The sequence below is a fragment of the Mesorhizobium abyssinicae genome, assembly GCF_049887195.1.
Lineage (GTDB): Bacteria > Pseudomonadota > Alphaproteobacteria > Rhizobiales > Rhizobiaceae > Mesorhizobium > Mesorhizobium abyssinicae.
In genome coordinates this window covers 57,361-115,031 of the sequence record NZ_JARAKC010000015.1, presented here as the reverse complement: position 1 = coordinate 115,031, position 57,671 = coordinate 57,361, and the positions used below count along the sequence as shown (strand labels likewise).

The following is a 57,671-nucleotide window of genomic DNA, read 5'->3' as shown; positions in this document are numbered from 1 at the left end:
CAGCTTCAGGTCATGCCGCGCATCGTCGTTCGGCGCCGTCGGCAGCTGGCGCTTGACCAGTTGCTGGAAAGGCGCGTTGAAGGTCAGGATCTTCTTCGACGAGGACAGCGCGAAGGCCGGCGACGGGCAGGCGACCAGTATGGCGGTGATCGTCCTGATCGAGGCGAGCTTGCGCAGGCTCAGGTTTTCGTCAGCCATTCCGCGCATGCAGGCAACCCTGATCGCCGATGTCAGGTTGCCTTGTTCGGCATGGGCGATCTCGTCGACCAGCATGCCGATGGTGCATTTGCGGCTTTCGGCCATTTGCTTGAGCGTCACCCAGAAGGCGCGCTCGAGGCGGATGCCGCGGCGCACGCCGCCGCGCGCCACGACGCGGAATTCCGGCCCGAAATCCTCGGCCGTCAGCGGCAGGAGCAGCCGCTCGCCCTGGTGGGGGACGGCAGGTATGATGCTATCGCTCACTCATAGCCTCCTCGCGCGCCTTGTTGATCGGCTTCAAGAGATAGGTCAGGATCGTCTTGCGCCCGGTCTTGATGTCGACCGAGCAGATCATGCCGGGGATGATCGAATAGGCCTTGCCGTCCCTTTGCAGCGTCGACTTCTCCGTCGCGACCCGCACTTGGTAGTAGGGTTCGCCGGTCTTCTGATCGACCAGGCTGTCGGCGGTGATGTTCGAGACCTTTCCCTCTATGCCGCCGAAGATCGAGAAGTCGTAGGCCGTGACCTTGATCAGCGCTTCCTGGTCGGGCCGGATGAAGGCGACGTCGCGCGGCGAGACCCGGGCTTCGACCAGCAGGGTTTCCGAGGTCGGCACGATGCCGGCCACCACCGCGCCCGGCTGGACGAAGGCGCCGACGGTGTTCAGGTCCAGCGTGTTGACGATGCCGTCTACCGGCGAGCGGATATCGGTGCGCGCCACCTTGTCGGTGGCGCCGCGAATGGTCTCTTCGACGACTGAAAGATCGGCGAGTGCCTGGGTGAGGTCGTCCAGCGCTTCCTGCTGCAGCTGCAGGCCGAGCTCGTCCACCTGCAGCTGCGCTTCGGTGATCGCCGCCTTGGCCTTCTTGATGGTCTCGCCGGCGAGATTGAGCTGGCCGTTGAGCTCGGTCTGCTCGCGCTCGACGCGGAGCTGCTCGGTCTTGGCCATCAGGCCCTTCTTGACCATGGATTCGACCAGCTTCGCCTCCTGGTCGCTGACGACCAGGTTTTTCGACAGGCGGTCGAAATTGGCGGTCGCCTCGTCCAGTTCCTTCTCGCGCTGTTCGAGGCGGGACTTGAGCACCGACAGCTTGTTGTCGAAATTGCCGCGCCGGGCGACGAGCAGCTTCTGCTCATTGTCGCAGATTTCCGGGGCGACCGACTGGATATCGGCCGGGCACGGGAAGGGACCCGAAATGTTGCCGCCCTGCTCGTATTTGAGCCTGGCGATGCGTGCCTGCAGCGCGCGCGCCTTGGCCTGCTGTTCGCCAAGGCTGGAGGTGTTCATCGTATTGTCGAGGCGAATGATGAGGTCGTTCTTCTTGACGACCTGGCCGATCTTGACGGCGATCTCCTGGACCACGCCGGCCTCGCTGGCCTGGATGATCTGGGTCTTGGAGGCGGGTATGACCTTGCCGTCGCCGCGCGCGATCTCGTCGACTTCGGCGAACGAGGCCCAGCCGACGAAAGCGACGAACAGCGCCGCTATGATGTATATCGATGCCGACGCGAAAAACGGCGGACGATCTTCTCTTGCAAGCATCTACCCAGTCCCAATCAGGCGCTCGACTTCTGCAGCGCCTGGATGACTTGTTCCTTCGACCCGTCGGCGACGATCTTGCCCTGGTCGATGACAATGAGGCGGTCGGCGAGCTCCAGCATGCTGAAGCGGTGGGTCGACACGATCAGTGTCGTATTCCGCTCGAAAGCCACTTTGAGCTGCTTGATCAGCTGCCGTTCCGAGGCAAGGTCCATCGACCCCGACGGTTCGTCGAGAAAGACGATCTTCGGCTTGGTCAGCAGCAGGCGCGCGATCGCCACCGCTTGCCTCTGGCCGCCCGACAGATTGGTGCCGCGCTCGCCGACATTCATGTCGTAGCCACGCGGATGACGGGAAACGAACTCGTCGACGCCGGCGGCCTTGGCGGCCTCGATGATCTCCTCGTCGCTCGCCTCCGGCGCCGCCATCAGAAGGTTTTCCTTGATGGTGCCCGAAAACAGGTCGCCGGCCTGGGCGACGATCCCGACCGCGGCGCGCACCTCCGAGGGGTGGTATTGGCGAATGTCGATGCCGTCGACGAGCAGCTCTCCCGAGGTCGGCAGGAAAAGCCGGCCGATCAGGCGTCCCATCGTCGTCTTGCCCGAACCGATGCGGCCGATGATGCCGACCCGCTCGCCCGGCTTGATCGAGATATTCAGCCCGCTCAGAACCTCGGTATCGGAGCCGGGATAGACGAAGCCGACATTTTTGAACATCATCGCGCCGCTGCGGATCGGGCGGTTGACGAAGCCCACCGTATCCGGCCGGTCCTCCGGCTGCGCCATGATCGAGTTGATGATCCGGAGCGACAGCATGGCCTGGCGGAATCGGGAGAGCGTGATGGCGATCTGGCCGAGCGGCGCCACCGCCCGGCTCGCCAGCATGACCGTGCCGATGATCGCGCCCGTCGAGACATAGCCTTCGGAGAAGGCATAGGCGCCGGCCACGACCAGGGCGACGGTCACCAGCTGCTGGATGGAGCCGGTGATGTTGCCGGCGGCCGCCGAAAGCTGCTTGATCTTCTCCGAGGTGTTGGCGGCGTTCTTCGAATGCTCGCCCCATTTGCGCAGCAGATAGGCTTCGGCGCGAAGCGACTTGATCGTCTCCAGCGTCGAAATGGACTCGACCAGCAGCGCCTGGCGCTGCGCGGCCTCGTTCATCGAGGCGGCGACGCGCTTGCCGATCCGGCGCTGCGTCACCAGGCCGACGATGACGGAGATCACGAAGGCCAGCGCCGGGATGATCACCAGCCAGCCGCCGATGGCGTAGATGACCAGCAGGAAGACGAAGACGAAGACGGTGTCGATGAAGACGCTGATGGTGTTGGAGGTGAAGAACTCGCGCACGAATTCATACTGGGTGACGCGGTTTGCGTATTCGCCGGTTGAACCGGGACGCGCCGACAGCGAGGAGTTCAGCACCTTCTCGAACAAAAGATAGGATATCCTCAGGTCCGCCTTGCGCCCGGCATAGTCGATCAGCGAGGCGCGCGCCGTCTTCAAAAGCAGGTCGAACAGGATGACGGCGGCGATGCCGAGCGCCAGCACCCAGAGCGTCGCGACGGCCTTGTTCGGCAGGATCCTGTCGTAGACGTTCATGGTGAAGATCGGCGAGGCGATGGCCAGCACGTTGATGAAGACCGCCGACAGCACGACCTTCGAATAGGTGCGCCAGAACGCGCCCATGGTTCCGGTAAGCCAGTGCCGCCTTTCGATCTTCGCCGCCGAGCCGACCTTCATCGCCTCGGTGGTGTTGGCATAGGTGATCGAGAACGACGCGCCGCCGCTGATGTAGCTTTCGGCCAGCTCGGACTTGCTGATCGTGGTGCGTCCGTTTTCCTGCGGCGCGGTGAGATAGTCGCCGCTGTCGATTTCCGCCAGCAGCGCCACCGGCAACTGGCTGACGCGAAACACGATCGCCGGAAGGTCGATGCGTCCACGCATGAAGTCGCGATGGTTGAACTCGCTGACCTCCAGGCCGATGCGTTCGGCAAGGTGCCTGATATCGCCGACCTCGATGCGCGACTCCGCGATCGGAACCCCGGCAAACAGCACGGTTTCCGCGCTCGGCCTGCCGAGATACGCCGCAATCGCCGAGAAGCAGGCCTTGAAAGCCTCCTTGGGCGACAGGATATTGGGCTGCTGATTCACGATCCGCCCCGAAGGACCAGCGATCGATGTTACATCGGCTGCTTCTTCCTCACCGGCGCGAGGATGTCGAACGGCAGATCGTTCTTCTGCTCCGACGGGGTCCGCGCATAGGTTTCGGTATCGGCGGTTTCCGGCACGCCGAACTCGGTTCGGGCATAGGCCGTCGACTGCTTCGCCGGCTGGATGTTCATCGTCTTCAGCAGCTCACCTGTCGCCGCCAGCAGCCGGTACTGGGCGAAAAGCGAGGCATAGGACGCGGTGTCCGCCAGCGTCGCCGTGTTGAAGCGCGTGTTCTGCGCATCGAGCACGTCGAGCAGCGATCTTTGGCCGACCTTGAACTGCTCGCGATAGGACCCGACCAGCCTTTCGTTGGCGGCGGCCTGCTGCTTCAGCGTCTTCGCCAGATCGGCTTGCCGGAAGCGGCGGTCCCAGGAGGTGCGGACCGCTTCCTCGATCTCGCGCAGGACCTGATGCAGGGCAAGGCGCTGCTCGCTGGTGCGGCGGATCTGCTCCTGCTCGTTGGCCTTGTCGATGCCGCCGCGATAGAGGTTCCAGCGCAGCACCACCCGCGCCTGCAGGTCGGTGGTGTCGCCATCGCTGCCGTCAATATCGGAACCGGCGCGGGCGCGGCCCTCGGCGATGATCGACGGTCCGAATTTCGCCCGTGCGGCGTCCACCAGCGAGGCGGCGGCGTCGATATCGCTGTTGGCCATGTGAACGCGCGGATTGTTCTCGCGCGCCAGCCCGATCGCCTCGTCGAGCGATCGCGGCAGCGCCGCGGAGACATCGCCCGGCCGCGAAGCATTGGTCAGCGGCTTGCCGACGGTCTTGAAGAACCGGATCTTGGCCGCCTCCAGTTCCTCCGTGGCTTCCTGCATGCGCGCCTTGGCGGCGAACAGCCGCTCCTCGGCCTGCTGCCGGTCGGCCTCGTTCAGCGCGCCGCCGGCGATGCCTTGCTGGATGTCGCCGAGAATGGCCTGATGGAAGCCGAGGTTCTTTTTCGCCTCGGCAACAATCGAACCCTGCAGCATGTATTCGAGGTAGTCCTGGACCACCGAGAGGCCGATGAATTCGGACCGCTCCAGAACTCGGAACGAGGCGCCGTCGACGCGCGAGGCCTGGCGGTTCAATTCGGCTCGCCGTCCGCCGCTGTCATAGAGCGTCTGCGAGATCGTCAGATCGGTTTCGGCCGGATAGAGCGCGTCATCCTCGATGGAAAGGGCGCGCCGGTCCGGATTGTCGAGACGGCGGACACCGGCCGATGCTTCGGCATCGACACTGGGAAGGTAGAGACCCTTCGCCTGCCGCAACTCGAATTCGATTGCTTCGCGGTTCTGGATGGCCTGGCCGATCTCCGGATTGGATTCGACCGCGACTGCAATGGCTTCCTTGAGTGTGAGCGCGCTGGCAGTCCCACAAGCCAGCATCGAAACTGTGATGGCAAGCGCAATACGCCAGCCAACGGTGACCTTACCCGTCCTGTTCATTTTAACCCCGTGACTTTTATCCCAGCGCCCTTGTTTTTTTTGTAAGGCGCTTTTTGCCCAAGCCTGCCACCGGAGCTTGGGACGAGTATCTACCAGATTTTTCGAGGATGTGAGCACTTAATGAAATAGGGGCCGCCGAAAGCGGGGATTCCCGTCATTACACACGGCGGTTGTAGCAAAAATGGCACAGAAAGTAGGGGCCGCTGCTCGACATTTGGCGCGAAAGGAACGCCAGTTGCCTTGAAAGGAGCACAAGTACCCGCCCCGCAAGCAAAGTACAAAACCGCGTCCACGTAGAATCGCGACCGGCGCCGATCGATGTCTCGGCTTTGGCAGGGCGGCGCGCTTTCGGGGCGCGGCGCGAAGACTTGCTTGGGTCGGTCATCATGATGCCATGTGCTGGCGTAAGAACGCGCCATGCGGACGGAAAACCGCGGCGCGCTTTTCCTGGAATTGCGCTAAATCCCAGAGAAATTGTCGCCGTTTTGCCGGTTTCATTGGCAATGAAGGGCGGTTGCCTGTTATTGCCGCTTCAAATCAAAAAGCATGGACGTTTCCGCATGACCAATGTCGCCCTGACCGGGCTTGCCCGCGATCTCGCCAGACGGGCCGCCGAGGGCCGTCCGGTGCGTATCGGCGTCATCGGCTCCGGCGAGATGGGCACCGATCTGGTGACGCAAGGCATGCTTATGCCCGGCATTTCGGTCGCCGCCATCTCGACGCGGCGCCCGCACACCGCCCGCGAGGCGATCCGCATCGCCTATGGCGACGAGGCGATGGCGGCCGAGGCCGACACCGCATCGAAGGTCAGCCAGGCGATCGAGGGCGGCAAGATCGCCATCACCTCGAATGAGATGCTGGTCACCAATCCACTGATCGACGTCGTCATCGACGCCACGGGGAAACCCGGCGTCGCCGCCGATTTCGACCTGATGGCGATGGAGCACGGCAAGCATCTGGTGATGATGAATGTCGAGGCCGACGTCACCATTGGCTGCTATCTGAAACAGCAGGCCGACCGGCTGGGCGTCGTCTATTCGGTCGGCGCCGGCGACGAGCCGTCGAGCTGCATGGAGCTGATCGAGTTCGCCTCGGCGCTCGGCTACACCATCGTCTCGGCCGGCAAGGGCAAGAACAATCCGCTCAACCATGACGCGGTGCCCGACGACTACCGCGAGGAAGCGCTGCGCCGCAACATGAACCCGCGCATGCTGGTCGAGTTCGTCGACGGCTCAAAAACCATGGTCGAGATGTGCGCCATCGCCAACGCCACCGGTCTGGTGCCGGATGTTCCGGGCATGCATGGTCCCAAGGCCGACCGCGACGAACTCGCCAAAGTGCTGATCCCGAAGGAGGATGGCGGCATCCTGTCGAAAAAGGGCGTTGTCGACTACACGATCGGCAAGGGCGTGGCGCCCGGCGTCTTCGTCATCGTCGAGGCGACGCATCCGCGCGTCATCGAGCGCATGGACGACCTGCATGTCGGCCACGGCCCCTATTACAGCTTCTTCCGACCCTATCACCTGACCTCGCTGGAAGTGCCGCTGACCGCCGCCCGCATCGTGCTCCACGGCCGGCCCGACATGGTGCCGTTGCCGAAACCGGTGGCCGAGGTCTGCGCGGTGGCAAAGCGCGATCTGACAGCGGGCGAGACCTTCGACGCCATCGGCGAGACCTGCTACCGCTCCTGGACGATGACGGTCACCGAAGCCCGCGCCAGCCGCGCCGTGCCTGTCGGCCTGCTAGAGGGCGGCAAGGTGCTGAAGCCGGTCCGGAAGGGCGAATTGCTGACGGCGGACAATGCCGCGCCCGATGAGACGACCAGACTGTACGCTCTGCGCCGCAAGCAGGACGAGATGCTGTACGGGGCTTGAGATCCTCCAAATATCGGGACCCTCACCATGCTGCCTCAGGCGCGTGACGTTACGTGCTGGCCTTGCCATGACAAAGTGACTATACTGTAGTGACAAGGACGCTTTGGAACCGGCAGATGAATCTCCAGATCAGGGATCCGCGCGCACGCGAATTGGCAAGACGGCTTGCCGAGAAGCGCAAGATTTCGATGACTGAGGCGGTTATCGAAGCTCTCGAATCCGAATTGCAGCGTGAACGTCAGCGCATCCCACTCGCCAAACGGCTCGCCGTCATCGCCGAGGACTTCCGGGCCAAGGCAGGCCAGGGCGGCCGGGCTATGAGCAAGGACGAGATCGACGAGATGTGGGGACATTCCTGATGTTCGTCGACACCTCGGTGGTTGTCGCTATTCTATCGGGAGAACAGGACGCCGACGAATGGAGTAACCGGATCGAGCAAGCGCCGAGCAGGATGACCTCAGCACTTGTGGTGCTCGAAGCGGCTATGCGTCTGTCTACCAAGCTTTCGGTCGAGCCGCTGGTTGCCGAGACGGTGATCGGGGCGTTCCTGCACGAGGCCAATATCGAGATTGTACCGATCGGCGCCGGCGAAGCCAGACTCGCGGTCAAGGCCTTTTCAGACTATGGCAAGGGGCGTGGGCATCCAGCCCAGCTTAACCTTGCCGACTGCCTCTCCTATGCCTGCGCGAAAAGTCACGGCATGCCGCTGCTCTACAAGGGCAACGATTTCTCGCGAACCGATCTCGCTTAGTTTCATTTCCCGAGCTCTATCGACCTCAGCCGCGCCGCCTCCACCGCTTCGGTCAAAAGCTTGGTCAGCCGCTCCCCGCCCATCAGCACGCCAAGGGCGGCCGCCGTCGTGCCGTTCGGGCTGGTCACCTGCTGGCGCAGCACGCCGGGATCCTCGTGGCTTTCGGCGGCGAGCGAGGCGGCGCCATAGACCGTCTGCATGGCGAGCAGGCCGGCGGTCCTGGCCGGCAAGCCGGCCTTCTCGGCCGCAGCCGTCAGCGCCTCGATGAAATGGAAGATGTAGGCCGGGCCGGATCCGGACACCGCCGTCACCGCGTCCATCAGGCCCTCGTCATCGATCTCGGCCACTTCGCCGCTGGCCGACAACAGGTCGGCGACGAAACGCTTCGTCTCGTCCGACACAAGCGGGTTGGAGAACACCACCATCATGCCCTTGCCGATGGCGGCCGGCGTGTTCGGCATGCAGCGCACGATCGGCGCGCTGTCGCCCAATATGCTAGTGAACGTGGCGACCGGTGTGCCGGCGGCAACGCTGAGGAAGGTGGTGCGGCCATCGCCGAAACGCGTGTAGGCGGCGGTCACTTCGCGGATCACTTGCGGCTTTACCGCGATGACGGCGAGGGAAGGCACCGCATCGGCTGGAATTCCGGCGGCATCGGCGGCGACGCCACAGCCCAGCGCCTCGGCCCGCTTGCGCAGATCGTCATTGGGCTCGACCACGAATACGGATTGCGGTGCAAGCTTGCCGGATTTCAGCCAGCCCGAGAGCATGGCGAAACCCATATTGCCACAGCCGGCGAGAACAAGCCTGATCGTCATTTGGAAGCCTCCGCAGGAACGGCCTTCCCATAGACGCTTGCGGCGTGCCGGGAAAGCCCCGTCGAAGCCAGGTCAGGAAGGGCGGCGCGCTGCCAGCGGCCGCAGCGACACCTGCCTCAGCCCGAGCACACTGAGCACGAAGAACAGCCAGACGGGGTCGGCGCGGCGGAAGAAGAAGCTTTCGAGGAAGCCGTTCAGCGCCGCGAACAGCAGCACCATCATGAAGAAGTCGCCGAGATAGATGTTCTCCTTGCGCAGCGGGATGCGCATGTAGTCGCGCAGCGGCGCGATCAGGAAGGTGTAGACCGCCACGCAGAGCGCCGGGATCCCCATCAGCACCGCGATGTCGAGATAGCCGTCATGGCCGTGCACGATGGTCCTGATGTCCCAGGGCCGATCGAAGGGCTGGTCCTGGTTGAGCAGCAGCGGCGTTCCCCAGAAGCTTTCATAGCCGTAGCCGGTCCATGGCTTCTTCGCCAGCATGTCGCCGGCGAACTCCCACAGCGTCGTGCGCCCGGTATAGGTAAGGTCGGGAAAATAGACAGCCGCCAGGTGCTTCACCGGCGGGATGAAGACGATGCCCAGCGTGCCGACCGCCGTGGCGATGATCGCCAGCGCGAACAGGACCGGTGTGCCGAGCCGCATGCCGATCAGGCTCGGCAGCACCACGATCAGGATCGAGAACGGCACCAGTCCGACCGTCGTCTTGGAGCCGGTGTGCAGCATGAAGATCATGGCGGCGGCGAAGATGCCGGCGCCCCAGAGCTTGTCGCCGCGCCGGTAGAGATAGAGGCCGGCGAAGCTGAAGCAGGCCATGATCGGCCCGGCGATGTTCTTGTGGGTGAAGACGCCGCGCCAGAGACCGGCATGTTCGGGTTCCTGCGAGTCGGCCGTGTGCATCGCCTCATGCGGAAAGACGATCAGCCCGACATAGGAGAGGCCGATCACGACGACGGCGGTGAAGATGACGACCTTCGAGAAACTATCGGCGTCGCGCGGCAGCGCCAGGATCGTCGCCATGGTCAGGATGCCGATCAGCGTGAACGAGGCGGCGCGCATCGCCGTCGGCGGGTCGGTCGCCAGCACCACCGAAAGCATGAAGCAGCCGAGCATCAGCATCCAGGACGGGCTGAAGAGCGAGCGCGCCACGCGCGGGTCGGCGAAGGCCATCAGCGCGAAGATCGAGATCGCGCCGAGCGAGCTGAAACCCAGCTGATTGACGATGTCGCCGCCCTGGCCCGTCAACTCGGCGCCGGCCGGCTGGAAGGGCCGGAACGACACCAGGATGACGGTGAACAACAGCGCAGCGATCGCGGTCGCCACGCCCTCGCGGGTGAATGCCGCGCTGAGCGGCGCCCGCTCAGTTCTTCTCAGGCTGTCGGTATTGCTCATTGGCATATCCGAATTCGGCCATCACACGGCCAAGCGCGACATGGACGGGGTAGAGCGCCGTCGCCAACGATCCCGTCCGCGCCAGCCGAACGGCGCCGCGCAGCGGCGAGGCGGCAAGCAGCGCCAGGCTCTTGGCGAACACTTTTGCGCCGGCAAGCGGAGTGCCGGCGCGCTTCTTCTTCTCGACCAGCGTCGAGATGACGCCGTTGCGCAGGCTGCGGGCGCGGATCCAGTCTGCCTCGACGCGCCGGGCGGGCACCGTTTCGTGCACTTTGGCCTCGGCGCACCAGCCGAGCACGAAACCCTTGGCGGCCGCACGGCTGAGGAAATCGGAATCGCCGCCGCCCATGAAGTTGAAGCGGAGGTCGAGGAAGGGCGGGCCCATGGCGGTCAGCACATGGCGCCCGACCAGCAGGTTGCCGGACGAATAGAGCGCGGCGACCCGTCCCGTCTCCCGGTGGGGCGGCGCGAACACCGGGTGCTCCGCCCATCTGGCATGCGCCGGCTCAGCGAACACCGGCACCTGCGGGCCGCCGACGATGTCGGCGCCGAGCGTTTCAGCTGCCCTGCACATGCGCTCCAGCCAGTCGGGGTCGGCGATTTCGTCGTCGTCGATGACCAGCAGGTGCCGAAAGTTGGGAAAATGCAGGATCGCCGTTTGCCATCCGGCATTGTAGGCGCTGCAATTGCCGCGCTGATGCGCGACGATGACAAGACCTGACATCTCGCCGCGCTCGAAGGACGGCAGCACGGCTTTGGCGCCGTCGCGCGCCTCGGCCTCGTTCTCCATCACGATGACGGCGAAGCGTCTCGCGGTCCGCTGCGCCTTCAGCGACGCCAGCGTCGCCAGCAGCTGTTCCGGCCGCTTGAAGGTCGGCAGCGTGACGACCGTCTCGATCGTCTCGGCGGCAAGCCCAGGCGAGCGTCCCGCGATCGATACAGAACCGTCCGATGGCAAGGGGATCATGCGCTCCAGCCGCAAGGGGTGATTTTGGCCCTCGATAGCATCGCGATGATAACGTTTCGTTAATCACCTTTCACGGCGGGGTCCGCGAAACCGAGACTCCCGGTGACGATCGGGTTCACTTAATCAAGGGTTCACCCCGCTTTGCTATCTGGGTTGCACTGGATAGGTGAGATGCATCTGCTGTTCGCCACATCGATCGTGCCCGACGGCGCTCTCGCTTCGGGCTATGAGATTGCCAACGCCGCGATCATCGACGCGTTGCGGCGCGCCGGTGTGCGCGTCACCGTGGTCGGCTTCAATTGGCCGGGAAAGCCTGCGGCCGACCCCGACAACACCATCGTGCTCGGCGCCGTCGACGTGCGCACCGAAAGCGCATCACCGCTGCAGAAGCTCGCCTGGGTAGCCAAGGCGATGCTCTCCGGCCTCACCTTCGCCTCGGTCAAGCTGCGTACCGTTTCCGATGCCGAGGTCCGCGCCGCGATCGGGCGCGCCGGCCCGGTCGACGGCTATGTGCTGAACTCGGTGCAGTTCGCCGGCGCCTTCGAGACGCTCTTCGGCGACCGGCCGTCGATCTTCGTCGCCCATAATGTCGAGCACCGCTCGGCCGAGGAGAACGCCGCCAGTGCGCGAAGCCTGCTCCAGCGGTTCCTGTTTCGCCGCGAGGCGAGGCTGCTCAAGGTCATGGAAGAGCGGCTCTGCCGCCAGGCGCGCTTCGTCTTCACCCTGGCCGAGGAAGACCGCGCGGCATTGGGCGTCGCCTCCGCCGATCGCTCGGCCGTGCTGCCGCTGGTGACCCGCACCCTTGCGCCGGCGCCGGCCGGTTCGCGGCGCATCGACTGTGACGCTGCCCTGATCGGCACCTGGACCTGGCAACCGAACCGCATCGGGCTCGACTGGTTCCTGCAAAAGGTCGTACCGCATCTGAGGCCCGATTTCCGCATCAGGATCGCCGGCGGCATGCCCTCGGGCATCACGTCCACCCATCCCGGCGTCGAATTCGTCGGCCGCGTGCCCGACGCGCAGGACTTCGTGCGCGCCGCCGCCGTCATTCCGCTGATCAGCACCGCCGGCAGCGGCGTGCAGCTCAAGACCATCGAGACTTTCGAGCTCGGCCTGCCGTCCGTCGCCACCAGCCGCTCGCTGCGCGGCATCGGTCATCGCCCGGACAATTGCGTCGTCACCGACGATCCGATCGCCTTTGCCGCCGCGCTCGAGGCCGCCGCCGCGAAGGGCAGGGATGTCGATGGCAGCGCCTTCCATCGCCGGCAGGTCAAGGCGCTCGATGCCGCGATCAGGCTCGGCCTGGAGAAGCTCGGGTCGGTCGGGCAGGAGGCGTTCGCATGAACATGCACGCCACCGGCAAGGCGTTCGGGTCCGACACGTTGAAGACCATCCTCGGCATTCCCGTGCTCGCCATCCGCTGGGACGACGCGATCGCGCTGCTGACGCGGCTGGTCGCCGAGCGGCGCTTCACCAAAGTCAGTTTCCTCAACGCTCACAATGCCAACATCGCTTGCACCGATCCGGTCTTCGCCGAGGCGCTGGACGATTTCCTCATCCTGCCCGACGGCATCGGCGTCGACATGGCGGCCAAGCTGCTCTATGGCGCGCCGTTTCCGGACAACCTCAACGGCACCGACTTCGTGCCTGCCTTCCTGCAGGCCTCGTCGCGGCCGCTGACCGTCGGCCTGCTCGGCGCCACCCGCGTCAACGCCGAGGCGGCATCGGTCAAGCTTGCCGCGCTCGCCGTGCAGCACAGGTTCGTGGTCATCCATGACGGCTATTTCTCCGCCGCCGAGGAGCCGACGATCGTCGACAGGATCGCTGCCTTGCGGCCGGACGTGCTGCTCGTCGCCATGGGCGTGCCGCGCCAGGAATTGTGGATCGCGCGCCACATCGACGCCCGCCACTGCACGCTGCCGATCGCCGTCGGCGCGCTGCTTGATTTCCTGAGCGGCACGGTGCCGCGCGCGCCGCTGTGGATGCGCCGTCTGAGGCTCGAATGGCTGTTCCGGCTGCTGATCGAGCCAGGTCGCCTCTGGCGCCGCTACGTCGTCGGCAATCCGCTGTTCCTGTGGCGCGTCGCCAGGCAGAAACTCTCGGGCGCCGGAGCGCGTCCTTGAACAGCCGCTTCGTCCCGGGCGCAGCGACAGAAGTCCAGCGGCTTCCGCAGGCGCCGACGGCCGCGGTGGTGACCGCCAGCTACGCGCCGGATTTCGAACGCTGCCGGCTGCTGTGCGAGACGATGGACCGGCAGCTTTCCGGTGTCGCGCGCCACTACATACTGGTCGAGCATCGCGACGTGGTGCTGTTTCGCCAATTGGAGAACGCCCGCCGCATCGTCGTCGACGAACGCGATCTGCTGCCGCGCTGGCTGCATGTCGTCGACGACCCGCTCAGCCTGTTTCGCCGCCGCGTCTGGCTCAGCCTGAAGACCCAGCCGCTGCGTGGCTGGCATGTGCAGCAGCTCCGCCGCATCGCCATCGCCGCGCACGCGGCGGAGGACGTGCTGATCTTCTGCGATTCCGACGTCGCCTTCCTCCGGCCGTTCGACGCCAACGCCTTCTGGCGCGACGGCAAGGTGCGGCTGTTCCGGCGTGACGGCGTCCTGGCGAACGACGGTCATGACGAACATCGCATCTGGTCGCGCAATGCCGGCGCGGCGCTCGGCATCGACGCCTCGAAGATCTCCGCCCACGACTACATCTCGACGCTGATCGCCTGGCGCCGCGAAACCGTGACGGCGATGTGCGACCGGATCGAGAAGCTGCATGGCCGCGACTGGGTCGCGGTTCTCGGCTCGGCGCGCCGGTTCTCCGAATGCATGATCTACGGCCGCTATGTAGACGACACGCAGGAGGCGGCCGGCCATTTTCACGGTTCGGAAGAATTCTGCCGCGTCCACTGGACCGGCGAGGCGCTGTCGGACGACGACTTCCGCCGTTTCGTTGCCGCCATGGCGCCCGAACAGGTGGCGATCGGCATGCAGTCCTTCATCGGCACCGACATCGGCCGCATCCGCCGCCTGATCGGGCTCGACTAGCCCAGGCAGGAATTAGATGGCCTTGGCCGGCCTGCGCATCGCCGAGTAGGTGAGAAACGCCGAGGCGAGATAGAGCAGCAGGAAGACGACGTTGAGCGACAGCACCAGATTGGATGTGTCGGCGATCGTCGTCAGCACATAGATCAGGAGCACCGCCTTCAGCCCGGCGAGCAGGCCGAGATTGAGCGCCCGGACGGCGGTCTGGCCGCGCGCGAACAGCAACTCGGCCTGGTACTCGACCAAATTGCGCAGGCCGGGCACGCAAATGGCCAGCGCCACCAGCGGCGCCGCCTCCGCGACATTCCTGCCCAGCGCGTTGGGGAAGAAATGCAGCACGATGCCGAGCGCGGCGAGCGCCAGCGTCGAGACCAGGAACACGCCGCCCTCGATGCCGCTCTTGACGGCCAGCCGCGACAAGAGCTCCGGTGCCCGCATCATCCGCTGCACCAGCATCATCGAGAAGGTGCGGATCGGGATCGCCGTCAGGTCGACGAGGCGCATGATGATGGCGTAGATGCCGGCGAGGTGGGCGCCGCCGATCGACAGCACCAGCAGCTTGTCGAACTCCATCTGCAGGTAGAACAGCACCTCGGCGCCGGCGACATAGATCGAGTCGGCGAGCCGCCTGAGATAAAGCTCGGTGCGCAGTCGCAGCCGCTGGCGCGGATAGAAGAAGCCGAAGGCGATGGCGAGCGAAGCCGCGTTGGCGCCGATGTAATACCAGGACCAGACGCCGACGCTGTGCTGCGCCGCCAGCATGAACAGCACCGCGCCGAGCGCCCTTAGCGCCGTCGCCAGGATCGCCAGCACGGCGGCCCGGCCGAACTTGCCGAGCCCGTTGTTGACGATCAGCGCCACCTCGACCGGCCGCCACAGCAGCGCCTCGGCGAAGACGACGGCGGCGAACACCGGCAGCGGCACGGCGCCGGCGAAGAAGATCAGGTAGACGACGTAGGATGCCGCCGCCAGCACCGGCAGCGAGACGGCGCCGAGCAGCAGGAAGCCTGCGGTGAAGGCGCCGATCAGATTGGGGCGGATCGTGGCGGTGCGGTAGAGCGCCGAGATGAAGCCGAAGGCGAGGATGCGCGACAGCATGACGCCCGCCGCCGAAGCGGTGGCGAACATGCCGAATTCGGCGATCGACAGCGTGTTCGCGAGCGCGATGAAATAGGCGAGCGAGAACACCAGCCGCCCGCCCGCGCCGCTGATCGCCGAGAAATAGTCGAAAACCAGCTTCCGGCGCGCGGCCACGAAGGCGCCGATCCGGGCGAGGCTCCGCCTCTGCTCTATGTCGCTGGCTTGGGTCATAGGTGCGCCGGACCATAGGCCGGAAAGCTTAACGTGCCGTTCTGGAGCGGCTTCGATTGCGCTCGAAAACCATGCAATCAAAGCGCGAAAACTCTCCGCTCCGGGACCGAAAATTAACCTTTTGTTTTCTATGCCTGTTTAGCGTGGCTTAACGATTGGCCGACCGCCTCTCCCAAGCCGCCGAAGAGTAAAGCTCCAAGACAATGGTCGACAGGGACAACCGTGAGGATTGGAGGCGCGAGCGCTCGCTGCTGGCGCTCGGCGAGGCTATGCGCGGCGAGGACGATGCCTCGCTGGTGGCGATCGGCGACCGCGCGAACCAGTCATGGCGCGAGGATGCGGCGGAGCGCCACCGGCTTGCACGCGCGCAGCGCGAGACCCGCTCGGCACCGTCCGCCGACACCGAGCCGGGCGGCCTTCAGGCCGACCACCAACCGATATCTCACGAGCCGCGCATCGGGGATGACTGGACCGCGCGAACTGGTTACGCACGCGCCCAGGCGCGCGAGGAGCCGGAGGAACTTTCGCATGGTCGCGCGCCTCAGGCCGCGCTCGATCCGCGACAGGCCTCAAACGCGCGACAGCCCGCATTCGAGGATGCCGACGACCAGCAGTGGAAGCCGCTGATCGATCCGATGCAGGTCGTGCGCGGCATTGCCCGCTCGAAGGCGCTGATCCTTTCGACGACGATCCTCGGCGCGGCGCTCGGCGTCGCCATCGCTCTGTCGACGCCGAAGAAATACGAGGCCACCGCCGAGCTCATCGTCGATCCGCGCGACCTCAAGCTCACCGATCGCGATCTCACCCAGAACGTGGTCGCGTCCGACGCGACGCTGGCGATCGTCGAGAACCAGGTCCGCGTGCTCACCTCCGGCACGGTCCTCAACAAGGTCGTCGACAAACTCAACCTCACCAACGATCCCGAGTTCAACGGGCAAGGCTCCGGCGGTCTTGGTGTCATGTCGATGATCCGTTCGATCCTGTCGCGCCATGATGCCGGAGCCGCCGACGAGGGCCGCCGCCGTGCGCTCGCCGTCGGCAATCTGGCGGAAAGCCTGTCGGTCGAGCGCGGCGGCAAGACCTTCGTCATCTCGGTCGGCGCCACCACCCAGAATGGCGAGAAGTCGGCCCTCATCGCCAACACGATGACCGACGTGTTCCTGCAGACCTTCGGCCAGATCCAGTCCGACACCGCCGGCCGCGCCACCGACGAGCTGACGGCGCGGCTCGACGAATTGCGCAAGGGCGTCGAGGCGGCCGAGCGCAAGGTCGAGGATTACCGCGCCACGCACGACCTCGTCGACGCGCAGGGCCATCTGATCAGCGACGACCAGATGCTGAAGCTCAACGAGCAGCTTTCCGTCGCCCGCGCCCGCACGCTGGAGCTCAACGCGCGGGCGGCTTCGGCGCGTTCGCTCAGCGTCAATTCGGTTCTCAACGGCACTTTGCCGGAGGAGATCAACTCCAACACCATGGGCGAGCTGCGCGCGCAATATGCGGCGCTGAAGCAGGAAGCCGACCGCGCCGCGGTACGGCTCGGGCCGCGCCATCCCGAACTGCAGGCGCTCAGCGCCCAGCTTGCCGGCGCGCGCGACCGCATCGCCGGCGAATTGCAACGCATCGCCTCCTCGCTGCAGGTCGACCTGAAGCGCTCCGTCCAGCTGGAGCAGGACCTTGCCTCCCGCCTGGCGCAGGCCAAGGTGCAGAGCGGCGACGTCAACAACGCCCTGGTCTCGCTGCGCGAGCTGGAACGCGAGGCCGCCGCCAAGCGCTCGGTCTACGAGGCTTTCCTGCTGCGCGCCAAGGAGACCGGCGAGCAGAAGGATATCAACACCGCCAATATCAACGTCATCTCCAAGGCCTTCGCACCGCTCGAGGCCAAGGGGCCGTCGCGCGCCATGCTGGCGCTTGCCGGCCTGCTGCTTGGTTTTGCCGCGGGCGTCGGGCTCGGCGGCATGCGCGGCGCCTATGAGAGCCTGCGCGAAACCGCGACCTCGCGCTCGCGTCGCCGCGCAAACGAGGACCACAGGCCGGCGGTCGAGGACAAGGTCTATCGGGCGCCACCTCCTGTTCCGCTGCCACGGTCGCAGCCGCGCGCTCCGTCGCCGCCTGCGCCATCGCCCGCCGCGACCACCGGAGCCGAACGTTCGGGGCCGGTTGGCGCCTTGCTTACGGCGGTGCGCGAGATGATGCCCGGCAAAAGGCAAAAGCACGTCGATCCCGGCAAGGTCACGGAACGGCCCGCGGCCTATCAGCCGCGTCAATTCCAGCAGGACGAGCCGCCTCGGCGGCCGGCCACCTATTCCTCTCCGCGCACACAGGCCTATGACGATGAGCCCGGCTATCGGCCGGCACGGCCCGAACAGACACCGCCGGCCAGCCATGCCTATCCGCCGGCGGCAACTTCGTCTGGCGGGCAGGGGACCAATCCTCGGGATCAACTGGCGCCGCAGGCGCCGAACACCGACGAGCAGCAAGGCCAGATCGACGAGATCCGCGAAAGCCTGCGCGAATTCCGCGAAGCGGTGCGCGAGCTCACCGAAAGCCGTTCGAACCGCCGCTATTTCTAAATCCCGACCCATCCGATAAAAGCGGCCGGTTTCGAGTTTACGGCATGCGACGGCGTTTTGACGGGATTGCCCGCCGGAATTTTCGTGAAAATGCCGCTCGACATGTCGCCCGAACCGCGCGGGTTTCGGGTCTGTGAAACAATGAGACAAGGCGGTCGCATGAGTCCCAAGGATGCGACGTGCTTTGATGGAAGAGTTGAAGGTGGTTCATGGCCGAAGTGATTGACGGAAAGAGCGTCGCCGAAGACGTGGTTGGCAAGGTCAAGGCGCTGACCGCGGAACTGGCGGGCAAGGGCGCGACCAAGCCCGGCCTCGCCGTGGTGATCGTCGGCGAGGATCCGGCGAGCCAGGTCTATGTCGCCTCGAAATCGCGCACCGCCAAGGAATGCGGCTTCCACTCGCTGCAGCACACGCTGCCGGCCGAGACCTCGGAGGCCGAATTGCTCAAGATCATCGGTGACCTCAACGCCGACCCGTCGATCCACGGCATCCTGGTGCAGCTGCCGCTGCCGGGCCACATCGATTCCGGCAAGGTCATCCAGACCATCGCGCCGGAGAAGGATGTCGACGGCTTCCACTTCATCAATGTCGGCAAGCTCGGCACCGGCGAGCTGGAGACGGCCTTCGTGCCCTGCACCCCGGCCGGCTCGATGCTGCTGATCGAGCGCGTGCGCGGCAAGGACCTGTCCGGCCTCAACGCCGTCGTCGTTGGCCGCTCCAACATCGTCGGCAAGCCGATGGCCAACCTCCTGCTTGCCGCCAACTGCACCGTCACCATCGCCCACAGCCGCACCAAGGACCTGCCGGCGCTTGCCCGCACCGCCGACATCCTGGTCGCCGCGGTAGGCCGTCCGGAAATGGTCAAGGGCGACTGGGTCAAGCCCGGCGCCACCGTCATCGATGTCGGCGTCAACCGCATCCCGGCGCCCGAGAAGGGCGAGGGCAAGAGCCGCCTCGTCGGCGACGTCGCCTATGCCGAAGCGGCCAAGGCGGCCGGCGCCATCACCCCGGTGCCCGGCGGCGTCGGGCCGATGACCATTGCCATGCTGATGGCGAACACTGTAGCTTCCGCCTACCTTGCGGCCGGGTTGAAGCGGCCGTCCTTCTGACCGGGAAGCAGCCTACTTGCCGAACCATTCCATTCCCATCGAACGGCCGGTCGCGAACGATTCCGTTCAGGGTGGTCGTCAGTTCGGGTTCCTGCTGGTCGACAAGTTCTCGATGTTCTCGCTGGCCGCGGCGATCGACTGCTTTCGCTCGGCCAACCGCTTGCTTGGCCGCGACGTCTATGGCTGGACGACCATCTCGGCGGATGGCGACGCCGTCATGGCCTCCAACGGCCTGCCGCTGAAGATCGATTATTCCGTCGCTGATATGCCGCCGGTCGACATCCTGTTCGTGTCGGTCGGCCTCTCCATCGAATTCCCGGGCAAGAGCAAGGTGCTGGCGGCGCTGCGCAGCTGGGGCAGGCGCGGCAACGCGCTCGGTGCGCTCTCGGTCGGCTCCTATCTGCTTGCCGAGGCCGGCCAGCTCGACGGCTATCGCTGCACCATCCATTGGGAGAACCGCGCCGGCTTCATGGAGCGTTTCCCGGACATCAACTGCACCGGAAATGTCTTCGAGATCGACCGCAAGCGTTACACCTGCGCCGGCGGCACCACCTCGATCGACCTGATGCTGGAGATCGTGCGCACCGATTTCGGCTCCAACCTCGCCAACGGCGTCGCCAACCAGTTCCAGCACGAGCGCATCCGCTCGGCTGGCGACCGCCAGCGCGTCGGGCCGGAGCGCGACCTCACCGGCAAGTCGGAGAAGCTCAGGCGCATCGTCGAGCTGATGGCCGATCACCTCGACGAGCCGCTGTCGGCGGTCCAGCTCGCCAAGTCGGCGGGCCTGTCGGTGCGCCAGGTCGAGCGCCTGTTCCTGCGCCATTTGAGCGTCACGCCGGGGCGTTACTACATGCGGCTCAGGCTGGAGCGGGCGCGCGAACTGCTGCGCCAGACCAACATGCCGATCCTCGACGTGGCGATCGCCACCGGCTTCACCTCGCACTCCTATTTCGCGCAGAGCTACCGGCTGCAGTTCGGCCGCCCGCCGTCGGAAGAGCGCCGCACCACCTACTGAGCGATGAGCCGCCGTCCGTGGTGCCTGTGCGCAAGGCCGCGTGCGGGCTTGTCTCCACAGGCCGGGTCAAATACCTTCGCGCCGCGGACCAGAGGGGTTTCCTAGGAGAGTTTCATGATGCGATTGGCACGGAGCGTCGCCACGGCGATCCTCCTTTTGTCGACGACCACGTTCGGCTTTGCCGCCAACAAGGTCATCATCATTCTCGATGCGTCGGGCTCGATGTGGGCGCAGATCGACGGCAAGCCGAAGCTCGAGATCGCGCGCGAATCGCTGCGCACCGTGCTGCAGTCGGTGCCGGGCGACGACGAGATCGGCTTCATGGCCTACGGTCACCGCCAGAAGGGCAGCTGCGAGGACATCGAGCTGATCGTGCCGCCACAGGCGGGTTCGGCGAGCGCCATTTCGGCCGCCGCCGACAGCATGAAATTCCTCGGCAAGACGCCGCTGACCGCAGCCGTCAAGCAGGCGGCCGAGGCGCTGAAATACACCGAGGACAAGGCAACCGTCGTCCTCATCACCGACGGGCTCGAGACCTGCGGCGGCGACACTTGCGCGCTGGGCAAGGAACTGGAGGCTTCCGGCGTCGACTTCACCGCCGATGTCGTCGGCTTCGGCCTGACCGCCGACGAGGGCAAGCAGATCGCCTGCCTCGCCGAGAACACCGGCGGCAAGTATATCCAGGCCTCGGACGAAAAGGCGCTGCAGGAAGCGCTGGTCGAGACCGTGGCGGCGCCGGCCCCGGCGCCTGCCCCCGAACCTGCCCCGGCTCCGGCGCCCGAGCCCGCCAAGCCGGAATTCAATTTCATGCCGAGCGTCGTCCTGGCCGAAGGCGGCCCGGACATCAGCGACAACAGCAATGCCTGGGAGATCTACAAGGCCAACGCCGACGGCACGCGCGGCGATCAGGTCATGACCGAGTATGGCGAGCTCAAGACCAATCTCGAGCCGGGCAACTATGTCGTCGTCGGTCGCGCCGACGAGGCCAAGGTCGAGCAGAAGCTCAAGGTCGAGGCCGGCCAGGTCTACAAGCCGCTGTTCACGCTGAATGCCGGCACGCTGATCATTCATCCGCACGCCAGCCAGGGCGCCGAGATCAGCGGCGAGGCCCGCGTCGACTTCGCCTATCCGGGCGGCAGCACCACCCATTATGGCGACGCCAAAGCCACGGTGCCGGCGGGCGAGCAGAAGGTGACGGTGCAGATCGGCGCCGGCACGGTGACCGAGACCGTTCAACTGGCCGCCGGGCAGACCGTCGAAAAGGATATCGTCGTCGGCGTCGGCCATGCCGTGCTCAATGCCTACTACACGGCGGGCGGCGACAAGGCGGACAATTCGGGCATCGGCTTCGAGATCGTCAAGGCCAAGAAGAAGATCGACGGCACGCGCGAAAGCGTCGAGCACTCCTACGGGCCGGACAGCAAGTTCTGGCTGCCGCCGGACGACTATGTCGCGATCACCACATTCGACATCGCCGTCGTCGAGCAGCCCTTCAGCATCAAGGCTGGCGACAACCAGGACGTTAAGGTGACGCTCGACGCCGGCGTGCTCGCCATGTCGGCGCCCGGCGCCTATTCCATCGAGGTGCTGTCGTCGAAGAAGGACATCGAAGGCAAGCGCAAGTCGCTCGGCCTGAGCTATGGCGAGAACTGGCAGCAGACCATCCCGGCGGGCGACTATGTCGTCGTGCGCCACGCCTCCGACCAGGGCCAGGACAAGGAGACGCCGGTGACGGTCAAGGCCGGTGAACGGGCCGAGGTTACCGTCCAGTAGGCACTGCGGTCAGCGAACGACGGAAAAGGGCAGCTCTCGGCTGCCCTTTTTCATGGACGAATTGCCGCTCAGGCGTTCCCGAAAGCCGCGGCGCCATGATCGGCGCGGCCGACGAGTTGCCGGAACCCTGCGAACAGCTCGCGGCCGAAGCCGAACTCGTTGCCGATGAGGTCGGCATCCGCAGTGCGCCGCAGCGCGAATTCCGCGCCCGGCACCAGCACTTCCAGCGTGCCGGCATCGGCGTCGAGCCGGATGATGTCGCCGTCATGGATCCTGGCGATCGGGCCGTCCTCGACCGCTTCCGGCGTGACATGGATCGCCGCCGGCACCTTGCCAGACGCGCCCGACATGCGCCCATCGGTCACCAGTGCCACGCGCTGGCCGCGATCCTGCAGGATGCCGAGCACGGTGGTCAGCTTGTGGAGCTCCGGCATGCCGTTGGCTTTCGGCCCCTGGAAGCGGATGACGGCGATGAAATCGCCGGTGAGCGTGCCGGCCTTGAAGGCCTCGTTCAGCCCCTGCTGGCTGTCGAACACTTTTGCGGGCGCCTCAATGACGCGTCGCTCCGGCTTCACGGCGGAAGTCTTGATGACGGCATGGCCGAGATTGCCGCCAAGCACCTTCAGGCCGCCGGTCGGCTGGAATGCCTTGCCGAAAGGCGCCAGCACCTTCTCGTCGCCGCTTTCCAGCGGCGAGGCCTCACGCACCACGCCGCCATCGGCGCCGAGCCTGGCCTCGACCGCATAGGGGCGCAACCCTTCGCCCCACACCGTCTGCACGTCCTCGTGCAATATACCCTCGTCGAGCAGTTCGCGGATCAGGAAGCCGAGCCCGCCGGCGGCGTGGAAATGGTTCACATCGGCAAGCCCGTTCGGATAGACGCGGGCCAGCAGCGGCACCGCTTCCGACAGGTCCGAAATGTCCTGCCAGGTCAGCGCGATCCCGGCGGCGGCGGCCATCGCGATCAGGTGGATCGTGTGGTTGGTCGAGCCGCCGGTCGCATGCAGGCCGACGACGCCGTTGACGATCGAGCGCTCGTCGATCATGCGGCCGACCGGCGTGTAGTCGTTGCCGAGCGCGGTGATCGACAGCGCGCGCCTTGCCGCTTCCCTGGTCAGCGCGTCGCGCAGCGGCGTGCCCGGATTGACGAAGGAGGCGCCCGGCGTGTGCAGGCCCATGATCTCCATCAGCATCTGATTGGAATTGGCGGTGCCGTAGAAGGTGCAGGTGCCCGGCCCGTGATAGGATTTGGACTCCGCCTCGAGCAGCTCGGCCCGTCCCGCCTTGCCCTCGGCGTAGAGCTGGCGGACCTTGGCCTTCTCGTCATTCGGCAGGCCGGTGGTCATCGGTCCTGCCGGCACGAACACCGCCGGCAGATGGCCGAAGGTGAGCGCGGCGATCACCAGTCCCGGCACGATCTTGTCGCAGACGCCGAGGAAGACGGCCGCGTCGAACATGTTGTGCGACAGCCCGATCGCCGCCGCCATGGCGATCACGTCGCGCGAGAACAGCGACAGCTCCATGCCGGGCTGCCCTTGCGTGACGCCGTCGCACATCGCCGGCACTCCGCCGGCCACCTGCGCGATTCCGCCCGCCTCGCGCGCCGCTTCCTTGATCAGCGCCGGATAGGTCTCGAAGGGCTGATGCGCCGACAGCATGTCGTTGTAGGAGGTGATGATGCCGAGGTTGGGCACCCGGTCGCCGCCGAGCGCGATCTTCTCGGAAGGGCTGCAGACGGCAAAGCCATGCGCAAGGTTGCCGCATGACAGCACCGCCCGGTTGGCGCTGCGGCCGGAGGCTTCTGCGATGCGGCCGAGATAGGCCTCGCGGCCGGCCTTCGAGCGTTGGCGGATGCGCTCGGTGATGGCTTCGATGTCGCGTCTGGCGGTCATGGCAACGGTCCTTTCAGGCGGGGCCCCTGAACTTTCCGGCAGCCGGGACCCTCGGTATGGTCAAAATCAGGGCGCCCAGAAAACCTCGACGGTTCTGGGTGCCGCATCGATCACGGCGCGGATGGGCTTTCGCTTTCCCGGCGCCATCGCATCCTCGAAGGCACTGCGTTTTTCCGCGCCCTCGATGTGCAGGGCGATGAAGCCGGCGGCGATGATCCTTGCCATCGACAGCGTCAGCCGGGGCTCGCCGGCGCTTGCCGCGTGCACCGGCAGCACGATCCTTTGCGAGGACGGATCCAGCAGTCGTGGCAGATCGTCGGCGTCGGGAAAGAACGAGGCGGTGTGGCCGTCGCCGCCCATCCCGAGCACGACCGCGTCGAGCGGCCAGGGCAGCGATGTCAGCGCCTCGTTGTCGGACAGCGCTGCATCCTCGATGCTTGCAGCTTCATGGTAGAGCGGCACGAAGCGCGCGGCAGCCGCGGCGTTCTGCAGGAGATTGGCGGCCACCAGCCCGGCATTCGAGCGCGGCGAGGAGGCCGGCACGAAACGCTCGTCGACCAGCGTCACCGTGACCTTGTCCCAGGCGATCGGGGTCTTCGACAGCGCCGCGAAGAACTTCGCCGGCGTCGTGCCGCCGGAAACGGCAAGCAGCGCCGTGCCGCGCTCGCTGATCGCCTTGGTCAGCCGCGCCGCGACATGGCCGGCAAGTGCTACCGCCAGCTGCTCGCGATCGGCGAAGCCATTCCAGTTGTAGGCGCCGCTCAATTGCTCTCGTGCCATGTCCGCCCATCGCGTTCGATCAGCGCGATCGAGGCCGACGGCCCCCATGTGCCGGCCGTGTAGCCTTGCGCCTCCTGCCTGGCGTTTTCCCAGGCGTTCTGGATCGGATCGATCCATTTCCAGGCCGCCTCGACCTCGTCGCGGCGCATGAACAGCGTCTGGTTGCCGCGCACCACGTCCATGATCAGCCGCTCATAGGCGTCCGGTGCGCGTCCGTCGAAGGATTGCGCGAAGCTCATGTCGAGCGGGATCTGGCGCAGCCGCATGCCGCCCGGGCCCGGATCCTTGATCATGATGAACTGCTTGACGCCCTCATCCGGCTGCAGGCGGATCACCAGCTGGTTGGCGAAGATCGGTCCGGCGCTGTCGCCAAAGATCGAGTGCGGGATCGGCTTGAACTCGATGACGATTTCCGAGACGCGGGTCGCCAGCCTTTTGCCGGTCCTGAGGTAGAACGGGACGCCGGCCCAGCGCCAGTTGGCGATCTCGGCCTTGATGGCGACGAAGGTCTCGGTGTTGCTGTCCTTGCCGAGTTCCTCGACATAGCCTTTCACCGGGCCGCCAGCGGAGGCGCCGGCGCGATACTGGCCGCGCACCGTGTGCTTCGGCGCCTCGTTGCCGTTGATGCGCTTCAGCGCCCTGAGCACCTTCAGCTTCTCGTCGCGCACGGCGTCCGCGTCCATCGAGGACGGCGCCTCCATGGCGACGAGGCACAGAAGCTGCAGCATGTGGTTCTGCACCATGTCGCGCAGCGCGCCGGCCTTGTCGTAATAGGTGACGCGGTCCTCGAGGCCGACGGTCTCGGCGACCGTGATCTGCACGTGGTCGACATTGGCCGAGTTCCACAACGGCTCGTAGAGCGCGTTGGCGAAGCGCAGCGCCATCAGGTTCTGCACCGTCTCCTTGCCGAGATAGTGGTCGATGCGGAAGATCTGGCTTTCGTGGAAGTCGTCGCCGACAAGGTCGTTGAGCGCGCGCGCCGAGGCGAGGTCGCGGCCGATCGGCTTCTCCAGCACGATGCGCGAATTCGGCGTGATCAGATTGTGTTCCTTGAGCTTGTGCGAGATGTCGCCGAACAGCGCCGGCGCTACGGCCAGGTAGAAGGCGCGGATGCGGTCGCTGTCGCCGATAGCCTTCTTCAGCTTGTCGAAGCCGGTGCCGGTGGTCGCGTCGGCCGAGACATAGGAGAGCCGGGCGAGGAACGTCTCCAGCTCCTTCGGATCGATGTCGGCGGGCTTCACATGGTCCGAGATCGCCTGCTTGGCGAAGGCCTGGAACTCGGCGTCGGTCATCTTGGAACGCGACGTGCCGATGATCCTGGTCGGCTCGGAAAACTGATGGTCGCGCTGGCGATGATAGAGCGAAGGCAGGAGCTTGCGTTCCGACAGGTCGCCGGTGCCGCCGAAAATGATGAAGTCGAAAGGATCGACGGGGATGATCTGGCTGGTCATGGTCTGTCCGTTTTGACGCCGCGCTCAGGTACGAGGCTGATATATTCTAATCGATTTAAATATTCCAGTGCCATGGTGTCACAGGTGAGAACCGGTCGCTGGTTGTCGATTGGGTTCATGTGTGCCCTTGACACTGACGTAGCCCCGGGGGCTTCTCGGCAAGCGGTGGTTCCGGGGAGCTTTCGCAGGTGCAGCATAGAGCGGGATCGCGGCGAAAGCCAAAGGAGAAATGCCTTGCTTCGGGATGATCTTCAATGAGCGAAAAAGGCACGCGTCTGGAAAACAAGGTCGCCATCATCACCGGCGCCGCATCTGGCTTTGGCGAGGGCATGGCCAGGCGCTTTGCCGAGGAGGGCGCCAGGATTGTCGTCGCCGGCCTCAATGCCAAGCGCGCCGAGCGCGTGGCCGGCGAGATCGGCGACAAAGCGATCTGGACCCAGACCGACGTGTCGCAGCGCTCCGAATTCGACGAGATGGTCTATGCCGCCACGAGCGCCTTCGGCCGCATCGACATCATGGTCAACAATGCCGGCTATACGCACCGCAACGGCGACATGCTCGACGTCGACGAGACGACCTTCGATCTGATCACGGCCGTCAACATGAAGTCGATCTACCACGCGGCGCGCGCGGTGGTGCCGATCATGGAGCGGCAGGGCGGCGGCGTCATCCTTACCACCGCTTCGACCGCCGGCCTGAGGCCGAGGCCCGGCCTCACCTGGTACAATGCCTCGAAAGGCTGGGCGATCACCGCCACCAAGTCGATGGCGGTCGAGCTGGCGCCAAAAAACATCCGCGTCAACTGCCTCTGCCCGGTCGCCGGCGAGACCGGCATGCTGGAGAGGTTCATGGGCGCCGACACGCCGGAAATCCGCGAGAGGTTCCGCGCCTCGATCCCGCTCGGCCGCCTCTCGACGCCGCTCGACATCGCCAATGCAGCACTTTGGCTCGCCTCCGACGAAGCCGCTTTCATCACCGGCGTGGCGCTGGAGGTCGACGGCGGGCGCTGCATCTGAACGGTGGGCCTGAATTGACGAGCCGCCCGGGAACTGCATAAGGCTTCTCGAGGAAGCAGGGTGGCCATGCGATGAATGCCCGATTGCGCAAGATTCGCCGAAGCCTGTGGCACCGCCACAAGATCTACAGGGCCAGGCGCGCTCGTTCAAAGAGCAAGGCGACCTTCATCGGCGTCACCGGCAGTTCCGGCAAGTCGACGGCAGCGGCGTTGCTCGGCCATATTTTGGCCAGCCATGGCCCGGTCTACACGCAGGTTCTCGCCAACGCCATCGATGCGCTGGCCAGCACGCTCTACAAGCGTATGTGGAAATCGGGCAAGGTCGACCACGTCGTGTTCGAGGCAGGCGCCTATGGCGTCGACACCATCAGGCCGATGGCGGAACTGCTCAAGCCGCATGTGGCTGTCGTCACCATGGTCCGCCTCGAACATTTGGCCAGTTTCAGGACCCTTGAGAACGTCGCCCTGGAAAAGCGCGCCCTGGTCGATGCGCTGCCACCGGGCGGTCTTGCCGTGCTCAACGCCGACGATCCGCATGTGCTCGGCATGGCTTCGGGCACCAGGCATCGCGTCGTCACCTTCGGCCGGACGGAAGATGCGGATTATCGTGTCACCGACACGCAGGCCGCCTATCCTGAAACGCTGAGCCTCAAGGTCCGGTGGAGTGGCGGCACGCTCGACCTGAAGACGCTGTTCCCGGCCGAGTATCTATGGCTGCCGACGGCGGCGGCTGTGGCCACCGCGCTGGAGCTCGGCGTGCCGCCCGAAAAAGTCGCGGCGCGCGTCGCGACGTTTCGGCCCTTGGTCAATCGCTGCCAGGTGCTCGTTATCGAGGACGGTCCGCACTTCCTGGTCGACACCGCCAAGGCTCCCTGGCATTCGATCAACCTCGCCATCGACATGGTGGCCAAGGCCAAGGTCGCCTCAAAACGCATCGTTCTCGGCCAGATTTCGGATTATGTGGGTTCGACCAGAAAGTACCGTGACGCCTATAACACCGCGCGCGAGGTCGCTGGCCAGGTGATCTATGTCGGCGACAACGCGCATCGCTCGGGCGCCGGCCAGGCCGACCGCGATGGCGGCCGGTTCGTCGAATTGCGAACGCCCAAGGAAGTCTCCGACCACATCAGGAAAACGGCAGTACCGGGCGAACTGATCCTGCTCAAGAGCTCGTCCAACCTTCACCTCGAGAGGGTCGCGCTCGCCTGGACCCACGATGTCAAATGCTGGGTCCCGGTTTGCGGCAAAAGGTCTGGATGCCAGGGATGCGGCCTGTTCGAAGTGCCCTTCGAGCAACATCGCGCCCACGTCAGAAAGCGCAGGCGGGCCCGGCTATGGCAGTGGCTTCGGCTGACCGGCGGCGATGAGTCTCTCAGGCGCCGGTCTTGATGTAGGTCTTGTAGACCCAGCCGCGCTTGCCGTTATAGACGATCTGGCACCACTTCTTGCAGCTTATGACCTGCACCGAGGTCTTCGCGGGCACGGTGACCATGGCCGCCGCTTTCTGTTTCGGGCCGGCCCGCATGGTGACGGCCCGCAGGATGCGTCCGGTACTGGCCGCGCTGGCTTGTTGAGGCTTTGGCTTGGCATCGTCGCCTGCGGATGCCTGCGCTTCCGGCGCCTGCGGGTCCGGCGCGGGAATGGCGGCGGTCTTGGCGCCGTCGGGATCGTCCTTTGCCGGCGCCGCGCTGGGCGCGGCCACCTTGGACAGCAAGGCGGTGGCGTCTGATTGCGGCGCCGGTTCGGCGAATGCCGTGTCGGTTGGCTTGGCGGTCTCTTCGACCTGTCGGCCTGCCGCCTGATCGGCTGGAGCAGGCGCGGGGTCGTTGGACGCGGTCTTGGTGCCCGGTGCGGTCCAGCGCGGGTCGTTGGACGCCAGCGCCGGTATCTTGGCTTCCTTGGCGGCGACGACGGCCGACACCGCGTCGGCCTTGCGCGCCGCCTGCGGCGCCACTGCGATCGCCGTGGCGTTCGCGCTGACGGGGGCGATCTTGGTTGTCTTGACCGGGATTGTCGGGACGCTTTGCGCCGGGCTGGCAATCGCTTGCCGGTCGCTGGCCGGCAGCGCCAGCCACAACGCAATCCCCGCCACGCCGAGCAGGGCCGCGGTGCCGACAGCGGCAATCACCAGATGCGAATTGGACCGCACGCCCTGCCAGAACGTGGGCCGCCTGTCATAGCCGAACTGCATTGCAAAGTGCCGCCGTTCCGGCGCGCCGAAACTGAAGGGCTCGTTCACTCTAACCACCTCCAATAGGTGGGCCGACGTTCTTTCGATCGGTGCCGGAGGTCCGGCGGTGATCGGCATCGGTCCCAAAAACACAAGCGGGCGGGCCCGCGAAAGTCCCCGTCTTACAGCCCAGAACCCGCATCCTTTGCCGGTGATTGTGGCATCAGTGCGCCCTTGCAATGAATTCTGCACCCTTGTTAAGGATTCCGCAACATCTCGAATTGGCACGAACTGCCGAATGGAATCAGGCAGATAGGCCGGAAGCTCCGTTCCGGCCGGTGCTTCCCTTGCGTCAGATCCTGTCGCGCAGGGCGAACCAGCTGAGCGCCAGGAACAGCAAGGGCGCGCGGAAACGCCGGCCGCCGGGGAAGGGCGGGACCTTCAGATCCTCAATCAGCTTCAGCCGGTCGCGGTTGCCGAGCACGGTCTCGGCATAGAGCTTGCCGAAGAAGTTCGACAGCATGACGCCGTGGCCGGAATAGCCGCCGACCGAGATGACATTGGGCATCACTTCGCGCACGAATGGCTTGCGCGGCACGGTGATGCCGACATAGCCGCCCCAGCCGTGCGTGATCTCGACATCCTTCAACTCCGGATAGAGTTCCGCGATCTGGCGGCGGATATGGATGTGGATGTCCTTCGGATCGTTGACCGCGTAGACCTCGCGCCCGCCGAACAAAAGCCGGCCGTCTTTCGACTTGCGGAAGTAGCGCACGACGAAGCGGGAATCGTCGACCGACTCGCCGCCCGGCAGCACGGTCGAGGCCGATCCGAGCGGCACTGTGGCGCCGATGAAGGAGCCGATCGGCATGATGTGGGCGGCGCTCACCGGCTCGAGCGTGCCGCCATAGGCGTTGACGCCGATCAGGCATTTCTCGGCCGTGATCGTGCCTTTCGGCGTCGTCACCCTCACCTTGCCGCCGCCGGAGACGATGCCGGTCGCCGGCGTCCGCTCGAACAGCTGCGCGCCGGCCCCGGCCGCTGCTTTCGCCGTGCCGATCACCAGCTTCAGCGGGTGGATGTGCCCGGTGCCGGTGTCGCGCGTGCCGCCGAAATAGCGCGTCGAGCCCAGCCGCTCTGCGGCTTCCTTCGCGTCCATGAAGGAAATGTGCGGGTAGCCGAAGCGGCTCGCCATGATCTCGGCATGCGCCTTGTAGTCGTCGACATAGCGCTGCTTGTGCGCCACCGACAGCTGGCCAGGCATGTAGTCGATCTCGATCCTGTTGACGGCGGCAAATTCGAGCAGATGCGCCTTGGCCTCCTCGGCGAGGTCGAACAGCGCCTTGGCGCGGGAAAGGCCGTATTCCGCCTCCATCTCCTCGGCCCAGGCGCGCTGGCCGGTACCGAGCTGGCCGCCATTGCGCCCCGAAGCGCCGTCGCCGAACCGATGCGCCTCGATGAGCACGACATTGCTGCCGGCCTTCGCCAGATGCGCCGCCGCTGACAGGCCGGTGAAGCCGCCGCCGACGATGACGACATCGCATTGGCGGTCGCCGTCGAGAGCGGGGTATTCGGGCCGTGATCCGGCCGTGTCCTCGTACCAGGACCGGCCGGGGGATACTGGGGATTGGTAGGGCATGATTGAGTAGGGGAGTAGGGGAGTAGGGAAGTAGGGAAGTAGGGAAGTAGGGGATAGGGGAGCTAGTCGGCTGAGAGTTTGCGGATCAGAAGGCGAAGAAGCTTCCCGACACTTTCGGTCCCCTCCAACAATGAAACCGTCGTCGGTTTCGACGCGATACCGGTACGCTCGGCAATCAAGATCTGTGTCTCCAATTCCTTTAGTGACCCTTGGGCGATGCGGAGAAATTGCTGATAGGAACCGCGGATCTCTCTGCCGTAACCCTCAGCTATATTCGCCGGTATCGAGCTGGCTGCACGGCGCACCTGGCTGGTCAAACCATAAAGTTCCTCCTTCGGCCAGGATTTCGTTGCGCCATACACTGCCACGGCGAGATCCATCGCTTGCTGCCAAACAATCAGGTCCTTGTAGGAACCTGTTTTCTCATTCATTCGCCCTACTCCCCTACTCCCCTACTCCCCTAAACATTCAGCAACAAATACTCCCGCTCCCACGGGCTGATCACTTCCATGAAGGTCTCGAACTCGGCCCGCTTGATCGCCGCATAGGTCGCGGTGAAGGACTTGCCGAGGATGGAGCCGAGGTCCTCGTCGGCCTCGAACAGGTCGACGGCCTCGAGCAGGCTGCGCGGCAGGTCGATCTCATCGGCGTTCGCGGTGGTCAGCACCGGAGGCTCGGCCTTGACCTTGTTGATCATGCCGATCAACCCGCAGGCGAGTGACGCGGCGAGCGCCAAATAGGGGTTGGCGTCGGAGGACGGGATGCGGTTTTCGACGCGCCGCGCCGCCGGATCCGAGCGCGGCACGCGGAAAGCCGTGGTGCGGTTGTCGTAGCCCCATTTGTTGTTGACCGGCGCCGAGGCCGCCTGCGTTAGCCGCCGGTAGGAATTGACATAGGGCGCGAACATCACCAGCGCGTTCGGCACATGCTTCTGCATGCCGCCGATGAAGTGGAAGAAATCGTCCGTCTCTGAACCGTCCTCGGCCGAGAAGACATTCCTGCCGGTCTTCCTGTCGACGATCGACTGATGGATGTGCATCGCCGAGCCCGGCTGGCCCTGGATCGGCTTGGCCATGAAGGTGGCGTAGATCTCGTGCTTGAGCGCTGCCTCGCGGATGGTGCGCTTGAACATGAACACCTGGTCGGCGAGCTCGATCGGGTCGCCGTGGCGCAAATTGATCTCGAGCTGGCCGGCGCCTTCCTCGTGGATCAGCGTGTCGATCTCCAGGCCCTGTCCTTCGGAGAAGTGGTAGATGTCGTCGATCAATTCGTCGAACTCGTTGACGCCGGCGATCGAATAGCCGGCGCCGCCGCCGATCGGCCGTCCCGAGCGCCCGACGGGCGGCGTCAGCGGATAGTCCGGATCGGGGTTCTTGCGCACCAGGTAGAACTCGATCTCGGGCGCCACCACCGGCTTCAGCCCGCGATCGGCGTAGGCGGCGAGCACGCGCTTCAAGACGTTGCGCGGCGTGAACTCGACCGAGCGGCCGTCCTGGTGGACGAGGTCGCAGATGACAGCCGCCGTCGGGTCCTCTTCCCACGGCACCACGGTCAGCGTCGAAAGGTCGGGCATCAACTTGAGGTCGCCGTCGTCCTCTGGATAGTGGAAGCCGTTGCCGTCCTCCGGATAGCCGCCGGAAATCGTCGTCATGAACACCGCCGAGGGCAGCGCCAGCGAGGTGTTGGAGGTGAATTTCTTCGACGGCATCATCTTGCCGCGAGCAACGCCGGCCTGGTCGGGCGTGATGCATTCGATGTCTTCGATGCCGCGCCATTCGAGCCAGGCGCTGACTTCCTTCCAGTTCTTGACGCCACGTTGGCTTTTCACGAAGGCAGGCGTACGGGCGCGTCCTCCGCGGCTCGACGGACGGACTTCCTTTTTTGCAGGCGGCATCAGTCACCAGATTGGGTTGCGGATGGCGAAGTATAGCCGTGGCCGGCGATGGAAGGGAAGGGGAGCCGCTCGACCGGCCGCCGCTGTTGAAATTCGCGGCGGTGAGCTTAGGTTCGACGCCTCGCGAAATGCGACTACCTTACGCGCCGAACGCAGGACAGCCATGACCAGCCATGAACTGACGACGATCGGCTTCGATGCCGACGACACGCTGTGGCAGAACGAGCAGTTCTTCCGCCTCACGGAAAAGCGCTTCGCAGGGCTGCTTGCCGAGCATGGCGAGGCTGATCATGTTTCGGCAAGGCTGCTCGAGGCCGAGCGGCGCAACCTTGCCGTCTACGGTTTCGGCATCAAGGGCTTCACGCTGTCGATGATCGAAACCGCCATCGAGGTCAGCGGTGGCCGCGTGCCGGGGTCGGTCGTCGCCGAGATCCTTGCCGCCGGACGCGAGATGCTCAGTCATCCGATCGAACCGCTGCCGCATGCGCGCGAGACCGTGGAGAAACTGGCCGGCGCCTATCGTCTCGTGCTCATCACCAAGGGCGACCTTTTCGACCAGGAGCGCAAGCTGGCGCAATCGGGCCTCGGCGATCTGTTCGACGCCGTCGAGATCGTCAGCGACAAGAGCGCGGCCACCTATGCCCGTGTCTTCAGTCGCCACGGCGACGGGCCGGGGAAAAGCATGATGGTCGGCAACTCGCTGAAGTCCGACGTCGTGCCGGCCATCGAGGCCGGCGGCTGGGGCGTCCACGTGCCGCACGAGTTGACCTGGGTGCTCGAGCATGTCGAGGCGCCGACGGCCGCGCCGCGTTTTCGCCAGATCGCCGATCTCGGGCAATTGCCTGCGCTGATCGAAGGCATCGTCACGGCTGGCTGAGCCTGTCGAGATTTGCGGCCGGTCGACCCGAATTTCTGGTCAGCCGTGCACGAGCCCGATCAGCCGGTCGATCACCGGTTGCAGCCTTTCGGGAGTGATCGGCTTGGCGACCACGGCATCGATTACGCTGGATAGGCCGAGGCTCTCCGGTGTGCCAGTCTTGGTTGAAAGCAGGATCACCGAAGGCAATGCCTTGCCCGAGATCCGCCTGAGCGCGTCGATGCCGGAGATCAGCGCATCGCAGTCCTTGTTGTCGGCGCCCCCATCGAGCACGACTGCGCCGGGAATGAGGCCCCGCAGCGCCTTCGCGGCCGTTTCAGGCGATTCGGAAATCGGCTTCAGCCCTGATTTCTCGACGATTTTCGCCACGACGACGCGATTGATCGGGGATCGTCCGATGACCAGCACCTGCGAGAAATCCGTCGCCAGGCCGGCATCCGTGCCGCGAGCCGCCGCATTGGGGTGGTCTGCAGTCCTGGTCTCGCGATCAGTGGGGCTCATGGGCGGGCGGGCACTCGTCTCTGTTTCAATGCAGGGTTGAAACCTGAGGAACAATTGGCGTGAGATTGCCGCCGGTGTCAAGCTGAAATGGCTAACATCTGGAATATAGCAAGAAAACCTAAAATTTAGTGCAAGTTCTATTCCTGGCAGTAGTGGACCGGCCGTGAAAAACGAGTAGTGGATCGGCCGTCAAAAACGAAAGTCGCCCGCGCGTTGCGGCGCGGGCGAGACAAAGTTCGGCCTTTGCGCGGTCGCAGTGCGAATGCGCCGTGGAATTTGCCTAGCTGTGGCTTTGCTGGGTCACGATCACCGGGATCAGCAGATCGCCCCAGTTGCCGTCGCCGCCATGATGTCTGGCCGAACGCACCAGTTCCACCGAGACGCCCGCTTCGACCGCCTTCATCACCGACTGGTTGAGCCTGTGCAGGTCATTGGCCAGCATGCGGATGGTTGCCTGCTGGTCGACGCTCATCGCCGAGGATTGCTCTTCGGCTCTTTCCTTGACGCGGCTAATCGATGCCATTGGTCTTCTCCTTTAAGTTGCCCTTCGGGCGTTTCCTCTGTTGGTCGTCTCTTGCGCCGGCTCACTCTGCAGCCGGCTTGAACTGCGCGTGTTCGGTCGATTCATGCATGGCCGTTGTCGAGGACTGGCCGCCGCTGATCGCCATCGACACCGCATCGAAATAGCCGGTGCCGACCTCGCGTTGGTGCTTGGTCGCGGTGTAGCCATGGACCTCGGCCGCGAATTCGGCTTCCTGCAATTCCGAATAGGCTGCCATCTGCCGCGCCTTGTAGCCACGCGCCAGCTCGAACATGCCGAAGTTGAGCTGGTGGAAACCAGCCAGCGTGATGAACTGGAACTTGTAGCCCATGGCGCCGAGTTCCCGCTGGAACTTGGCGATCGTCGCGTCGTCGAGGTTCTTCTTCCAGTTGAACGACGGCGAGCAGTTGTAGGCCAGCAGCTTGCCCGGATGATGCTTGCGCACGCCCTCGGCGAACTTCCTGGCCTGCGCCAGATCCGGCTTCGAGGTCTCGCACCAGATCAGGTCCGCGTGCGGCGCGTAGGCGATGGCGCGCGCGATGCACGGCTCGATGCCGTTCCTGACCTGGTAGAAGCCTTCGACCGTGCGGCCGGCGTCATAGTCGACGAAGGGCCGGTCGCGCTCGTCGATGTCCGAGGTCAGAAGCTTCGCCGCCTCGGCGTCGGTACGCGCCACGACCAGCGTCGGCGTGCCCATCACGTCGGCCGCGAGACGGGCCGCATTGAGGTTGCGGATATGCGCCGCCGTCGGGATCAGCACCTTGCCGCCGAGATGGCCGCACTTCTTCTCCGACGCCAACTGGTCCTCGTAGTGGACGCCGGCGGCGCCCGCCTCGATGAATGCCTTCATGATTTCGAAGGCATTGAGCGGCCCGCCGAAGCCAGCCTCGGCGTCGGCGACGATCGGCGCGAACCAAGTCTCGACCGAAAGTCCCTTGCCTTCGGAGGTCTCGATCTGGTCGGCGCGCTGCAGCGTGCGATTGATGCGCTTGACCAGTTCCGGCGCCGCGTTGGCTGGGTAGAGCGACTGGTCGGGATACATGGCGGACGCGGTGTTGGCGTCGGCCGCGACCTGCCAGCCCGACAGGTAGATCGCCTTCAGCCCGGCTCTGACCTGCTGCATGGCCTGGTTGCCGGACATCGCGCCGAGCGCGTTGACGAAGTCCTCCTCGTGGATGAGCTTCCACAGCCGGTTGGCTCCCATCTCGGCCAGGCTCTGGCGAATCTGGACCGAGCCGCGCAACCGCTTCACATCCTCCGGCGAATAGGGCCGCTCGATGCCGTCGAAGCGGCCTTCGGGCGCGGATGGGACAAGGTTGTAAAAATCGGTCATTGCATACTCCAGTTCATTCGATGCCGGTTTTTGGAACGTCGCCCATGGGAGCTGTGCGCCGTCGATGTGTGACATCATTTACATCGCACTGCGAAAAGCGCGAGGAAAACCGCAACATTGGCCGGAAAATAAGGGAAAATCAGTGTTGCGTTTGACTGGTGAGCCTTGTAAATTTGTCACGATTGTAAAAGGGCCGAGAAGGTATTTGCGGCCAAATCGTGTAAATTACTGTCAAGGATGGATGGAGTGGCTGACCAGAAGATCTTTGCCGGGCCGCGCATCCGCCGCATCCGCAACGCCAAGGGCCTGACCCAGACGGCGATGGCCGAAGGGCTCGGTATCTCGCCGTCCTATCTCAACCTCATCGAGCGCAACCAGCGGCCGCTGACGGTGCAGCTGATCCTCAAGCTGGCATCGGTCTACAAGATCGATCCGCATGAATTGCAGGGCGAGGCGAAGGGTTCGATATCGGCGCTCAGGGAAGTGTTCGGCGATCCGCTGCTGTCGGGCGAACTGCCGGGCGACCAGGAGCTGATCGAGCTCGCCGAGGCCGCTCCCAATGCTTCCGCCGCGATGGTGAAGCTGTTTCGCGCCTATCGCGAGCAGGCGGAGCGGCTTTCCGACCTCAACGAGCTTCTGGCGCGCGAAGGCCGCGCCACCGCCCTGTCCGGTGCCCGCCTGCCGGTCGACGAGGTGCACGAGATCTTCGAGCGCCGGCCGAACCATTTCACCGCGCTGGAGGAGGAGGCCGAGGCCTTCACGGCGCTGCTCGATCCTGGCGACGACCTGTTCGGCGCGCTGAAGGCCTGGCTGAAGCGTGAATATGGCATCGTCGTCAAGGTGCTGCCGGTCGCCACCATGCCGAACTGGCGCCGTCGCTACGACCGCCACTCGCAGCGCCTGTTCCTGTCCGAACGGCTGTCGCCTTTCGACCAGTTGCGCGAGGTGGCAATGGAAGCCTCGCTGATCCGCATGACGGTCGCGGTCGCCGGCGAGATCCAGGCGCTGAAGCTGACGACAGACGAGGCCCGCCGGCTGGCGCGCTTCGAGCTTGGCCGTTACGCCGCCCACGCGCTGATGATGCCCTATCAGGCGTTTCACGCGGCCGCGCTGCGCTCCCGCTACGACATCGACGTGCTGCGTTCGCGCTTCGGCGTGTCCTTCGAGCAGGCGGCCAACCGCCTGACCATGCTGCAGCGGCCGGGCGCGGCGGGCGTGCCGTTCTTCATGCTGGAGGTCGACAATGCCGGCAACCGCTTCCGCAAGGCCGGCAGCCAGGGCTTTCCGCAGAGCCGCTTCGGCGGCGGCTGCCCGAAGCTCGCCGTCCATGCCGCCTTCACCCAGCCCGGGCAGATCCTGGTGGAAGCGGTGGAAATGCCGGACGGCGCCGAATTCCTCTGCATTGCCCGCACGCTGGAAGGTCCACAGGGCGCCTTCTCGGAGCGGCCGCGCCGCACGGCGCTGCTCATCGGCTGCGATATCGGCTTTCGTGACGAGATCGTCTATGGCGGAGCCCTTCCGGGGACGGCGAGCGGCAAGTCGGGGCAGGGCGTCGCCGTTGCCACGCCGGTGGGACCCGCCTGCCGGCTCTGCGAACGCATCGGTTGCCTGGCGCGCGCCGAGCCGCCGGTGACGCGGCCGCTTGGCCTCGACGAGATGGTGACCGGCCTGAGCGCTTTCGATTTCCAGTGACGTCGACTGTGCTGGTCGGCCCGGAGGCTCGTCCTCCGTTGCAACAGCAAGCCATTGCGGTTTCCCCCCGCAATATTGCCGTCGGCAATATTGATTAAGCATTGGCGTCGCGATATCAAAAAAGAATTGCGCAAGGCTGGGGGGTCGGCGAATGAACAGGACAGTTTTTTGGCTTGGGCTGACGCTTGCCCTTTCAGCCTCATCCGCATTTGCGGAGAAATCCTCGGAATTCTTCAAATCGTACCAACAATACAACGATGCCGGTAAGGCATTCCTCGACAAGATCGAGCCCAGGACCGGAGCGATAGATCTCGCCGAAGGCGTGCACCTCGACCTCAAGGGCAAGTTCTACTTCCTGGACAAGAAGGATTCCGCCTCTGTCCTGACCGAGGCCTGGGGCAATCCGCCAGATGTCGGCACCGGCTCCGTCGGCATGATTTTCCCGGCAAACCACGACCCCATCTCCGAGAACAATTGGGGCATAGAACTGCGCTGGGAAAAGATCGGCTATGTCGATGACAGCGATGCGGCGTCCATCGACTATGCTGAATTGCTGCGCGGCATGCAGGAGGACACTCGGTCGAGCAACGATCAAAGGGTGAAGGACGGATTTCAGCCCGTCACCTTGATCGGCTGGGCCTCGCCGCCGGTCTACGATGCCGTCAACAAGCGCCTGCACTGGGCCAAGGAGCTGCAGTTCGGAACCGATGCCGTCCACACGCTGAACTACGATGTGCGCTTTCTCGGCCGGGAGGGCGTGTTCGTGATGAGCTACATCGCCACGGTCGATCAACTGCCGGAGATCAGGCAAAGCCTGGATGAGGTGCTCGGCATCGCCGCCTTCAGCCCCGGCAAGAAGTATGTCGATTTCAGGCCAGGCTTCGACACCGTCGCCGCCGTCGGCATCGGTGGCCTCATTGCCGGCAAGCTGGCGGCCAAGGCCGGGCTGCTGGCGGTGGCGCTGATCGCGCTGAAGAAGTTCGGCGTGATCCTGCTGGTTCCGCTGGCGGGCCTTTGGCGGCTCATTCGGCGCAACAGAGACGCCTCCTCCTAAAGAGCGATGACCGGTCTCTGCCGACCGAATAGCCGAGCTGCTAGTCGTCAGTGCGCCAAACGGAATGCGTGGCTGGATCACGCCTCGCGGCCGCCGGTGCGTTACGCCAATGCGGCGCGTTCCTGCCGCCCACCGCGCATCGTGCCGCCCTGAAATCGCCGACAGCCGCAACCATGACCGACGCCGCATCGCCAGCTTCGCCAGCCGCCCCGCCGCGCCCGGCCATCTCGCCCGGCGAGGAGCGCATCGGCATGCTGCTGGTGTTCCTGTCGGCGCTGATGTGGAGCTTTGGCGGCACCATCGCCCGTTTCATCGACGTCACCGACAACTGGACGATCGTGTTCTGGCGCTCTCTCTGGGCGGTGGCCTTTCTGCTTTGCTTCATGGCCTGGCGCGACGGCTGGCGGGGCACGCTGAGATTGTTTCGCGACATGGGCCTGCCGGGCCTTGCCGTGGCGGTATGCTTCGCCACCGCGTCGACCTCGTTCATCGTGGCGCTTTCCTACACCACGGTTGCAAACATCCTCTTGATGCAGGCCGGCGTGCCGCTGCTGGCGGCACTGCTTGCCTGGGTGGTGTTTCGCGAGCGGGTGGCGACAGCGACCTGGGTGGCGATCGCCGCCGTCATCACCGGCGTCGCCATCATGGTCTCGGAATCGCTCGATGGCGCGGTGTCTCCCATCGGCGATGGCCTGGCGCTGCTGATCGCCTGCATGTTCTCGATCGCCACCGTGATCACCCGGCGCTTCGCCCATGTGCGCATGACGCCGGCCAACTGCCTCGCCGCGCTGCTCGCCTGCGCCTTTGCCGCATCCCAGGCGTCGCAGTTCGCCGTGTCCAGCCGCGGCATGGCTTTCCTGTTTGCCTTCGGCGTCCTCAATCTTGGCGTCGGCCTTGCCTTCTTCGCCACCGGCGCCCGTCTCGTTCCGGCGGCGATGGCGGCACTGCTTGGCACGTTCGAGCCGATCCTTGGCCCGATCTGGGTCTGGCTCGTGCATTCCGAGGTGCCATCGGCGCGCACCATTGTCGGCGGCGCGGTCGTGGTCGCCGCGCTCCTCGTCCACATCGCTCTCGAGTTCAAGCGCCAGGCGCGGCCCGAGCGGCCGGGCGTCACCGGCGTGCCGTCTCCGAATTGATGAAGCGCAGGCGCCAAAGCGCGCGATGAGCCATTGACAACGTCGCTGCCGGGCGGGCAGGCTAAGAGCACGGCAACAACAAGACAGGCGTATCTTGCCAAGTCTCAATGCCGGTCCGATCGGGACCGGACCACATCGTCGTATCCCTGCCCGCGCCATGGCGAAAGCCTCTGACGACGTCGGCACACCCCCCAGGCCACGGCAACGGCCCAAAGCTTTTTCCGGCTCCGCATCGCACCGCCCCTATGCCGGCTGTTCGCGCTTGTCGCTCCCCGGAAAGCTCAATAATCTGAAGCAAAAGCCCAGCCGCGCGGACACCGTGACGGATTGGCGACGGAACACTCACCAAAGGAGAACAACATGATCCGCAAAGCGCTCTGGCTTTCGGCGACATCTGTATTTCTGGCGCTTTTGACGCCTGCCGGTCACGCCGAGGACCGCGTCGTCAACGTCTTCAACTGGTCCGATTATATCGACCCGACGATCATCGAAGACTTCACCAAGAAGACCGGCATCAAGGTCGTCTATGACACCTTCGATTCCAACGAAATCCTGGAAACCAAACTGCTGGCTGGCGGCAGCGGCTATGACGTCGTCGTGCCGAGCGGCAATTTTCTTGCCCGCCAGATCCAGGCCGGCGTTTTCCAGAAGCTCGACAAATCGAAACTGCCGAACCTCTCCAACATGTGGGACACAGTTTCGGAAAGAACCGCCAAATACGACCCCGGTAACGAGTACTCCATCAACTACATGTGGGGCACGGTGGGCCTCGGCTACAACATCAAGAAGGTGCAGGCAGCGCTTGGCACCGACAAGATCGACAGCTGGGACGTGTTCTTCAATCCGGACAATCTGGCCAAGCTGAAGGATTGCGGCGTTTATGTGCTGGATTCGCCGGCCGACATCATCCCGGCCGCGCTGAAATATCTCGGCCTCGACCCCAACAGCACCTCTCCCGACGAGATCGCCAAGGCCGAGGAAGCGTTGCTGAAGGTGCGGCCTTATATCCGCAAGTTCCATTCATCGGAGTACATCAATGCGCTCGCCAATGGCGACATCTGCCTGGCTGTGGGCTGGTCGGGCGACGTCTTCCAGGCGCGCAACCGCGCCGTCGAGGCCAAGCAGGGCGTCGAGATAGGCTACTCGGTGCCGAAGGAAGGCGCCCAGATGTGGTTCGATCAGATGGCGATCCCCGCCGACGCGCCGCATGTCGCCGAAGCGCATGAGTTCCTCAACTACATGATGACGCCGGAGGTGATCGCGAAGTCGTCGAATGCGGTGCTCTATGCCAACGGCAACAAGGCCTCGCAGCAGTTCGTCGACAAGGCGCTTCTGGACGACCCGGCGGTCTATCCGGACGCGGCGACCCTGGAGAAGCTCTACACCGTCCAGCCCTACGATCCGAAGACCCAGCGGGTTATCACGCGCACCTGGACCAAGATCGTGACCGGCCAGTAGGCAAATCGGCGCGACCCCGGCGGCAGGCCGCCGGGGTCGTGCTCTTTGGGGGCAAGACAAAAGGACGGAGTGGGGAACATGAAATCGCTTGGCAGCATCCGCAGGGACTTCGCGCCATGGAACGACCCGAACGCCAAGCCATATATCCAGTTTGACAATGTCACCAAGAAGTTCGGTGACTTCATCGCCGTCAACAACCTGTCGCTCACCATCTTCGAGCGCGAGTTCTTTGCGCTGCTCGGCGCCTCCGGCTGCGGAAAGTCGACGCTCTTGAGGATGCTCGCCGGTTTCGAGGAGCCGACCGCCGGGCGCATCCTGCTCGATGGCCAGGACCTGCGCGGGATCCCGCCCTATCGGCGGCCGGTCAACATGATGTTCCAGTCCTATGCGCTGTTCCCGCACATGACGGTCGAGAACAACATCGCCTTTGGCCTCAAGCAGGAAGGCATGCCCAAGCCCGACATCGAAAAGCGCGTCGCCGAGATGCTGAAGCTGGTCAAGCTCGAGCAGTTCGCCAAGCGCAAGCCGCACCAATTGTCGGGTGGCCAGCGCCAGCGTGTCGCGCTCGCCCGCTCGGTCGCCAAGCGCCCCAAGGTTCTGCTGCTGGACGAGCCGCTTGGCGCGCTGGACAAGAAGCTGCGCGAGGAAACGCAATTCGAACTGATGGACCTGCAGCAGGAGCTCGGCCTCACCTTCGTCGTCGTCACCCACGACCAGGAAGAGGCGATGACCATGGCCGACCGCATCGCCATCATGGACAAGGGCGAGGTGATGCAGGTCGCGACGCCGGCGGAAGTGTATGAAGCTCCCACCTCCCGCTTCGTGGCGCATTTCGTCGGCAACGTGAACATGTTCGAGGGCAAGGTCGCCGAGCGGGCGGCGAACACGACGCGCATCACCGGGGCGACCGGAGCCCAGATCGTCGTCGAGAATGGCGGCAATACCGCCGCCGGCGCCGACATCGTCTTCGCCATCAGGCCGGAGAAGATCAAGGTTTCGTCGAAGAAGCCGGCCGATGCGGTCAACGCGCTTGAGGGCGAGGTCTATGACGTCGCCTATCTCGGCGACATGACCGTCTATCACATCCGGCTCGACGACGGACAGATGGTGCGCGCGAGCGCCATGAACGCCTCGCGCGTCAGCGAGGATCCGCTGACCTGGAACGATCGCGCCTGGGTCTCCTTCCGGCCCGACGCCGGCGTTGTGCTGGCACGGTAGAGGCGATCATGTCGAGCGCCGCAACCGCTGAAACAACCTCGCCGGCAGCCGATGCCGCCAAATCCCCGCTGGCCAGACTGGGTTCGGCCTTCGTCAACCGCCTGGTCATCATCGTCCCCTATCTCTGGCTGCTGTTCTTCTTCCTCATCCCGTTCGTCATCGTCTTCAAGATCTCGCTATCGACGACGGCGATCGCGATGCCGCCCTACACGCCGGTGCTCGATTTCAGCGGCGGCATTTCCGGCTTCTTCGGCCAACTGAAGCAGCTCGGCGTCGACAACTACACCTGGCTGACCGAGGACGCGCTCTACTTCAACGCCTATGTGACCAGCCTGATCATCGCCGCGATCTCGACGGTGCTGACGCTGATCGTCGGCTATCCGATCGCCTACGGCATGGCGCGTGCGCCGGCGACGATCCGGCCGACCTTGCTGATGCTGGTGATCCTGCCGTTCTGGACCTCGTTCCTGATCCGCGTCTACGCCTGGATCGGCATCCTCAAGCCGGAGGGCCTGCTCAATCAGCTGCTGCTCGCCACCGGCGTCATTAGCCAGCCGCTGATCATCCTCAACACCTACACGGCGATCTTCATCGGCATCGTCTATTCCTACCTGCCGTTCATGGTGCTGCCGCTCTATTCGTCGCTGGAGAAGATGGACTATTCGCTGATCGAGGCCGCCAAGGATCTCGGCTGCCCGCCGACCAGCGCCTTCTGGAAGATCACCTTCCCGCTGTCGCTGCCCGGCGTCATCGCCGGATGCCTGCTGGTCTTCATCCCGGCGGTCGGCGAGTTCGTCATTCCCGACCTGCTCGGCGGTTCGCAGACACTGATGATCGGCAAGACCTTGTGGAACGAGTTCTTCGCCAATCGCGACTGGCCGGTTTCGTCGGCCGTCGCCGTCATCCTGCTGCTGCTGCTGATCGTGCCGATCATGCTCTTCCAGCAGGCCCAGGCGCGCGCGCAGGAGCAGGGCAGATGAACGCCACCTGGAGCCGCTTCAACATCACCTCGGTCGTGCTCGGCTTTGCCTTCCTCTATCTGCCGATCGTGCTGCTCATCGTCTTTTCCTTCAACGAATCGAAGCTGGTCACTGTCTGGGGCGGCTTCTCGACCAAATGGTACGTCTCGTTGTTCCACAATCAGGGCCTGATGGACGCCACATGGGTGACGGCGCGCGTCGGCGTCATCTCGGCCACCGTGGCCACCGTGCTTGGCACGCTGGCGGCCATCACCTTGACGCGCTACACGCGCTTCAGGGGGCGCATCCTGTTTTCCGGCATGGTCTTTGCGCCGCTGGTCATGCCGGAAGTCATCACCGGCCTGTCGCTGCTCCTGCTCTTCGTCGCCGTCGGCCTCGACCGCGGCTTCCTCACCGTGACGCTCGCCCACATCACCTTCACCATGTGCTTCGTGGCGGTTGTCGTGCAGTCGCGCCTGGTTTCCTTCGACCGGTCGCTTGAAGAGGCGGCGATGGATCTCGGCGCGCCGCCGGTGAAGACATTCTTCCACATCACACTGCCGGTCATCCTGCCGGCGATCATCTCCGGCTGGATGCTGGCCTTCACGCTGTCGCTCGACGATCTGGTCATTGCCTCCTTCACCTCAGGGCCGGGCGCCACCACGCTGCCGATGAAGATCTACAGCCAGGTCCGTCTCGGCGTGACGCCCGAAATCAACGCCGCCTGCACCATCCTGATCGCGGTCGTCGCCGTCGGCGTCATCATCGCCTCGGTCGCCAACAAGCGCCGCGAGGTCCAGCGCCAGCGCGACGAGCAGGCCGCGCAGCGCGGGTAGGGGCATCAGGGTCAGGCGCGAAATTACTCGCCGGAAACGCCGCGGCTGATCGGCGAGATGAATGGCGTGCTCCAGGTGCCGCCGACGAAGAACAGCGACTGGTTGGGAGCCTGGGCAGGCTGACTGGTCGGCTGGCCGCTAGGCTGCTGCTGCGCCGGCTGTCCGCTCGGGGTGACACCGCCCGACAGCGCCAGCCCGCGCCCGGCATAGGAGGCGATGCCGGACAGCCAGATCTTGGATTTCGCCGAATTGGCTTCGGCCTTGTCGAGCCGCGCCACGCCCTTGGAGATGCTGGCCTTGATCTCGGCGCCATCGATCGGCAGCGTGCCGTCGGCAACGTCGTCAAGCGCGAAGAAACCGCCCTGCTCGGTATGTTTGAGGAAGGCCGGCAGGTTGAGCCTGGTGAGGGCGCCCGGTCCGACGGTCGCTGAGACCGATCCGTCGGCATTTTCGAAGATGGAATTCCAGGATCTGCCCGGCCCCTTGAGGATGACCGAAACGGTTGCCGTCCCGACAGGCACCAATCGTGTCATTCCCGCCGCGGTGGCGAACGCGCCGCCATCGACGTCGGAAGCCAGAAGCCGGATCTCCACTTGCGTGCCCTCGGGCTTGCGGTCGAAGCGCAGGCTGCTCTGGATGTTGCCGCCGAAGGCGGAGGCGTCGGAAATGTCGAAGACGGCGAGCCCGTTCTTGACCTGCGCCGTGGCGGCAACGTCGGCAAGCTGGACCGGTCCGGCGGTGGCGTGCGCCGCCGACAGGCGGAGGTCGAGATTGATCTTGTCGGCGAAACTGGTGTCGATCTCGCCGGGGCCGGCTTCACCGGTTGGCGTGATCGGGGTGAAGGCGGAGAGGAACGACCTGAGGTCGAGCGTGTCGAAGGCGAGCGTGCCGGAGATGACCGGGAGCGCTTCGCTGAAGGAGAAGTCCAGCGCCCCCATTCCCGGATTGTTGTCGAGCGCCACCGTGGTGTTTTCGAACTTCACCCGGCCGGCCGCCGCCGTCACCTTGCTCGCGACCGAGACCGCGCCGATCGCCGCGCCGGGCGCGATGCCGGCCTGCGACCACTCCAGCACGCGCCGCAGCGAGGGCGCCGCGAACTTTGCCTGGCCGTCGAAATAGGCGTTGTCCGACATCGAAGCGACGCCGTCGAAGGAGAAGCTCGCTGGCGCAGCCTTGAAGGACAGTGTGATCGGCGCTGCGCCCCCGGCGAAAAACACCAGCGGCTTGGCCGATGCGAAGTCGACGGCGACGCTTTCGCCGCGCCAGATCCCGGTCGCCGTCAGCGTCGCATTGCTGTTCATCGCCGCCCAGTTCGCCTGGCCGGACAGGCTGCTGAGGATCTCCTGCTCCTTGCCGCCGATCGAGGCCACCACGCGGCCGTCGCGGAATTCGACGGTGCCGAACGGGTCGGAGGGCAATTTACCGAGATCGGGTTTCTGCGGGTTGGCGGTAACCAGGCCTCGCGCTGTGTCGATCGAGCGCGTGATGCGGCCGCCGGTCGGGATGGCGGGCAGGAAGAGGCCCTTGGCGGTGCGCTGGACCCTGATCGTCGGCCGCACCAGCCTGGCCGTCGAGAACACGACGTCGCCTTGCAAGGCCGCCATGGCGGAAAGATCGACCTCGACCCGTTCGGCCTCGATCACCGGCGGCGCGTCGGTCTCGGTCCATTGCGAAAGCGTCACGTCGGTCAGGATGGCGCGGAAGGTCGGCCACACCTCGATGCGCGGCGAGCCGTCGATGGTGACCCTGAAACCGCTCCAGGCGCTCATCTCCCAGGCGATGCGGTCGCGCACGATGCGGGTCGAGGCAATCAGCGGCAGCGCGGCGACGACCAGCGCGATGACGAGCACGGCAACGCCGACCGCCCATACTCCGCGCCGGATCAAAGATGATGGCATATCGCCCTATATGCTTCCATTGCCGACAAATCGCCCGACGGGTGTAACCCAGCGCCGACGCATTTCAAGTCTTTATGGCCCGGCGATGGCATTTGCGCACACTCTGGAGGTGCTGGCCGAACAAAATCTTGCTCTGCTGCGCTGCGGTATGCATAAGCGTGCCACCGACCGTCGCCGAAATTATGCGCCGGTTTTGGGACAACGACGGTCGCGACTCTGGGCTTAACTGCCGCAAACACGACGCGTTCTTGGGAGGAACGACCATGGCCGCCGACACCCCCTTGTGGACGCCGACGCAAGACCGGATCGACGCGGCGCCCATGACCGCCTTCATGAAGGCCGCGGCGGCGAAAACGGGCACCGCATTTTCCTCCTATGCCGAGCTTCACCGCTGGTCGATCGACGATCGCGAGGTGTTCTGGGACCTTGTCTGGGATTTCTGCGGCATCGTCGGCGACAAGGGAGAACGCGTGCTGGTCGACGGCGACAGGATGCCGGGCGCCGCCTTCTTTCCCGACGCCAGGCTGAACTTCGCCGAGAACCTGCTGAAGAAAACCGGCTCCGGCGATGCGATCGTCTTTCGCGGCGAGGACAAGGTGGAGCGGCGGCTGTCCTGGAACGAACTCAATGCGCTGACGTCGCGCCTGCAGCAGCTCTTCCTGTCGCTGAAGGTGAAGAAGGGCGACCGCATCGCCGCGATGATGCCCAACATGCCGGAGACCGTCGCCGCCATGCTCGCCGCCGCCTCGATCGGCGCCGTGTGGTCGTCCTGCTCCCCCGATTTCGGCGAGCAGGGCGTTCTCGACCGTTTCGGCCAGATCGAGCCGGTGGTCTTCATCGCGCCCGACGGCTACTGGTACAATGGCAAGGCGATCGAGGTCGCCGACAAGGTCAAGGCGGTGGCGGCCAAGCTTGCGACCGTGCGCAAGGTGCTGATCGTCGATTACCTCGGCACCTCGACCGACGTCGCCGCGACCATCGACAAGGCGGATGCCCTGGAGGCGGCCCTGTCTTCCTTCGCCGTCAAACCCGTGGCGTTCGAAGGACTGCCGTTCTCGCACCCGCTCTACATCCTGTTTTCCTCCGGAACCACCGGCATTCCGAAATGCATCGTCCATTCGGCCGGCGGCACGCTGATCCAGCATGTCAAGGAAGAGCGGCTTCATGCCGGTCTGCTCGACGGCGACCGCTTCTTCTACTTCACCACCTGCGGCTGGATGATGTGGAACTGGCTGGTCTCCGGCCTCGCCTCGGGCGCGACCTTGCTGCTCTACGACGGTTCGCCCTTCTACCCGGATGGCAATGCGCTGTTCGATTTCGCCGACGCCGAGAAGATGACCTATTTCGGCACCTCGGCGAAATTCATCGATTCGGTGCGCAAGGCCGGTCTCGAGCCGATCAAAACGCATGATCTTTCGACGGTGCGCACCATCTCGTCGACCGGCTCGCCGCTGTCGCCGGAGGATTTCCGCTTCGTCTATGACGGCATCAAGAAGGACGTGCATCTGGCCTCGATCTCCGGCGGCACCGACATCGTCTCCTGCTTCGTGCTCGGCGTGCCGATCGAGCCGGTATGGACCGGCGAGATCCAGGGAGCCGGCCTCGGCCTTGCCGTCGATGTCTGGAACGACGACGGCAGGCCGGTCAGGCAGGAAAAGGGGGAGCTGGTCTGCGCCAAAGCCTTTCCGGCAATGCCGATCGGCTTCTGGAACGACCCCGAGGACAAGAAGTACCGGGCCGCCTATTTCGAGCGCTTCGACAATGTCTGGTGCCATGGCGATTTCGCCGAATGGACGGCGCATGGCGGCATGATCATCCATGGCCGCTCCGACGCGACGCTCAATCCGGGCGGAGTCAGGATCGGCACGGCCGAGATCTACAATCAGGTCGAGCAGATGCCGGAGATCCTCGAGGCGCTGTGTATCGGCCAGGATTTCGACAATGACGTGCGCGTCGTGCTGTTCGTGCGGCTGGCCGCCGGCGTGAAGCTCGACGACGATCTGGAAAAGCGCATCCGCGCCAAGATCCGCACTGGCGCAAGCCCGCGCCATGTGCCGGCCAGGATCGTCGCCGTCACCGACATTCCGCGCACCAAATCTGGCAAGATCACCGAGCTTGCGGTGCGCGACGTGGTGCATGGCCGCGCCATCAAGAACAAGGAGGCGCTTGCCAATCCGGAGGCGCTGGAACTGTTCCGCAATCTGCCGCAGCTTGCCGGCTAACCATCCCCGCAATGGTAAACAAAATATGTCGGCCGAATTTACCTAGATTTCATGAGTGGTACACATTCGTAAATTTTCCGCCCGGCGGGTAAGGATTTGTTAAGGGCCGGCGCCGATAGTCGCATGTAACTTGAGGGAGAAATCCCGTTCCTCGTCCCCTGAGGTTCAGATTCGCTCAAGCCCCCGTTGTGACAGCAATCCCATCCTTAAGGCGTCCGGTGGACGCCTTTTCTTTTTCCGGCCCTTAAGGCGTCCGGTGGACGCCTTTTCTTTTTCCGGCAGCGCGTTATTCGGCCAGCACCCGGGTCGAGGGGAAGGCGACTTCCACCAGCGTGCCTTCGCCGGGTGTCGAGGTGATGCTGAACCGGGCGCGGTTCGCTTCCACCATCGCCTTGGTCAGCGGCAGCCCAAGGCCGGTGCCGTCGCCGCGTCCGCGCTTCAGCGCATTGATCTGCTTGAACGGTTTCAGCGCCTGCTCGATCTCGGCCTGGCTCATGCCGATGCCGGTGTCGCGCACCCGCATGACGACGTCGCCGGAGGTCTCGTAGGCGGTGGACACGATCACCTGGCCGCCGGCCTGCGTGTAGCGGATGGCGTTCGACAGGATGTTGAGGGCGATCTGGCGCACGCTCCTGAGGTCGGCCACCACTTCCGGCAGCCGCGACGCAAAGCTGGAGCGGATGATGACGCGCTCGCGGTTGGCCTGCGGCTGCATCATCGCTACCGTCTCGGCCAGCGTGTCGTTGAGCGACACCGCCTCGTAGTCCATCTCTTGCTGGCCGGCCTCGATCTTCGAGATGTCGAGCAGGTCGTTGACCAGGTCGAGCACATGATTGCCCGAGCGGTTGATGTCGCGCAGATAGTCGCGATAGCGGTCATTGGCGACGGGGCCGAACTTCTCGTCCACCATCAGCTCCGAAAAGCCGATGATGGCATTCAGCGGCGTGCGGATCTCGTGGCTGATACGGGCCAGGAAATCCGTCTTTTGCGAGGAGGCGCGCTCGGCCACGGCGCGCGCCTGGGTCAGGTCCTCTTCGGCCCGCTTCCATTGCGTGATGTCGCGCACGACGGCGCAGAAGCCGCTGTCGCTGGGCAGCCGGCCGATGGTCATGAACAGCGGAATGAAGCGTCCCTGCGACTCCCGCCCGATCACCTCGCGGCCGTCATTCAGCACGCTCGCCACGCCGGGTTCGGAAAGCCCGCTGAGATAATCGCGCGCCGCGCGCTGGCTCTCGATGGCGAACAGCGAGGCGAAAGGCTTGCCGGCGACCTCGTCGCTGTCGAAGCCGAACAGCGCTTCCGCCGGGCGGCTGATCGAACGGATGTTGCCGTCGCGGCCGATCAGCACCACGCCGTCGGTGGCGGTGTCGATGATGGTGCGCATTTCGGCGATGCGGCTCTTCAGCTCCGAAACGTCCGGCTGCTGGGTGGGCTCGTCATTGGCGGCACTGAAATGCGCGGGTGCTGCGTCCTCTTCGCCGGAGCGGCGCACCACCAGCATCAGCGCCTTGCCGGCGCGCCACGGCACCGCGCGCAGGATGGCATCGATCGGGAATTCCTGCCCGTCGCGCGTCTTCAGCCTGAGGGCGCGATCGCTTTCGTCTGCGGTGCCGTCCTCGGACTGCGCATAGGGATCGGCAAACAGGGCGCCGAGCCCGCCGGCGTCGGTCAGCTCGTCGAGCGTGTCATAGCCGGTCAGGTGCAGGAACTCGTCATTGGCATAGTGCAGCGCGTCGCCGGAGTGGATGATGAGCGGCACCGGCAGCTTGCCGAGGATGGACGTATCCGGCGCCCTGGTCTCCTCGCCGGTCGAGAAGGCCGACGGCACGAAGCCGTCGAGCTTGAGCGGCGGAGCAAGGAGGCGCGGCCGCGCGATCGCCGGCGTCTTCGCATCGGCATCGACGCGGGCGGTGGCATCCTCGTCGGGTCGCGTCCATTCCTCGCTGTCTTGCGCGTCGCGGAAGTCGTCTGCCGTCATGCTGTCGTCGGCATCTTGCGGCGCCGAAACCGGCGGAGCTTCGGCGGCCCTGGCCGCTTCAGGCTCGACAGCCGGGGCGCCACCGGCAAGCTGGTCGGTCTGGTCTTCGCGGCCGGCATAGTCGAGCAGCGAGCCTGAGACGGGGGGCGGCTTGACCTGGCCGGCGGCAGGCTCTTCGGCGGCTTCGCCCGGCTCGCCGTCGAGGCGCGCCAGATCCTTCTCGTCCTCGGCGTCATCTTCCGGCGGTTCCGCCAGTTCGGCCGGCGCTTCCGCGCTCACCGGCTCGTCATCCGCGGCGTTCGCCTGGCTCCGGGTTTCGTCGGCTGCCTTGACCGGCGTTGCCGCATCGGCGTCACCTGAAGCCTGATGCGCGACAGGCTGCTCAGCCTGCGCGGTCTCGACCGAGCTTGCGCCGACCGGGCTGTCTTCCCGGGGGGCAGGCGGTGGCTCGGATGGGGCGGAACTGTCCTTCTTCAGCCGCTCGCCGATCTCGCGGAAAGCGCTGCGCTCCAGCGTCGACAGGCCCTTGTCGTTGGCCGGTTGCCGGTGCTCGGCCAGCCGGATCACCTTGTCTGCAAAACGCCGCTCCGGCTTCGGCACGATGGTCAGCGCCGGCACCTCGCCCTTGAACGGGTCGGCTGGCTTCGGCGCCTCCGCAACGGGTTCCTTGACGGCCGGCTCGCTCGCCGCCGGCGCCCCGCCATTGGGAACAAGCGCCATGCCGATGGCTTCCGGATCGACGACCGCGTCGCCGGCGCGGGCAACGCCGAAGCCGCGAAAACCCTCGAAGGCGCGGCTGCGGCCGTAGACCGGCAGCGCCGCCAGATCGACCGGTATCTTGAGATCGGTGCCGGCGACCGGCCATAGCGCCGAGCGGCCGGACCAGGTGTCGCGGCGTTCGAGCAGGCCGGCGATCTCGCCAGTGGCATCGAGGCCAAAGGTGGCGGCGACGTCCTTGAAGCGGCGGCCGATGACGTCGGCCGCCGGCTTGCCGACGATGTCGGCGAATTCGGGCGACAGCGCGCTGAATTTGCCGTCGGCGTCGGTGCGCCAGACGAAGCGCAGCGGCGGCGCGGAACGATCGATCGTCCGGTCGGCGGACGGCTCCGCCGCTGGCGCGGCAGCGGCGCCATCCTGTTTAGGCGTTTCGGCTGGAGCCTCGGCCTTGCCGGATGCGGGCTCCCGATGCCGTGCCTCGTCGCCGCCGGCATTGAAATACCAATGATCGTGCTGCGGCTGCGTTTCGCCGGCCTTTGGCCGGTCGCCGGGCACCGCTTTCGGGCGCTGTGCGGCCGGGTCGGCAGCCTTGTCGCCGTGAGCGATGGCAGCTTCCTTGGCCGCCTCGGGCGCGGCCGTCGCATCCGGCTTCGCGGGCGCAGGTCCCTGGCTTGCCTCAGGGGCGACGGAAGGCACCTCGACCGGCAATGCTTCGGCTGCCGGACCGTCGGTCTGCGGCTCACCCGGCAGCTCGTCGTCGAGCTGCGCTTCGTCAATGACCACCAGGAGGTGGCGCGTGTCGGTCAGCCGTGCCAGGCCGGCAGGATAGGAGTTGGCGCCGCCCGGAACCAGGCGCTTGACGATGCGGTCGCTGTCATCGGCCACATCGGCGACAAGTGCTGCGAGCGTCTCGGGCAGGATGCCGAGCGCCGCAAAGCCGTCGGACGCGGCCTCCACCTTGCCGGCGGCGTCGATGAAGGCGATGAAATGGCCGTCCTCGGTGAAGCCGCCAATGGCGCGGCTGGCGATCTCTGCGGCGCCGCGCGAGCCGGTCTGCGCCGCGGGCAGCGCCAGCATGATCGCCTTCTCGCCATCCGGCATCGTCACCGCGCTGGCCAGGAAGCCGACGGCGCGACTGCTCAAGCCCGTCGCCAGCCGGAGCGTGATGGCCCGGTCGCTGCCGATCTGCGGAAAACCGCTGGTCGCCATGATCTGGCGCCTGGCGATCAGCGGCAGCCGCGCCGAGGCGCCGATGATGCCTTCGATGTCGTCATGGCCGAACACCGCGGCGCCAGGCCCGTTGGCCCAGATCACCTGTTCGAGGTCGGCCGACAATATGGCGATCGCGTCGCCGGCGGCGAAGCGCTGGCGGACCGCATCGAGCACGGCAACGTCGAGGAAGGAGTAGTTTTCAGGCGGCATGCGCTTGGCGAATCCCTCCAGCGGGCAATTTCAGTTAACGCTTTGTTAATAAAAGCGGACGGGGCGAAGGTCCACAAGCCAAGGGGTGCAGCGGTCGAAATCTCTGGGCGCTTGGTTAACGGCGGGGAAGATTTTTATGGTGCACTGCAACAAAGATGTTGCATCGCACAAAAAAACCTCTATATTGCCATTATACATGAACGAGACGGCTTTCTGTCAAAGCCGCTACCCGCGAAAAGGATGGAAAATGTCCAAGACCAAAACTTCAGAGACGATCGAAAACATCGAATTCCCGAGCTTTGACGCTTCCAAGGCCACCGACCAGATCCGCGCTTTCGCCGAGAAGGGCGTCGAGCAGTCGAAGGAAGCCTACACCAAGCTGAAGACTGGCGCCGAGGAGACCCAGAAGGTTCTGGAGTCGACCTTCGAGACCGCCAAGACCGTTTCCGGCGACCTGTCGCTCAAGACCATCGCCGCGCTGCGCGCCAATGCCGACGCCGGCTTCTCGCATCTCGAAGCCCTGATCGGCGCCAAGTCGCTGTCGGAAGTCGTCGAGTTGCAGACCTCCTTCCTGCGCAAGCGTGCCGAACTGGCCGTCGAGCAGGCCAAGGAATTCCAGGCCGTCGCGTCCAAGGCTGCCGAGGACGTTGCCAAGCCGATCAAGACCGCTTTCGAGAAGGCCCTGAAGGACATCAAGGCCGCCTGATAAAGACGCACGACTCATCGATGCATCAAAACGTCGCATTTCGTCAGACAAATAGATGTGCGATAGAGTTGTCCAAGTGAATACCCGGTGGGCGGAACCTCCTCCCTCTGCTCTCCGGGGTGACCAGCCAGCACCTCCTCCCGCTGGCTCGTAACAGGAAAAGGCCGGCACCTCCTCCCGCCGGCCTTTTCTTTTGCCTGGCGAAACTCAGCGTCGGTTTGAAGAACCGGCCTTTGCCTCATCAAAGGCCTTGAATTAGACTCCGATAGCCCGTATTGGACGCATCGCCGAACGACAGAGCGGATCCGGGGAGCAGAGCTTCACCTCCATCCCGCTCAGGCAGACGTGCCGTTGTAGCTCAGCTGGTTAGAGCGCCGGATTGTGGATCCGGAGGTCGCTGGTTCGATCCCAGCCAACGGTACCATCGGCTTAAGTATCTGTTATTGCTGATAATTTCATAGGCCAAGCGAACCTGGCCACGCCGGCTTATGGCATTCGATGGAAGAAACCTTCCGGCCCTCCTGAGCCTCCGCTCTCCTTCTACCGAAGACACGTTTCACAGCTGGTGCAGAACCTTTCTGGCGAAAGGCCGCTCGGAGATCCATGCGGAGATCGGCGGAGAAGACGCGCAAAGGGGATGGTTCGCGTTTCGCCTGAACCGTCCAGACTGATCTGACCGATCTGCCTTCCCCCATTTGGTCAGCGACCGTTCGGCCCAAGCAGGCATCTGTCGAACCATCTGCGCGCCGACCTGTCGAAGGCCCGGCATCTGCGCGAAATTCTCCTCGGAACCAATTGTCTTATTCCACGTTTTTAGCCTTGCGGTGGATTGTACGTCGCCGCAAGGGGTGGGGATTTCATCGGCATAAGTTCCTTCACAAAACCGCTGGGCTGGGAGTGGCACTGTGAGCGTGCAGGCATCAAGAACGCAACTCGACCGTCGTCAAATTCTCAATTCGTTAAAAGCCTTCAGGCGAGGCGACTTTTCCGTCCGGATCGACAACGTCTATGAAGGTATCGATTCCGATATTGCCGATGCCTTCAACCAGATCGTTGAACTGAACGATCAGGTCACGAAGGAATTTGAGCGACTGAGCAGGGTCGTCGGCAAGGACGGAAGGATCGGCGAGCGGGGCCACGTCCGCAATGCCACCGGTAGCTGGGAATCGAGTGTCAGGTCGGTCAACGACCTCATCGAAGACATGGTCCAACCGACCGCGGAAGTGGCTCGCGTCATTGGCGCGGTGGCAAAAGGCGATCTGTCCCAAACGATGATGGTCGAAATCGATGGCCGACCGCTGCGCGGCGAGTTCCTGCGCATAGGCAAGATCGTCAACACAATGGTGGGACAGCTGGCTTCCTTTGCCTCCGAGGTGACCCGCGTCGCGCGAGAGGTTGGCACGGAGGGAAAGCTTGGCGGACAGGCGCGGGTGAAGGGCGTTGCCGGCACGTGGAAGGATCTGACCGACAACGTCAACGCCATGGCCACCAACCTCACGGGTCAGGTGCGCAACATCGCCGAAGTGACCACCGCGGTCGCTTCAGGCGACTTGTCGAAGAAAATCACCGTCGACGTGAAGGGCGAAATCCTCGAGCTCAAGAACACCATCAACACGATGGTCGATCAGCTTAATTCCTTCGCATCGGAAGTGACGCGCGTGGCGCGCGAGGTCGGCACCGAAGGCAAGCTTGGAGGACAGGCCCGTGTCGAAGGCGTCGGCGGCACCTGGAAGGACCTGACGGACAACGTCAACTCCATGGCGGAAAACCTGACCGGCCAGGTCCGCAACATCGCCGAAGTGACCACGGCAGTGGCTCTGGGGGATCTCTCGAAGAAGATCACCGTCGACGTGAAGGGCGAAATCCTCGAGCTCAAGAACACCATCAATACGATGGTCGATCAGTTGAACTCCTTCGCTTCGGAGGTCACGCGTGTCGCGCGCGAAGTCGGCACTGAGGGCAAGCTCGGCGGCCAGGCCCAAGTGCGCGGCGTTGCCGGCACGTGGAAAGATCTGACCGACAATGTCAACTCGATGGCCGAGAACTTGACCGGTCAGGTGCGCAATATCGCGGAAGTCACGACTGCGGTTGCCTCTGGCGATCTGTCGAAAAAGATCACTGTCGCCGTGCAGGGCGAGATTCTCGAACTCAAGGACACCATCAACACGATGGTCGACCAGCTGAATTCGTTCGCCTCGGAAGTGACGCGCGTGGCGCGCGAGGTCGGCACGGAAGGCAAGCTCGGCGGCCAGGCCGAGGTGAAAGGCGTCGCCGGCACCTGGAAGGACCTGACTGACAACGTCAACCTGATGGCGGCCAACCTGACGGGCCAGGTTCGAAACATCGCAGAGGTGACCACGGCCGTTGCCCGGGGCGACCTTTCCAAAAAGATCACCGTCGACGTCAAGGGCGAAATCCTCGAGCTCAAGGACACCGTCAATACGATGGTCGACCAGCTGAACTCCTTTGCCTCCGAGGTGACACGCGTGGCTCGCGAGGTCGGATCGGAAGGCAAGCTTGGCGGCCAGGCCCACGTGGAAGGCGTCGGCGGCACATGGAAAGACCTGACAGACAACGTCAACGCCATGGCCGGAAATCTGACCGTGCAATTGCGCGACGTTTCCAAGGTGGCAACCGCAATCGCCACCGGCGACCTGACTCAGAAGATCACCGTCGATGCATTGGGAGAAATCCTTCAGATCAAGGACGTGATCAACACCATGGTTGATCAGCTGAACTCGTTCGCCTCGGAAGTGACGCGCGTGGCGCGCGAGGTCGGTTCGGACGGCAAGCTCGGCGGCCAGGCGCAGGTTCGAGGCGTGGCCGGCACCTGGAAAGACTTGACCGACAATGTGAACGCCATGGCTGCCAACCTGACCGGCCAGGTGCGCAACATCGCGGATGTGACGACAGCCGTGGCGCTGGGCGACCTTTCCAAGAAGATCACCGTCGACGTGAAGGGCGAAATCCTCGAACTCAAGTCGACCATCAACACCATGGTCGACCAGCTGAATTCCTTCGCAGGCGAGGTGACGCGCGTGGCGCGCGAAGTCGGCACCGAAGGAAAGCTCGGTGGTCAGGCTCAGGTGCGAGGCGTCGCCGGAACCTGGAAGGATCTCACCGACAATGTGAACTCGATGGCCGAGAACCTTACCGGCCAGGTCCGCAACATCGCCGAGGTGACGACGGCGGTCGCGCGAGGCGACCTCTCCAAGAAGATCACCGTCGACGTTAAGGGCGAAATCCTCGAGCTCAAGTCGACCATCAACACCATGGTCGACCAATTGAACTCTTTCGCAGGCGAGGTGACGCGCGTCGCGCGCGAGGTCGGCACGGAAGGCAAGCTCGGCGGCCAGGCCGAGGTGCGAGGCGTAGCAGGCACCTGGAAGGATCTGACCGACAACGTCAATCTGATGGCGACCAATCTGACAAACCAGGTGCGTGGCATCGCCGACGTCGTGACGGCAGTGGCTCAGGGCAATCTCAAGCGCAAGCTGACGGTCGATGCGAAGGGCGAAATCGCCTCCCTCGCGGACACCATCAACGGCATGATCGAGACCCTCGCCACCTTCGCCGACCAGGTGACCAACGTCGCGCGCGAAGTGGGCATCGAGGGCAAGCTCGGAGGGCAGGCGCGGGTGCCTGGTGCAGCCGGTCTCTGGCGCGACCTGACGGACAACGTCAATCAGCTGGCCGCCAATCTGACCACCCAGGTGCGCGCCATCGCAGAAGTCTCGACCGCCGTGACAAAGGGCGATCTGACCCGCTCGATCAGTGTCGAGGCCTCGGGCGAAGTCGCGGCGCTCAAGGACAACATCAATGAGATGATCCGCAACCTCAAGGATCAGACGCTGAAGAACGCAGAGCAGGACTGGCTGAAGACCAATCTGGCTCGCTTCTCCCGGATGCTCCAGGGCGAGCGCGACCTCGCCACGGTTTCGCGATTGATCATGTCCGAACTCGCCCCGCTGGTGAACGCTCAATACGGCGTGTTCTATGTGACCAACCGCGACGAAGATGAGTCCTATCTGGAGCTGGCGGCGTCGTACGGCGCCGAGAGCAAGGCAGCCATCAAGCAACGGCTCGATCTTCGGGAAGGGCTCGTCGGCCAAAGTGCCGCAGACAAGCGTGCGATCATGCTCGACAATGTGCCGCCGGACTTTCTGCGGGTCACCTCCGGACTGGGCAGCTCCTCGCCGGCCAACGTCATCATTCTGCCGGCTCTGTTCGAAGACGAGGTCAAGGCCGTCATCGAACTCGCATCATTCGGCGAGTTCCGCGACACGC

General features: G+C 64.7%; 43 protein-coding genes and 1 tRNA gene (2 of these 44 only partly in view). 24 read left to right on the top strand and 20 right to left on the bottom strand.

Features of this window, described 5'->3' with window-relative positions; translation table 11 throughout:
* The 4 genes in view from PU724_RS25455 to PU724_RS25440 are tightly spaced (at most 29 nt apart) and all read right to left on the bottom strand, a layout consistent with a single transcriptional unit that may run on beyond the window.
* Positions 1-462, bottom strand: the 5' portion of a protein-coding gene (locus PU724_RS25455; protein WP_245478319.1) for a ribbon-helix-helix domain-containing protein. It extends 177 nt beyond the left edge of the window; 462 of the gene's 639 nt are visible here — the first part of the coding sequence; the start codon lies at positions 460-462; its stop codon lies off the left edge, out of view.
* Positions 452-1,741 carry an HlyD family type I secretion periplasmic adaptor subunit gene (locus tag PU724_RS25450; RefSeq protein WP_127285477.1) on the bottom strand — a complete coding sequence of 430 codons (1,290 nt, stop codon included), beginning with the start codon at positions 1,739-1,741 and terminating at the stop codon, positions 452-454. The genes PU724_RS25455 and PU724_RS25450 overlap by 11 nt, the downstream gene beginning before the upstream one ends.
* Before the next feature lie 14 nt (positions 1,742-1,755).
* Positions 1,756-3,888, bottom strand: coding sequence for a type I secretion system permease/ATPase (locus tag PU724_RS25445; protein WP_127285476.1), 2,133 nt, complete (start codon positions 3,886-3,888; stop codon positions 1,756-1,758).
* 29 nt (positions 3,889-3,917) lie between these two features.
* Positions 3,918-5,375 (bottom strand): TolC family protein, encoded by a 1,458-nt coding sequence (locus PU724_RS25440; RefSeq protein ID WP_128273918.1) that lies wholly within the window; start codon positions 5,373-5,375, stop codon positions 3,918-3,920.
* A gap of 560 nt (positions 5,376-5,935) precedes the next feature.
* Between PU724_RS25440 and PU724_RS25435 the strand changes: the two genes are divergently transcribed.
* From PU724_RS25435 to PU724_RS25425, 3 genes are all read left to right on the top strand, one after another.
* Positions 5,936-7,249 carry an NAD(P)H-dependent oxidoreductase gene (locus tag PU724_RS25435; protein ID WP_292173345.1) on the top strand — a complete coding sequence of 438 codons (1,314 nt, stop codon included), beginning with the start codon at positions 5,936-5,938 and terminating at the stop codon, positions 7,247-7,249.
* A gap of 116 nt (positions 7,250-7,365) precedes the next feature.
* Positions 7,366-7,608 carry a type II toxin-antitoxin system VapB family antitoxin gene (locus PU724_RS25430; RefSeq protein ID WP_127284521.1) on the top strand — a complete coding sequence of 81 codons (243 nt, stop codon included), beginning with the start codon at positions 7,366-7,368 and terminating at the stop codon, positions 7,606-7,608.
* On the top strand, positions 7,608-8,000 hold the full coding sequence (locus tag PU724_RS25425; protein ID WP_135860621.1) for a type II toxin-antitoxin system VapC family toxin: 393 nt from the start codon (positions 7,608-7,610) through the stop codon (positions 7,998-8,000). Before PU724_RS25430 ends, PU724_RS25425 begins: the two co-directional genes overlap by 1 nt.
* A 2-nt stretch (positions 8,001-8,002) precedes the next feature.
* Here the strand turns inward: PU724_RS25425 and proC are convergent, their stop codons facing one another.
* The 3 genes from proC to PU724_RS25410 form a co-directional block, all read right to left on the bottom strand.
* Complete coding sequence (gene proC, locus PU724_RS25420) at positions 8,003-8,818, bottom strand: pyrroline-5-carboxylate reductase (RefSeq protein WP_354424224.1); 816 nt, start codon at positions 8,816-8,818, stop codon at positions 8,003-8,005.
* 72 nt (positions 8,819-8,890) lie between these two features.
* Positions 8,891-10,210, bottom strand: coding sequence for an O-antigen ligase family protein (locus PU724_RS25415; protein ID WP_354424222.1), 1,320 nt, complete (start codon positions 10,208-10,210; stop codon positions 8,891-8,893).
* Positions 10,179-11,177 carry a glycosyltransferase family 2 protein gene (locus tag PU724_RS25410; protein ID WP_354424220.1) on the bottom strand — a complete coding sequence of 333 codons (999 nt, stop codon included), beginning with the start codon at positions 11,175-11,177 and terminating at the stop codon, positions 10,179-10,181. The genes PU724_RS25415 and PU724_RS25410 overlap by 32 nt, the downstream gene beginning before the upstream one ends.
* A gap of 171 nt (positions 11,178-11,348) precedes the next feature.
* Between PU724_RS25410 and PU724_RS25405 the strand changes: the two genes are divergently transcribed.
* Genes PU724_RS25405 through PU724_RS25395 form a run of 3 tightly spaced genes read left to right on the top strand, consistent with a single transcriptional unit; the run spans position 11,349 to position 14,220 of the window.
* Positions 11,349-12,521, top strand: a complete 1,173-nt coding sequence (locus PU724_RS25405) for a glycosyltransferase (RefSeq protein WP_354424218.1) — start codon at positions 11,349-11,351, stop codon at positions 12,519-12,521.
* The gene (locus PU724_RS25400) at positions 12,518-13,300 is read left to right on the top strand and encodes a WecB/TagA/CpsF family glycosyltransferase (protein WP_354424216.1); all 783 of its coding nucleotides are present in this window, start codon (positions 12,518-12,520) and stop codon (positions 13,298-13,300) included. Before PU724_RS25405 ends, PU724_RS25400 begins: the two co-directional genes overlap by 4 nt.
* Positions 13,297-14,220 (top strand): DUF6492 family protein, encoded by a 924-nt coding sequence (locus PU724_RS25395; protein WP_354424214.1) that lies wholly within the window; start codon positions 13,297-13,299, stop codon positions 14,218-14,220. The genes PU724_RS25400 and PU724_RS25395 overlap by 4 nt, the downstream gene beginning before the upstream one ends.
* A 12-nt stretch (positions 14,221-14,232) precedes the next feature.
* Here the strand turns inward: PU724_RS25395 and PU724_RS25390 are convergent, their stop codons facing one another.
* Complete coding sequence (locus PU724_RS25390; RefSeq protein WP_292101505.1) at positions 14,233-15,528, bottom strand: lipopolysaccharide biosynthesis protein; 1,296 nt, start codon at positions 15,526-15,528, stop codon at positions 14,233-14,235.
* A gap of 203 nt (positions 15,529-15,731) precedes the next feature.
* Between PU724_RS25390 and PU724_RS25385 the strand changes: the two genes are divergently transcribed.
* The 4 genes from PU724_RS25385 to PU724_RS25370 all read left to right on the top strand — a co-directional run bounded on the left by PU724_RS25385 (position 15,732) and on the right by PU724_RS25370 (position 21,995).
* A complete protein-coding gene (locus PU724_RS25385) occupies positions 15,732-18,098 on the top strand; it encodes a GumC family protein (protein WP_354424212.1) in 2,367 nt (788 codons plus the stop codon).
* Positions 18,099-18,307: 209 nt separating this feature from the next.
* Positions 18,308-19,207, top strand: a complete 900-nt coding sequence (gene folD, locus PU724_RS25380; RefSeq protein ID WP_354424210.1) for a bifunctional methylenetetrahydrofolate dehydrogenase/methenyltetrahydrofolate cyclohydrolase FolD — start codon at positions 18,308-18,310, stop codon at positions 19,205-19,207.
* A 16-nt stretch (positions 19,208-19,223) separates the two neighbouring features.
* Positions 19,224-20,222, top strand: coding sequence for a GlxA family transcriptional regulator (locus tag PU724_RS25375; protein WP_126056467.1), 999 nt, complete (start codon positions 19,224-19,226; stop codon positions 20,220-20,222).
* Positions 20,223-20,336: 114 nt separating this feature from the next.
* Positions 20,337-21,995, top strand: a complete 1,659-nt coding sequence (locus PU724_RS25370) for a vWA domain-containing protein (RefSeq protein WP_354424208.1) — start codon at positions 20,337-20,339, stop codon at positions 21,993-21,995.
* 68 nt (positions 21,996-22,063) lie between these two features.
* Here PU724_RS25370 and edd read toward each other — a convergent pair whose 3' ends face one another.
* The 3 genes from edd to zwf form a co-directional block, all read right to left on the bottom strand.
* Positions 22,064-23,887, bottom strand: a complete 1,824-nt coding sequence (edd, locus tag PU724_RS25365; RefSeq protein ID WP_292101509.1) for a phosphogluconate dehydratase — start codon at positions 23,885-23,887, stop codon at positions 22,064-22,066.
* Between the two features lie 66 nt (positions 23,888-23,953).
* Complete coding sequence (gene pgl, locus PU724_RS25360) at positions 23,954-24,667, bottom strand: 6-phosphogluconolactonase (RefSeq protein WP_127285054.1); 714 nt, start codon at positions 24,665-24,667, stop codon at positions 23,954-23,956.
* Positions 24,649-26,118 carry a glucose-6-phosphate dehydrogenase gene (zwf, locus tag PU724_RS25355; RefSeq protein ID WP_128273535.1) on the bottom strand — a complete coding sequence of 490 codons (1,470 nt, stop codon included), beginning with the start codon at positions 26,116-26,118 and terminating at the stop codon, positions 24,649-24,651. Before zwf ends, pgl begins: the two co-directional genes overlap by 19 nt.
* Positions 26,119-26,372: 254 nt before the next feature.
* Here zwf and PU724_RS25350 point away from each other — a divergent pair, with 254 nt between their 5' ends.
* Both PU724_RS25350 and PU724_RS25345 read left to right on the top strand, forming a co-directional pair.
* Positions 26,373-27,134 carry an SDR family oxidoreductase gene (locus PU724_RS25350; RefSeq protein WP_354424205.1) on the top strand — a complete coding sequence of 254 codons (762 nt, stop codon included), beginning with the start codon at positions 26,373-26,375 and terminating at the stop codon, positions 27,132-27,134.
* Positions 27,135-27,217: 83 nt separating this feature from the next.
* Complete coding sequence (locus PU724_RS25345) at positions 27,218-28,522, top strand: Mur ligase family protein (protein WP_354424204.1); 1,305 nt, start codon at positions 27,218-27,220, stop codon at positions 28,520-28,522.
* Here PU724_RS25345 and PU724_RS25340 read toward each other — a convergent pair.
* The 4 genes from PU724_RS25340 to PU724_RS25325 all read right to left on the bottom strand — a co-directional run bounded on the left by PU724_RS25340 (position 28,506) and on the right by PU724_RS25325 (position 32,836).
* Positions 28,506-29,372, bottom strand: coding sequence for an SH3 domain-containing protein (locus PU724_RS25340; RefSeq protein WP_354424202.1), 867 nt, complete (start codon positions 29,370-29,372; stop codon positions 28,506-28,508). The two genes, PU724_RS25345 and PU724_RS25340, sit on opposite strands and share 17 nt — an antisense overlap.
* Before the next feature lie 283 nt (positions 29,373-29,655).
* Positions 29,656-30,942 carry an NAD(P)/FAD-dependent oxidoreductase gene (locus PU724_RS25335; RefSeq protein WP_135860652.1) on the bottom strand — a complete coding sequence of 429 codons (1,287 nt, stop codon included), beginning with the start codon at positions 30,940-30,942 and terminating at the stop codon, positions 29,656-29,658.
* Positions 30,943-31,004: 62 nt separating this feature from the next.
* Positions 31,005-31,373, bottom strand: coding sequence for a four helix bundle protein (locus PU724_RS25330; protein ID WP_135859171.1), 369 nt, complete (start codon positions 31,371-31,373; stop codon positions 31,005-31,007).
* A 29-nt stretch (positions 31,374-31,402) separates the two neighbouring features.
* Positions 31,403-32,836 (bottom strand): glutamine synthetase family protein, encoded by a 1,434-nt coding sequence (locus tag PU724_RS25325; protein WP_135859174.1) that lies wholly within the window; start codon positions 32,834-32,836, stop codon positions 31,403-31,405.
* A 163-nt stretch (positions 32,837-32,999) separates the two neighbouring features.
* Between PU724_RS25325 and PU724_RS25320 the strand changes: the two genes are divergently transcribed.
* Positions 33,000-33,713 carry an HAD family hydrolase gene (locus PU724_RS25320; protein WP_127285061.1) on the top strand — a complete coding sequence of 238 codons (714 nt, stop codon included), beginning with the start codon at positions 33,000-33,002 and terminating at the stop codon, positions 33,711-33,713.
* A gap of 39 nt (positions 33,714-33,752) precedes the next feature.
* Here the strand turns inward: PU724_RS25320 and PU724_RS25315 are convergent, their stop codons facing one another.
* The 3 genes from PU724_RS25315 to aceA all read right to left on the bottom strand — a co-directional run bounded on the left by PU724_RS25315 (position 33,753) and on the right by aceA (position 36,088).
* Positions 33,753-34,214 (bottom strand): response regulator, encoded by a 462-nt coding sequence (locus PU724_RS25315; RefSeq protein WP_354424199.1) that lies wholly within the window; start codon positions 34,212-34,214, stop codon positions 33,753-33,755.
* Positions 34,215-34,494: 280 nt separating this feature from the next.
* Positions 34,495-34,737 carry an SMc00767 family acetate metabolism repressor gene (locus tag PU724_RS25310; protein ID WP_127287374.1) on the bottom strand — a complete coding sequence of 81 codons (243 nt, stop codon included), beginning with the start codon at positions 34,735-34,737 and terminating at the stop codon, positions 34,495-34,497.
* A gap of 61 nt (positions 34,738-34,798) precedes the next feature.
* Complete coding sequence (gene aceA / locus PU724_RS25305) at positions 34,799-36,088, bottom strand: isocitrate lyase (RefSeq protein WP_320321733.1); 1,290 nt, start codon at positions 36,086-36,088, stop codon at positions 34,799-34,801.
* A 246-nt stretch (positions 36,089-36,334) separates the two neighbouring features.
* Between aceA and PU724_RS25300 the strand changes: the two genes are divergently transcribed.
* From PU724_RS25300 to PU724_RS25270, 7 genes are all read left to right on the top strand, one after another.
* Entirely contained in the window at positions 36,335-37,780 is a 1,446-nt protein-coding gene (locus PU724_RS25300; protein WP_354424197.1) for a helix-turn-helix domain-containing protein, read from the top strand.
* Between the two features lie 151 nt (positions 37,781-37,931).
* Positions 37,932-38,834 carry a DUF2167 domain-containing protein gene (locus PU724_RS25295; RefSeq protein ID WP_127309633.1) on the top strand — a complete coding sequence of 301 codons (903 nt, stop codon included), beginning with the start codon at positions 37,932-37,934 and terminating at the stop codon, positions 38,832-38,834.
* Between the two features lie 173 nt (positions 38,835-39,007).
* Complete coding sequence (locus PU724_RS25290; protein WP_354424195.1) at positions 39,008-39,970, top strand: DMT family transporter; 963 nt, start codon at positions 39,008-39,010, stop codon at positions 39,968-39,970.
* A 360-nt stretch (positions 39,971-40,330) separates the two neighbouring features.
* Entirely contained in the window at positions 40,331-41,428 is a 1,098-nt protein-coding gene (locus tag PU724_RS25285; RefSeq protein ID WP_127392522.1) for a polyamine ABC transporter substrate-binding protein, read from the top strand.
* A gap of 78 nt (positions 41,429-41,506) precedes the next feature.
* Positions 41,507-42,646 carry an ABC transporter ATP-binding protein gene (locus PU724_RS25280; RefSeq protein WP_127392521.1) on the top strand — a complete coding sequence of 380 codons (1,140 nt, stop codon included), beginning with the start codon at positions 41,507-41,509 and terminating at the stop codon, positions 42,644-42,646.
* 8 nt (positions 42,647-42,654) lie between these two features.
* Positions 42,655-43,626, top strand: a complete 972-nt coding sequence (locus PU724_RS25275) for an ABC transporter permease subunit (protein ID WP_127309771.1) — start codon at positions 42,655-42,657, stop codon at positions 43,624-43,626.
* The gene (locus PU724_RS25270) at positions 43,623-44,441 is read left to right on the top strand and encodes an ABC transporter permease (RefSeq protein ID WP_127284455.1); all 819 of its coding nucleotides are present in this window, start codon (positions 43,623-43,625) and stop codon (positions 44,439-44,441) included. Before PU724_RS25275 ends, PU724_RS25270 begins: the two co-directional genes overlap by 4 nt.
* A 23-nt stretch (positions 44,442-44,464) precedes the next feature.
* On the opposite strand, the gene PU724_RS25265 is transcribed toward PU724_RS25270, so the two are convergent.
* Positions 44,465-46,339, bottom strand: a complete 1,875-nt coding sequence (locus tag PU724_RS25265; RefSeq protein WP_354424192.1) for an AsmA family protein — start codon at positions 46,337-46,339, stop codon at positions 44,465-44,467.
* A 263-nt stretch (positions 46,340-46,602) separates the two neighbouring features.
* On the opposite strand from PU724_RS25265, the gene PU724_RS25260 reads away from it, so the two are divergent.
* Positions 46,603-48,561 (top strand): acetoacetate--CoA ligase, encoded by a 1,959-nt coding sequence (locus tag PU724_RS25260; protein ID WP_354424190.1) that lies wholly within the window; start codon positions 46,603-46,605, stop codon positions 48,559-48,561.
* A gap of 286 nt (positions 48,562-48,847) precedes the next feature.
* Here the strand turns inward: PU724_RS25260 and PU724_RS25255 are convergent, their stop codons facing one another.
* The gene (locus PU724_RS25255; protein WP_354424188.1) at positions 48,848-52,678 is read right to left on the bottom strand and encodes a PAS domain S-box protein; all 3,831 of its coding nucleotides are present in this window, start codon (positions 52,676-52,678) and stop codon (positions 48,848-48,850) included.
* Between the two features lie 247 nt (positions 52,679-52,925).
* Between PU724_RS25255 and PU724_RS25250 the strand changes: the two genes are divergently transcribed.
* The 3 genes from PU724_RS25250 to PU724_RS25240 all read left to right on the top strand — a co-directional run.
* Positions 52,926-53,384: a phasin gene (locus tag PU724_RS25250; RefSeq protein WP_127286863.1), complete on the top strand. Its 459-nt coding sequence runs from the start codon at positions 52,926-52,928 to the stop codon at positions 53,382-53,384.
* A gap of 347 nt (positions 53,385-53,731) precedes the next feature.
* Positions 53,732-53,808 (top strand) — tRNA-His (locus PU724_RS25245).
* A 487-nt stretch (positions 53,809-54,295) separates the two neighbouring features.
* Positions 54,296-57,671: the 5' portion of a HAMP domain-containing protein gene (locus tag PU724_RS25240; protein WP_354424234.1), read on the top strand. It continues 2,339 nt past the right edge of the window; 3,376 of the gene's 5,715 nt are visible here — the first part of the coding sequence; its start codon is at positions 54,296-54,298; its stop codon lies off the right edge, out of view.

Bases quoted from the DNA above. Each gene is read 5' to 3' on its own strand.
- PU724_RS25450 (WP_127285477.1), bottom strand. From the start codon at position 1,741: ATGCTTGCAAGAGAAGATCGTCCGCCGTTTTTCGCGTCGGCATCGATA.
- PU724_RS25295 (WP_127309633.1), top strand. From the start codon at position 37,932: ATGAACAGGACAGTTTTTTGGCTTGGGCTGACGCTTGCCCTTTCAGCC.
- PU724_RS25320 (WP_127285061.1), top strand. From the start codon at position 33,000: ATGACCAGCCATGAACTGACGACGATCGGCTTCGATGCCGACGACACG.
- PU724_RS25435 (WP_292173345.1), top strand. From the start codon at position 5,936: ATGACCAATGTCGCCCTGACCGGGCTTGCCCGCGATCTCGCCAGACGG.
- PU724_RS25250 (WP_127286863.1), top strand. From the start codon at position 52,926: ATGTCCAAGACCAAAACTTCAGAGACGATCGAAAACATCGAATTCCCG.
- proC (WP_354424224.1), bottom strand. From the start codon at position 8,818: ATGACGATCAGGCTTGTTCTCGCCGGCTGTGGCAATATGGGTTTCGCC.
- PU724_RS25400 (WP_354424216.1), top strand. From the start codon at position 12,518: ATGAACATGCACGCCACCGGCAAGGCGTTCGGGTCCGACACGTTGAAG.
- PU724_RS25265 (WP_354424192.1), bottom strand. From the start codon at position 46,339: ATGCCATCATCTTTGATCCGGCGCGGAGTATGGGCGGTCGGCGTTGCC.
- PU724_RS25415 (WP_354424222.1), bottom strand. From the start codon at position 10,210: ATGAGCAATACCGACAGCCTGAGAAGAACTGAGCGGGCGCCGCTCAGC.
- PU724_RS25440 (WP_128273918.1), bottom strand. From the start codon at position 5,375: ATGAACAGGACGGGTAAGGTCACCGTTGGCTGGCGTATTGCGCTTGCC.
- PU724_RS25410 (WP_354424220.1), bottom strand. From the start codon at position 11,177: ATGATCCCCTTGCCATCGGACGGTTCTGTATCGATCGCGGGACGCTCG.
- PU724_RS25390 (WP_292101505.1), bottom strand. From the start codon at position 15,528: ATGACCCAAGCCAGCGACATAGAGCAGAGGCGGAGCCTCGCCCGGATC.
- zwf (WP_128273535.1), bottom strand. From the start codon at position 26,118: ATGACCAGCCAGATCATCCCCGTCGATCCTTTCGACTTCATCATTTTC.
- PU724_RS25385 (WP_354424212.1), top strand. From the start codon at position 15,732: ATGGTCGACAGGGACAACCGTGAGGATTGGAGGCGCGAGCGCTCGCTG.
- PU724_RS25290 (WP_354424195.1), top strand. From the start codon at position 39,008: ATGACCGACGCCGCATCGCCAGCTTCGCCAGCCGCCCCGCCGCGCCCG.
- edd (WP_292101509.1), bottom strand. From the start codon at position 23,887: ATGACCGCCAGACGCGACATCGAAGCCATCACCGAGCGCATCCGCCAA.
- PU724_RS25275 (WP_127309771.1), top strand. From the start codon at position 42,655: ATGTCGAGCGCCGCAACCGCTGAAACAACCTCGCCGGCAGCCGATGCC.
- folD (WP_354424210.1), top strand. From the start codon at position 18,308: ATGGCCGAAGTGATTGACGGAAAGAGCGTCGCCGAAGACGTGGTTGGC.
- PU724_RS25255 (WP_354424188.1), bottom strand. From the start codon at position 52,678: ATGCCGCCTGAAAACTACTCCTTCCTCGACGTTGCCGTGCTCGATGCG.
- PU724_RS25260 (WP_354424190.1), top strand. From the start codon at position 46,603: ATGGCCGCCGACACCCCCTTGTGGACGCCGACGCAAGACCGGATCGAC.
- PU724_RS25350 (WP_354424205.1), top strand. From the start codon at position 26,373: ATGAGCGAAAAAGGCACGCGTCTGGAAAACAAGGTCGCCATCATCACC.
- PU724_RS25370 (WP_354424208.1), top strand. From the start codon at position 20,337: ATGATGCGATTGGCACGGAGCGTCGCCACGGCGATCCTCCTTTTGTCG.
- PU724_RS25405 (WP_354424218.1), top strand. From the start codon at position 11,349: ATGCATCTGCTGTTCGCCACATCGATCGTGCCCGACGGCGCTCTCGCT.
- PU724_RS25430 (WP_127284521.1), top strand. From the start codon at position 7,366: ATGAATCTCCAGATCAGGGATCCGCGCGCACGCGAATTGGCAAGACGG.
- PU724_RS25335 (WP_135860652.1), bottom strand. From the start codon at position 30,942: ATGCCCTACCAATCCCCAGTATCCCCCGGCCGGTCCTGGTACGAGGAC.
- PU724_RS25310 (WP_127287374.1), bottom strand. From the start codon at position 34,737: ATGGCATCGATTAGCCGCGTCAAGGAAAGAGCCGAAGAGCAATCCTCG.
- PU724_RS25425 (WP_135860621.1), top strand. From the start codon at position 7,608: ATGTTCGTCGACACCTCGGTGGTTGTCGCTATTCTATCGGGAGAACAG.
- pgl (WP_127285054.1), bottom strand. From the start codon at position 24,667: ATGGCACGAGAGCAATTGAGCGGCGCCTACAACTGGAATGGCTTCGCC.
- PU724_RS25280 (WP_127392521.1), top strand. From the start codon at position 41,507: ATGAAATCGCTTGGCAGCATCCGCAGGGACTTCGCGCCATGGAACGAC.
- PU724_RS25330 (WP_135859171.1), bottom strand. From the start codon at position 31,373: ATGAATGAGAAAACAGGTTCCTACAAGGACCTGATTGTTTGGCAGCAA.
- PU724_RS25325 (WP_135859174.1), bottom strand. From the start codon at position 32,836: ATGCCGCCTGCAAAAAAGGAAGTCCGTCCGTCGAGCCGCGGAGGACGC.
- aceA (WP_320321733.1), bottom strand. From the start codon at position 36,088: ATGACCGATTTTTACAACCTTGTCCCATCCGCGCCCGAAGGCCGCTTC.
- PU724_RS25315 (WP_354424199.1), bottom strand. From the start codon at position 34,214: ATGAGCCCCACTGATCGCGAGACCAGGACTGCAGACCACCCCAATGCG.
- PU724_RS25270 (WP_127284455.1), top strand. From the start codon at position 43,623: ATGAACGCCACCTGGAGCCGCTTCAACATCACCTCGGTCGTGCTCGGC.
- PU724_RS25285 (WP_127392522.1), top strand. From the start codon at position 40,331: ATGATCCGCAAAGCGCTCTGGCTTTCGGCGACATCTGTATTTCTGGCG.